Below are 57,671 nucleotides of genomic sequence, written 5' to 3'. Positions count from 1 at the left end.
AGCATTGTGCTGTATATCATCGTCAAGTCCTGAATAACGAGCACTAAGAACCAATCGATCTGCATACTTTTTATCTAAAATTCCTGCATAAACGTTTAAAAGATGGTTAGAATATTTATCATGAAACCGTTTAACTCTAGCAGATTCTGGGTTTCCTTGTTCGTTTGGTATTTCAACATCTACTTTATAGCTATTGTCAGAGTGATTAAAAAATGAATTCACCCCAAACATCCATTGATTGTCTGAACTCATTAATTGCGCATTTACGCTCATTTTATGACTATTAAACGATCCTGCTGAATAGGAAACATCTAAGTAATCTGAATATGATTTTCTAGGAACTATATTAACCGCTCCTCCAAGAGCATCTGCTCCTAAGTCTACAGGTACTACACCCTTATAAACTTCAATTTGTTCTATTAAGTTTGAAGGCAATACGTTTAACCCTAATCCCGCTCCAAAATATGATAAAGGAATTCCATCTAGAAAAAAGGGTACCGATTTTCCAGTCATCCCATTTACATAGATTCTTGCAGCACTACCAAAACCTCCTGTTTGTCGTACATTTACCCCTGAAATTTGTTTTACAATATCACTTGTATTAATGTTCCTCTCTCGAAACTTTTCCATTTGTAAAACTGACACGTTAGCAGTACTCTCTTTTAATCTTTGAGCTGTTGATTTTCCTTCAAGAGTTACCTCATTTAGCTGATTTTGCTCAGGCTTTAATTGAATAGTAAGTTTTATATTCGTTTTTTCACCTGAAACATCTATTGTCTGGTAATTTGTTTTAAAACCTACATAAGATATTTTCAAGCTATATTTTCCTTTCGGAATCTTTTTAAATGTAAATTTCCCGTCCTCATTGGTTACTGCATTTTTATTAAGTTCTTGTATTTGGAGATGAGACTGAAATAAAGGAATCCCTAAATTGTCAGTTACTACTCCTGAAACTTTTACCGTTTGCGAATACAAAAAACTACTTGTTAATAGGCTAAAAAATAGTATGCATATAACTTTTTTACTTCCTAATTTTTCAAGGTATAACATCTCTGATTTAAAATAATTTTTAGTCATTATAACCTTACTTGCTTTATCAGCCCTTCAGCTTCCATTTCTTTAAATATCTCTAATTCTTTTTTTGACAGGCTATTTTTAGTGAGTAATCCATCCGCTTTATCCCATAATTCTTTTGCTTCTGACGTAAGAGAAAAAGCTTCATCTGTATCTTTCTTCATGAGATAATTAAGTTCTGGTGATTTACTAACTAATAGTGTTTCGTGATTCTTTATTAAGTGTATGGGGGTCTCTTCTAATAATGGCACTATTTCTCGTTCTTCATTGTAAAGTAAAAAAGTATTTCCTGTTGAAATTGAAAGTGATTTTGTTTCATTTGGATTCATTTCAAAAGCTTCCATTTCTGTTTTCATACAACCTTCAGAGTTGATAAAGCACCTTACTATTTTTACTGGAGTTTTCTCTTCTGAATGATTGTAAACCATTGCTATTTTTTCTTCTTTTTTTACATTGATTAGCGAAACTTTTTCTACCCAAAAATGATCGTCTAAGTGAGTTTTTGAGTACTTTATATTTCCATCATTATGTACCTCAGATATGAGAGTATATTTTCCTAAAGGAGCATTATCGGGTATGTTATATGTAAAATAATAATGGCGACCCGCTTGTATGTTTGTAAGAATTTCTACAAGTTTTTCACGTTTACAAGCTCCTTCTAAATATGAAGCCAACACTAAAAGCGGAGTGTTTTTGTTTAAATATTTTAATTTTTGTGGTACTACTTCCTTATTTTCATTTTCTTCTGGAAAAGCAACAACATGATTTTCAAAAAGCATTGTTACATTACCTTTAGGATCTTTTACTCCTATTTTTACCAATGGGCATAAGTGTTTATTTTTTAAGTGTGCCGTATTAAAATTCCAATGAATGGTAACAGTGGTACCTTGAATGGTTCTTTTGGGAAAAATGCTCATTCTTATTTTTTCAATTTCTTAATATTTTCTTTGCTGTATTTTTGAGGGTATACTTTAAACCATTTTATCATGGTTTCTTCACCTAAATAATCGTAGGTTATAGACAACAAAAATTCCAATTTCTTGAGGTACTCTTCTTTTGCTTCATCTGGTGCAATCCTCATAGCCTCTATTCTTTCATCTTTTTCTTTTTTAGTTGCAGGAAGATGATGAAAGTAAGGGGTGTTTAAGTATTCTTTACTAAACTTATGGTAAAGTGGTGTAAACAGTATAAGATTATGCCACATTTCATCTATAATTAATAAATCATCTGGAATGAAGACTCCTGGAATTTGACTTATATACAAAAACTTCAACGTTTCCATTAATATATCTTCAGCTTCAGTTTCTGTAACATCATACATATCTAAAAACCTAGATATTACATTTTCATCACTAAAAGTTAGGAGTTTATGTAATTGTTCTTCTGTAACTTTTCCTTCCATTATATTTAACTGTTTTTACTTTTTAAAAAGCGGTAGGAATTTATCCTACCGCTATAAATTTGCAGACTATAAAGTGTTAACACAGTGCCCACAATTACTACAATGTGTAGTTCCAGCTGCTTGCTTAGACTTATCAGCTAAAATTTCTGAAATCATTAATTCTTTGGTTTTCATAATTAAAAATTTTAAAGTTTGGCCTACTCTATTCAATAAGGTTTTCAGCATTCCCTTTGTTGCAACTTCTTTAATATTATGGTACATAAATCCAATAGAATTCCTAGGCTTTTCAAAATGAGACTTAGTCTTTTGAAAAACTGAAAGATTTCTGTAAAGATTCTTTTGAAATTTAAATTTTAGTAATAACCTATGCTCTAGTATATTTAGGTACTTTTCTTACTTCTTATATTATCTAATGTCTATAACTGTTTAAAACCCTTAAAAACACGTAAAGACATCTAAGCTGCTATAATATATTTTAGATAAGATAATCCTGCATCTAAATATACTACGAGCTATTCCTTTAAAACAATAAAGAAAATAGGTTATTAAAATAAAAACAAAGCGGTGGTAAGAGCTTTTAAGCTAGTATTTTCTCTCCTCTTTAAAACTGAGATATCACAACACAACCTATCCCTTATTCATCACAAGCATTATTTAAGCTAATACACTATAACTGCTCAAATACTTGAATAAAAAAACATTAATTAGAAAGATTGAATGTAAAATAAAAACTCTTACACTAAAAAAGGTGGTGGTCTAGAAAAAAGTTGCTCCGCAGTAATAGTACCTGAAATAATAAAATTATAATCTTTAATTACTTCCCTCAAAACAATATATTCATTGCTTTCTATTGAAAAGTCTAAAGTATCAGGAGTAACTAACGGAGTTAAATCACTTGCAACTGCATGATCACATATCGTACAGTGTGATGTATGGTCTTTATCGTCTGTATGGGATAGCACGTGCAACCCGCCTACTTTCATTGATAGAAACAGGACAAGAAATAAATATGCAATGCTATTTTTTAAACGATTACTTTCCATTTGGTTACGAATATAATAAATTAAATTATATAAACACATATTTTTTTACTACTTAAATTTTATTACAAAACTCTCGTAGTTAAACTAACTATATTTATGGAAAACTATGCATAGTGTAAAGCAACATCTTAACAACAATTTTTAATTTACTGAAAACAAACCCACTATCCTCTCTCCTATTTTTTCGTTAATAAAAAGCTAATAAAAACTATTTTTTCACCCGTTGAATATAGTATTTTCGCACCCTTTCTTACAGAAAAAATCACATTTCAAGGGTACGAGAACAACTATGAACGACGAAAAAAACTGGTTACAATATTATAAAAACAGCTTATCTGATAGTGAAAATTTAGCTATCGACATTAGTAAAATAAAAAACCTTTTTCATCAAAAATCATCCGATTTAAGTAACGCACTCATCAACGCTAAACAAGCAGGTCAACTATTAGATGTTGAAGAACGTAGAATTAATCGGTTAAAAGGAATTACTAAAAAAGACAACCCTAAGTGGCATAAGGTAGAAGAAACTAAAATATTAATAGCACCTTTTCATTTAGTATATCAAACCGACAACACTAAATTCAAACAGCGCACCATTCATCCTTTTTGGATTAGTGCTATTGTAAATCGTTCAGGACAATTATCTGCTCCAAAAGATGGCTTTCCTTTAATTGTTCGTAACTATCTAACACCTATGGCAGATGTTAAGAATGATTTTATCTTCTCTTCTATCGACACCGTTTTAGATGCTAAAGACCTAGATGCTCCCGATTTTGAAAACAGCGAAGAGCCTATACCTTGGGATGAATACTGGAACTATATTAACGAAGTATTTTCTGCGATAACTTTTAGCAACCTATACCGTTATCAAGTAGAACGCTATACCACACAATATGAGCTTACTTATTTCGCATTAAGTTCTAAAATTTCTACCGCAAAAAGTATTCTATTTCTGTACGAAAATCTACTTAAAAATACGGATGAGTTACCTGTACTCTCTAAAATCATCAATCCATATACTAGAGAACGACAAGAAGCCATTACCGATAACGGATTTTTAGTGTATAACCATTTGCATTTAGGACAAATGTCGAATAAGTTCCCACTTTCGGTTAGTCAGCGAAAAACATTACTATCGTATTTAGTAGCCGAAGAAAATGCAGTTACCGCTGTAAACGGACCTCCAGGAACTGGAAAAACTACCCTATTACAAAGTTTAGTGGCTACCGAGTTTGTAAAAGCCGCTATTAATGGTGAAGAAGCTCCTATAATTTTAGCCTGCTCAAACAACAACCAAGCAGTAACCAATATTATTGATAGTTTTATCAACTCTGAAAGTACTATGGGAGAATTAGCCAACCGTTGGATTCCTGATTTTAACGGATATGCTACCTACCTCCCATCCAGTTCAAAAAGTGAGAAAAAACTAGCCAATATCAATTACTTAAAAGGAAACTTATTTGGTCATGAAGGAACACTTTGTAATCTGGAAAATGAAAAATATATCTCTGAAGCAGAATATTATTTTTTAACAAACTACTGTCAGTATTTCAATACCCAAACAAATTCACTTGACGATGTATGTAACCATCTACAAGAAGAAATTATAGGTATTCAAAATATTTTAGCTGATGGTGTTGACTTCTCTAGAAACTATATAAATGCTGTAAACTACATCAACAGCATACTTGTACACGAAGAAGATTTTGTTCAAAAAAGTACGTTTAAAATCTCCAAACTACAAGAATGGAGAACTGTTTTAAACGATTTAAAAACAGCTACAAAAGACACTGATTTTATTGATAAAGTAAAACACTATTTTATTGATGAAGCTCAGTTTGAATCAAGAAATGCTGAACACATTTTTAAAGCTAACGCTGAAACATTGTTGAATGCTAAAAAAGCAGCAGCATATATAAAAGAATGTACAAACAATGTAAATCTGCTACTGCAATCACATTTAAGCCTAAAAAATTGGAAGTATGAAAATAACATCAAAGGATTTCCTTTTGTTTCAGAAGAACAAATGTGGGCGTATGAATATGAAAAAATAAACTCTAATGATGCAACACAGCGTTTCTTTTATGATGAATTAGATATTGATTTACGCCATAAAGCATTCTTATTAGCAACCCATTATTGGGAAGCGCGTTGGTTACTAGAAACCAGAGAAATGTTAGAGGAAAACACCGAAAAAGGAACAGGAGAATATGCTATTAAAGCAAAATGGAAACGAAGAGCTATGCTTACCCCTTGTTTTGTAGCTACTTTTTACACAGCTCCAAGTCACTTTTTATACAGTCAATTTCAAGGAGAAAACGAAAACGGAAAACCTATTTTTGAATACTTACCACTATACAACTTTTTGGATTTGTTAATTATTGATGAAGCTGGTCAGGTTACTCCAGAAGTAAGCATCCCTGTATTTTCATTAACTCAAAAAGCCTTTGTAGTAGGTGATTTACAACAAATTGAACCTATTTGGTCTATCCCTAAAAAAATTGACCAAGGAAACTTAACAAGTCTTGATATTATTGAAAATCAAAATGACACACATTTAGATGAGTTAGGTTTTTTAGCGTCTAGCGGAAGTATTATGAAAATGGCTCAAAATGCTTGCGAATTTGAAACACCATTACCCGCTAAAAAAGAACAAGGATTGGTTTTATTGGAACATAGACGATGTAATGATGAAATTATTAGTTTTTGTAACGAATTGGCATACGATGGTATTTTAAAACCTATGAAAGGAAAGGCGAAAGAAAATCAAGCATTTCCATCAATGATGGCATATCATATAGAAGGAGTTAGCGAACGCAAATACAACAGTCGTCAAAACATTAGCGAAGTAAAAGCTATTATTTCTTGGTTACAACAAAACAAAGAAACCATTCAAGAAGCATACGATGTAGACGCTATTGAAAGTGTTTTAGGAATTATTACTCCTTTTGCTAGTCAGAAAGGAGAATTATCAAAAGCCTTAACCGATGCGGGTTATAAAGTAAGCGACATTAAATTAGGTACTGTACACGCATTACAAGGTGCAGAACGAAACATTATCTTGTTCAGCTCCGTATATTCTAATGACGACGAAGGAACCTTGTTTTTTGAAAAAGACAACAAGCCTAACATGCTAAATGTAGCGGTTTCTAGAGCCAAAGAAAGCTTTATTCTTTTTGGAGACACTCGAATTTTTGATGAAACCAAAAACACGCCTTCAGGAATTTTAAAAAGACATTTAAACATTTATGAAATGGCTAACTAATTATGTTTTTGTACACCAAAAAAAATCATAACTAAAAAAGTGTACAACACTTGTACACTAAAAAATTTGATAAAAAAAATAGTGTACAGCACTTGTACACCAAAAAAATTATCAACTTAAAAAGTGTACAGAAAAATACCTAACTTGCTATTAAACATTTTTAATAACATTTAGAAAAATGTTAGTTTTATATTTAAGTAATTAAAAACTAACAAATAACAACAAAAAAAGGAACGATTAAATCGTTCCTTTTTTTAATATACAATACTGTAAGCTTATTTTTTAAACTCAGTAATAGTATTCTTAATAATATTAATACAGTCTCTTAATTGCTCTTCATTCATTACTAATGGTGGTGCGAAACGAATAATGTTTCCATGCGTTGGTTTTGCTAACAATCCGTTATCACGTAACTTCATACAAATATCCCAAGCTGTTGAGCTATCTTCAGTATCATTAATTACAACAGCATTTAATAACCCTTTACCACGTACTAACGTTACTAACTCGTTTTCTTTAGCAAACTCAGCTAACTCCTCTCTAAAGATTTTACCTAAACGCTCAGCATTCTCAGCTAATTTTTCTTCTTTAACTACTTCTAAAGCCGCTATAGCTACTGCTGCTGCAACTGGGTTTCCTCCGAAAGTAGAACCGTGGTTTCCAGGTCTAATAACATTCATAATGCTATCATTTGCTAATACTGCAGATACTGGATATGCTCCTCCACTTAATGCTTTACCTAAAATTAAAATATCTGGCTGTACATTTTCGTGGTTTACTGCTAATAACTGACCTGTACGTGCAATACCTGTTTGTACTTCATCTGCAATAAATAATACATTATGCTTTTCACATAACGCTTTCGCTGCTGCTAAATATCCTTCAGAAGGTACATATACTCCAGCCTCTCCTTGAATAGGTTCGGCCATAAAACCAGCAATGTTATCGTTGTTTTCTAACGCTTCTTCTAAAGCTTGTAAGTTATCGTACTCTATTTTTATAAACCCATTAGTAAATGGCCCAAAATTCTTACGTGCTACTGGATCATTTGAAAAAGAAATAATGGTAGTTGTTCTTCCGTGGAAGTTATTTTTACAAACAATAATTTGCGCTTCGTTTTCATTAATTCCTTTTACTTCATACGCCCATTTTCTACAGATTTTTAAAGCCGTTTCAACAGCTTCTGCACCAGTATTCATTGGTAATAATTTATCAAAACCAAAGTATTCAGTTGCAAACTTTTCGTACTTTCCTAACATATCGTTATAAAAAGCACGAGATGTTAATGTTAATGTTTGCGCTTGGTTTACCATTGCCCCTACAATTTTTGGGTGACAGTGTCCTTGGTTTACTGCGGAATAAGCCGATAAAAAATCATAATATTTTTTTCCTTCAACATCCCATACATATACTCCTTCTCCTTTACTCAATACTACTGGTAATGGATGGTAGTTATGTGCTCCGTATTTGTTTTCTAAGTCAATCGCTTGTTGCGAAGTTAATTGGTCTAAAACAGCCATTTTTCTTAATTTTTTAAAATTTATAAAATAACCATTCCTTATCTACCTTTATCCTTTCGAAAAAGAAGTTTCGAAAATTCAGCGTGGGAAAGAAATCATCCCTAGCTACAAAATTATTAAATTTAAGTGACTTTCTTAGATTTTATAGGGTCTAAAAATATAGACTACTTAACTTTTTATTATTTACAATAAAACAACAGTTAATTAGTTTTTTTATCTTTAAGAGAATTTAACTAAATATCATTTTTATGAAAAAAATCTTTTTTTTACTACTGCTTTCTATAGTTACAATCGGCTGTAAATCTACATCTGTAACTAACACAAAACTTGACAACAAAACTGAACGAATGTTAAAGGGTAACTGGACCATTACTGCTGTAAGTTTTCCGGGTTCAAATTATTTAAAAGTAAACTCATTTAATTTAGAAGATTCTAACTGTTTTATTGGTAGTGATTGGAGTTTTATCTCTAACAATAATAAAGGACAAATGAATTTAAATAATCCAAGTACAAATTGTAAAAACTTTAGTTCTCCAATTACTTGGTATGTTAATAAAGATGGTAATTTTGTTTTAAAAATTATAAATAACCACAAAGCAAAAGAAGTAAACCAAGGATATATATTAAATATAAATAATGTTACTGAAACTAGCTTCGATTTAATAGACAAAGTAAACGTTGCTGGCCAAGTAAAAAACATTACCTATTCATTTCAAAGACAATAATTAATAAAACATTATGAAAAAATCAATAATTTATAGTTTATCAATTTTATTTTTAGCTAGTACAGTTTTTACCTCATGTAAATCTATTCAAAATGCTAACAACACTCAAAAAGGAGCTGCTATTGGTACAGCCGCTGGTGCTGTGATAGGTGCTGTAATAGGTAATAATGTAGGAAGTAAAAACAACTCAGAACTTGGAGCTATTTTAGGTGGCGTTGTAGGTGGTGTTGCCGGTGGTGTAATTGGTAATCAAATGGATAAACAAGCTCGTGAGATTGAAGAAGCTTTACCTGGTGCTGAAGTTGAAAGAGTTGGTGAAGGTATTAAACTTACCTTAGGAGAAAACGCCGTTCGTTTTGCTACTAACAAAGCTACTTTAACAACTACTGCTAAAGCTAACTTAGATAAATTAGTCCCTGTTTTTAAAGATTATGGAGATACTAATATTGTAATTTATGGTTATACAGATAGTACAGGTAGGGTTGAATACAACCAAACGCTTTCAGAAAAAAGAGCTAACTCTGTAAAAAGTTACCTAGCTAGCAAGGGATTAAAAAACAGTCGTTTTGAAACTAAAGGACTTGGTGTTAAAGATCCTATAGCAACAAACGATACTGCTGAAGGAAGAAGTAAAAACAGACGTGTAGAGTTTGCGATTGTTGCAAATGAACAAATGATAAAAGAGGCAAAACAAGAAGCCCGTCAATAAAAAAATAACTTTTACAAACTATACCTAAAAAGACTGCTCTACAATGAGTGGTCTTTTTTTTATCTTCAAACCATATCTTTTCCTAATTTTGCACACCATAAATCATAGTATAGAATGCCAAGAAGAGAACGAAATAAGTTTGTAAAAAGAGGACAAGTCATTGAAATTTTAATTGAAAATTATGCCTTCGGCGGAAAAGGAATTGGAAGAATACGTTCAGAAGAAGGTGTTTTTGTTGTTTTTGTTCCTAACACTTTACCAGGACAGTTAGTAAAAGCACGTGTAGACAAATCAAAGAAAAAGTATGCAGAGTGTAAATTGATTGATGTTTTAAAACATTCTGATGACGAAGTGACTATTCCTTATCAAGATATTCCTGGAGCACCTTACATTCAATTGCCTATAGATTTACAACACAAATACAAGCAAGAAAGTACGTTATCTTTATTTAAGCGTATTGGTAAAGTTGAAAATATTGAAGATTTATTTGATGAATTTATCGCTTCCCCTAATGTATTCCACTATAGAAATAAAATGGAATATGGTTTTTCTGCCATTGGTTACGACCGTGAAAACAAAACCGATGTAGATGAATTTACCTTAGGTTTTAAACGTCGCGGTGTTTGGTGGATGGGTGATAACCTTGAAAAAGATTCTGGTTTATTTGACAAACAAGTAGAAGACAACATCAAAAACATTAGAGAATACTGTAAAAAAACTGGTCTAGCGCCTTGGCACGGACCTAAAAAAGAAGGTTTCTTTAGGTATTTTGTGGTAAGAAAATCATACAAAACCAACGAATTGTTATTCAACTTAGTAACCACTTCTCACGATTTACCTAAATTTGATTTAAAAGAATTTGCTAACTATTTAGTAGAGTTATTTGGCGATAGAGTGGCTGGTTTATTACATACTATTAATGACGAAACTGGCGATAGAACTATTGCTACCTCAGGAAGTATCAAATTGGTGTACGGAAAAGATAAAATTGTTGAAGAGTTATTAGGTTTAAATTTTGAAATTAGCATGAAAAGCTTTTTTCAAACCAACCCTAAATCTGCCGAAAAACTATATACCAAAGTAGTTGATTATGCGTTAGAAAACAAAGATGCAATTGACAATACCGTAGTGATGGATTTATTCTGTGGAACAGGAACTATTGGACAAATTATTGCTTCAAAGTCGAATAACACTAAAATTGTTGGTGTAGATATTGTAGCCTCTGCTATTGAAGACGCTAAGAAAAATGCAGAACGTAACAATATTGAAGGTTTGCAATTTTATGCAGCTGATGTAGGAAAGTTCTTAAACGAACACCCACAATATAAAAATAAGATAAGAACCATTATTTTAGATCCAGCTCGTGCGGGTATTGCACCAAAAACACTTAAGAAAATCATAAACTTAAATGCAGATAGAATGGTTTATGTATCTTGTAACCCAGCAACACAAGCTCGTGATACGGAGGAATTGATGAAAAACGGATATCAATTAAAAAAGATTAGTTTAGTAGATCAATTTCCACATACATCACACATAGAAACGGTAGTTCTATTTGAAAAATAAACATTATATGAAAAAACACATTGCTCTATTCATATTTATAGCAGGTTTAACGGCCTGTGAAAAAGATGATTTCTGTACACAAAACCCAGTAACCCCTAATTTAGTGCTTCGTTTTTACGATATGGATAATACGAATGATTTAAAAAATGTAGAACGTTTATCTGTAATTGCAGAAGGAAAAACTGATAGCCTTTTTACCGATAGAACAGTAGACAGTATTGCTATTCCTTTAAACAGCCTATCTCAAAAAACAGTCTATACACTAAAAATGAATGATGTAGATGGTAATATAGCTAATAACCAAACGGCTACACTTACCATTGAGTACAATCCTAAAGAAGACTTTGTGTCTCGTTCATGTGGTTTCAGAATTATTTATGAAAATGTAACTTTAAATGATACAGGTTGGATAAACAGTTTATCAACTACAGAAATTCCATTAATCGATAATCAAGCTAGCGCCCATGTACAAGTATTTCATTAGTCTATGTTTCGTTTTTGTATTTGTGAACGGATACTCACAAATAAATACATTTAAAGAAGAAACCAAAGAAAAAAAAGATACCGTTACATATAAAACAGGATATGGCTTACGTATTGGATTAGACATTAGTAAACCTGGTCTTGCCATTATTGATAAAAGTTATAGCGGACTTGAATTAGTAGGTGATTATAGAGTATCAAAAAAATGGTACATCGCTACTGAATTAGGTTTTGAAGATGAAACCACCTATGAAGATTTTTCTTCTTCTAGTTCAAAAGGAAGTTATATTAGACTTGGAGCAAATTACAACGCCTACGAGAATTGGTTAGACATGAATAACGAAATTTATGTTGGTATGCGTTATGGTTTTGCCATATTTGATCATACCCTAAATAGCTATCAACCTAATGTTTCTTCAGGTACTGAAAACTTACCTCCTTATTTTCCTTCAAACCCTGTTACAACACCTATGTCTGACGACGGACTTACCGCTCATTGGACTGAATTACAGCTAGGTATAAAAGCAGAAACTTTTAAAAACTTGTTTATAGGTTTTAGCTTTTCATATAAAATTATGTTAAGTGTTGACGATCAAAAAGGCTTTAAAACGCTATATACACCAGGTTTTAATCGTGTTTTTGAAAGCAGTACAGGCTTCGGATTCAACTATACAATATCGTACTTAATTCCTTTTGTTAATAAATAAATTATCAGCATACGCTTGATTTCACTAACTTTACCGCCTGAATAATAAAACTTATTAACAATGAATAAAATTCCAAGCGTAAACTTAGCAGATTTTTTATCGGACGATGCTGAAAGAAAACAAAAATTCATCAATGAAATTGGTGACGCTTACGAGAATATAGGATTTGTAGCATTAAAAGGACACTTTTTAGACGATGAATTAGTAGATAACTTATATGCTGAAATCAAAAAGTTTTTTGATTTACCTACAGATGTAAAAGAAAAATATGAAATTCCAGGTATTGGAGGTCAAAGAGGGTATGTTTCTTTTGGTAAAGAAAGTGCTAAAGGAAAGAAAGAAGGAGATTTAAAAGAGTTTTGGCACTTTGGTCAGTATGTTGATGCAGATTCAAAATACGCAAAAGAATACCCAGAAAATGTTGAAGTTGAAGAATTACCTGAATTTAACAAAGTGGGTAAAGAAGCTTACCAAATGTTAGAAAAAACAGCTAAATACGTTTTACGTTCATTAGCCTTACATTTAGGTTTAGAAGAAACGTATTTTGACAACTACATCAAAAACGGAAATAGTATTTTACGTCCAATACACTACCCTCCTATTACAACAGAACCTAAAGGAGCTGTAAGAGCTGCTGCTCATGGTGACATTAACTTAATCACTTTATTAATGGGAGCTCAAGGAAAAGGATTACAAGTTCAAAACCATAAAGGTGAATGGATTGATGCTATAGCAGAAGATGACGAGTTAATGATTAATGTAGGTGATATGTTATCACGCCATAGTAACAACAAGTTAAAATCAACAATTCACCGTGTAACTAACCCTCCTAAAGAATTATGGGGAACATCACGTTATTCAATTCCATTTTTCATGCATCCTGTTTCTGATATGAAATTAGATGTTTTAGAAAACTGTATTGATGAAAACAATCCAAAGCAGTTTGAAGATATTACTGCTGGTGAGTTTTTAGATGAACGTTTACGCGAATTAGGATTGAAAAAATAAATCTAATGGATTTACAAGATCAATTAAAAAATTTATTCCCAGATCATCAGTTTGAGGAAAAACTTGAAGAAAAAAAACCTGACGTCTGGTTACAAGATGAACCCATTCTTTGTAAGTATGAAAAACGTAAAGGGAAACCTGTTACTATAATAGACGGTTATAATGGGGCTACCCAAGACTTTAAAAAATTAGCAAAAGAAATCAAAACCAAACTAAGTGTTGGTGGTAGTTTTAAAGATGATAAAATCATAATTCAAGGTGATTATAGAGATACTATAATGCAACTTTTAAAAGATAAAGGATTCAACGTAAAACGCGTTGGTGGATAAGTAAAAAATGTCGAAGATTTGATTCTTCGACATTTTTTTTATATTTACAACTTTTGTAAAGTGTTAAATACCAACCAGTAAATAATAACGTATAAAATAAATCGTTTATTTTACATAAATAAAGAAATCAACCAATTCCCTAAAATTATGAAACATTCTTTATTACACATAACCAATGGAGACGTTACAACTCAAAGACTTCAAGAACTAAATATTGAAGGTGATATTATTACGTGGCGTGAAATGTTATGTGAAGGAAAAACATCAGTAGACGTAGGTAGTGAAGACTTCTGGAAAACACGTTTTGACTTTTTAAAAACTACTTATAAAATTACTAAGAAGAAGTTTATAGATTATACCCTTAAAGAATACCGAAACCTATGTAATCAAAAACAACAAGATGAGATTGTTTTATGGTTTGAATACGATTTATTTTGTCAAGTAAATATGTTAGCAGTAATAAGCTGGCTAAAAAGATACCGTAAAAATCACAAAATATCTTTAGTTACAAGTGGTAAAATAGATAACTCTAAAAAGTTATATGGTTTAGGAGAATTATCTGATAATCAATTAAAAGAGCACTTTAAAAATAAAATAGAGCTTTCTCAAGATGATATAGAATATGCTGACTATATATGGCAATTATATTGCTCAGATAGTCCGTTACCTCTTGAAAATGCACATAAATTTAATCCAAAATCACCTTTTGTATATCTAGAAAACGCTATAAAAGCACATTTACTTCGTTTTCCTTCAATTGAAAATGGATTAAATCATATAGAAAATAATATTTTAAAGGTTGCTAACGAGCATACATTTGCAAACCAAGATGAACTTCTTAGAAATCTTTTAACTCATCAAGAAAACTATGGGTTTGGTGATATTCAATACGTTAACAAACTTGAAAGCCTTAAAAAGCTATTTACCTCTTTTGATCCTGTAAAACTTAGTAAAACAGGTAAGAAAGTATTGCAAAACCAAACAAACTATTATGCTAAAATTCGTTCTGATTTTTCGTATCTTGGTGGCGCAAAAAAATACAGCTATCTCTACGTAAACTCTACTGATAAGCTGTTAAAAATAACATCGTAAATGAGTATACAACATTCTGAGCTCATCTTAAATCCAGATGGTAGTATTTACCATTTGAATTTAAGACCTGAACATATTGCTACCGATATCATTTTTGTTGGAGACCAATATCGTGTCGACAAAGTCACCAAACACTTTGATACTATAGAATTTAGCACACAAAAAAGAGAATTTAAAACCACTACTGGTACCTATAAAGGAAAAAGAATTTCTGTAATTTCTACAGGAATAGGCCCTGATAATATTGATATTGTTTTAAACGAGTTAGACGCCTTAGTTAATATCGACTTAAACTCACGTAAACCTAAAGAAAAACATACACAATTAAACATTACAAGAATTGGAACTTCTGGTTCTTTACATGCTGATATTCCTGTAGATAGTTTTTTATTAAGCTCTCATGGATTGGATTTAAACGGAATGTTACAATCGTATCAAGTGGATGAAATCTCACATCCAGATATAGAAGAAGCTTTCATAAAACATACCAATTGGAGTGCAAAAAAATCATATCCGTTAATCATTTCTAATGGAAAACCTTTAGAAGATAAATTAATATCTAACAAAGTATATATAGGAATTACAGCTACTGCTGGTGGTTTTTATGGTCCTCAAGGACGTGTTTTACGCTTACCTTTGCAAGACCCCGATTTAAATAAGAAGATTGATAGTTTTAACTATAATAACAATCGAATTACCAACCTTGAAATGGAAACATCAGCCATTTATGGGTTGGCTAAACTACTAGGTCATAATGCAGCATCAATGAATGCTATTATTGCTAACAGAGCCAACGGAACATTTAGTAAAGATCCGTATAAAGTAGTAAATGATTTGATTGCATATACCCTAGATAAATTAGTTGAATAAATGCTGAAATTAAAAATAGGTGGTGTTCCTGAACATTTTAATTACCCATGGTACATTACATTAAAAAATAAAGAATACACCAAAGAAGGAATCAACTTACGCTGGAAAGATTATCCTGGAGGTACTGGAGCTATGACGAAAGCTTTACGCTCTGGTGAAGTTGACATTGCCCTGGTGCTTACTGAAGGAATTATTAAAGATATTATTAATGGAAATCCTTCAAAAATTACACAAACTTTTGTAAAAAGTCCACTTGTTTGGGGAATTCATGTTGCTGCGAACTCAAAATTCAAAACCATTAATGACTTAGAGAATGCTACAGTAGCTATTAGCCGATTTGGTTCAGGTTCTCAACTTATGGCAATTGTAAATGCCCATAACAATGGTTGGGATGTTAATAAACTACAATTTAAAGTAGTTGGAGACTTACAAGGAGGAATAGACGCTTTAACTAATGGAGAAGCCGATTATTTTATGTGGGAGCACTTTACCACAAAACCATTGGTTGATAACGGTACTTTTAGGCGAGTTGGTAACTGCCCTACCCCATGGCCTTGTTTTGTAATTGCTGTTCGTGATGAAATCTTAGAAAATAATTTTGAAGAAGTAAAAAAAGTACACGATATCATTAACGCTTGTACTAAAGACTTTAAAGACTTCGATAATATTGATAAAGTTCTTTCCAATAGGTATGAACAACAAATAGATGATATTCAGGAATGGTTATCTATTACTGAATGGAATGATGGCGAAGCTATTTCCGAAAATTTAATTACGGACATACAAAATAAAATGGTGGAGTTCAACGTTATTGAAAAGAAGGAAAATTCTGGTGACTTAATCAGAAATATGTATATTTGATTTTTATAAAACGGAATAATGATGAAAAAAGTAGTATTTATTGCAATTTGTACTGTTAGTTTATTAGGTTTTTCTTCTTGCGGAAGTACTAGTCCTTGTGGATTAGCAAAAACTAATCAAAACAAACAAAAACAACATCAACAACAAGAGATAGTAGTTGCAGATGCAACTGAAATAGCAATCGCTGAATAAGTTGATGTTTCTTTATTCAAATTCAATAAATCCGCTTTTTTAGGCGGATTTTTTTATTTTTATTTTTCTCATAACAAAAAATCCTTTTCTATTTTAGAAAAGGATTTGAGCTTATCTTATATGTGTTAGTTTTTTACTTTGCTATAATTTCTCCTAACAGAGCACCCTTTTCAAAGGCAAACACCATTACTAATAACAACATAACTCCTACACATGTAATAACGTAATATTTTGTTTCATTCTCTTTTTTCATAATATAATTTAGTTTTAATGATTAATTTTTCTTTTTTAACATTGGCACAAACCTAAAATCACCTAACTCATGCTTTTCAAATTCTTTTGGTGATTTCCTTATAAAAAGTGTCATTACTTGCTCTTGATCCCCCACAGGAATCAACAACCTACCTCCTACTTTAATTTGCGCCAATAATGCTTTAGGCACATACGGTGCTCCAGCTGTAACAATAATTTTGTCAAAAGGAGCTTCTTCTGGTAATCCTTTGTAACCATCACCAAAAATAAACCTTTTTGGCTTATATCCAAGTCTTGGCAAAAACATTGAAGTTTTTTTAAATAACTCATGTTGCCTTTCTATTGAATACACCACAGCATTCAATTCTAATAATACTGCCGTTTGGTATCCAGATCCAGTTCCTATTTCTAATACTTTTTCTCCTGGCTTTACTTCTAATACTTGTGATTGAAACGCTACTGTATAAGGCTGAGAAATTGTTTGTTCAGCAGCAATAGGAAAAGCTTTGTCTTGATACGCATGCGCTTCAAAACTACTATCCATAAACAAATGTCTTGGAATTTTTCTGATAGCTTTTAATACTCTCTCGTCATTAATTCCTTTTGCTTCTAAAACGTTTGCTAATTGATTTCTAAGTCCTTGGTGTTTGGTTGTATCTCTCACTAATTATAAAATTTCAGGAGGATAAAAGTAGTAATAAATCTGTATAAAAGTGTATCTTTGTTTGCGTTGATTTTTTGTAGAAATCATTTCTTTTTCAACAAACCAATCAAATAACTAATAATCTTTCACTTATGTTAAAAGCTGGAGTTTTAGGCGCAGGTCACTTAGGAAAAATCCATTTGCGTTTGTTACAACAATCAGAAAAATATGAATTAGTAGGGTTTTATGACCCTTTTACAGAAAACGCACAAAAAGTAGCTGATGAGTTTGGCTATAAATTATTCGATTCAGTAGAAGCGTTAATTGATGCTGTTGAAGTAGTCGATATCGTTACTCCAACACTTTCTCACTTTGATTGTGCAAAACAAGCTATTGAGAAAGGAAAACATATTTTTATTGAAAAACCTATTACCAATACTGTATTAGAAGCAGAAGCTATAAGAACTTTAGCTAGTCAATACCATGTACGTGGACAGGTTGGACATGTAGAGCGTTTTAACCCTGCTTTTATGGCTGTAAAAGACTTGATTGACACGCCAATGTTTATTGAAACACATCGTTTGGCTGAATTTAATCCTAGAGGAACAGATGTACCTGTAGTTTTAGATTTAATGATTCATGATATTGATATTATTTTATCGGTTGTAAACTCAAAAGTAAAAAGTGTGCATGCAAGTGGTGTATCAGTAATTTCAGAAACTCCTGATATTGCTAATGCTCGTATTGAATTTGAAAATGGTTGTGTTGCGAACCTAACAGCAAGTAGAATTTCGATGAAAAACATGCGTAAGAGCCGTTTTTTCCAAAGAGACGCATACATTTCAGTAAACTTTTTAGAAAAGCAATCAGAAGTTGTTAGAATGAAAGACGTACCAGAAAAACCTGATGAGTTTGCTATGATTTTGCAGAACGCTGAAGGTGTTAAAAAGCAAATTTATTACGATAATCCTGAAGTAGTAGCTAACAACGCTATTTTAGATGAATTAGAATCGTTTGCAGATGCTATTCACAATAATACTACGCCTATTGTTTCGTTACGTCAAGGTACTGAAGCTTTACGTGTAGCACATCAGATTATAGACTGTTTTTAGAATAAAGTAAATAAGTAACAACCGCGTTAGGGATTGCAGTGAAAATCCTTTTTTGTTATTCTGAGTAAAGCGAAGAATACACCAAAAAAGATTGTAGCGGAAAGCCCGCCCCATAGGGGAACGCCCATATAAATACCAAAACACAACAACATGAAAAATATCGCCGTAATTGGAGCAGGAACAATGGGAAATGGAATTGCGCATACGTTTGCTCAATTTGGATACAATGTTCAACTTATCGACATTTCGCAAGCTGCCTTAGATAGAGGTTTAGCAACCATTACTAAAAACTTAGATAGAATGGTAGCGAAAGAAAAAATTACTGAAGACGATAAAAATAATACCTTAAACAATATTACTACCTACACTTCTATTAAAGAAGGTGTACAGAATACTAGTTTAGTTGTTGAGGCTGCTACTGAAAATATTGACTTAAAACTTAAGATTTTTAAAGATTTAGATGAAGCTTGTGCTGAGGATACTATTTTAGCTACCAACACTTCATCAATCTCAATTACTCAAATTGCAGCAGCTACCAATAGACCTGAAAAAGTAATTGGAATGCACTTTATGAATCCTGTGCCAATTATGAAATTGGTTGAAATTATTAGAGGATACAACACTTCTGATGAAGTAATGGACTTTACAGTTGATTTAACTAAGAAAATAAATAAAGTTCCTGTTGAAGTAAATGATTACCCAGGTTTTGTTGCCAATCGTATTTTAATGCCAATGATTAACGAAAGTATTGAAACGTTATACAACGGTGTTGCTGGTGTTGCTGAAATTGATACCGTAATGAAATTAGGAATGGCACATCCAATGGGACCATTACAATTAGCAGATTTTATTGGGTTAGATGTTTGTTTATCTATCTTAAACGTAATGTATGACGGATTTAAAAACCCTAAATATGCTCCATGTCCGTTATTAGTAAACATGGTTGCAGCAGGTAAATTAGGTGTTAAATCTGGTGAAGGTTTTTACGATTATTCAGAAAGTAGAAAAGCAGAGAAAGTTGCGAAGATGTTTTCTTAAAAAAAAGAAAAATATAAAACAAAAAGAAGCCTTTTGGGCTTCTTTTTGTTTTATAACTGTAATACTTCACCTTCATTAGGGATTACAACTTTATCTTGAATAGATTTTTCTTGCTCTTTTAAAAATAAGCGAAGCTCCTCTTTCGTTAATCCACAATGATTTATTGCGTCCATATGAATTGCTATTAAAATAGCTTTCTTATTCTCAACAGCTATCCTTAGTAATTCTTCTTTAGTTAACGTCATATGTTTACCTGGTTCTAAAACAGGGTTTGGCTTGCTAAAAGTACACTCCCCTGTATTTGCAATAATATGAGTAGGTTTTTCAATTTTCAAAGCATTCTTTAAAAGACTATCTAAAACGGCGTCTCCTGTAATAAATATTGTATCTTCTTTAAATGTTAAAGAAAAAGAAGATGATTCGCCAAAAGGCATTGCTCCTGTTGCTCCTTCATGATGATGTGCTTCGTAGCGTTTTATCGATACTCCAGACCAATTTACAACCTGCTCTATGCTTTGTAAGTTTGTAAATCCTTTTGATTTTAATTTTTCTACATCAAAAGGTTGGCAAAAAATAAGTATGTTTTTAGGAAGTAATTTTTCAGCATCAGCATCAAAATGATCTGGATGGTAATGCGTTATCAAAACAGCATCGGCTTGTTCTATAATTTTATTTTTAGGTATCGGTAAATCATTCATAGGAATCCGTTTATCATTAGAAAAAGGAATTGGATCTTGTGTTCCTTTATCTGACAAAACAGGGTCTATTAATATTTTTTTTGAATTTACTTCTAAAAACACCGTAGCCTGTCGTATATATTCCAGCTTTGTTGTGTTTTCTCTTCTTGTTTTATTAGTTGTTTTACACGCACTAATCATGGTTAAAATTACGAGTAGCAATTGATAACGTTTCTTCATTTTTATATGTTTTTTTTCTTATATAGTCACGAAACTAAAGCACTTTTAAACAAGAAACAATACGTTACATTTTTGTACCTTACGCACCTTTTGGTTAGTTTTTTTAGTACCAAAAAGATAGAATTTAAAAAAAAATGAAAAAATTTTCACCTGATTATTGCCCTTTAACTTATGCGACAAAAGTTGTAAGTTGAAAATGGAAGTTATTTATCATTTCTAGGCTTGTTGAAAAACCACTTAGGTATGGACAAATCAAGACTGCATGTGAAACAATTTCTGAAAAGATGTTAACTAGCCAATTAAAAGAGTTAGAAGCTGATGGGATTATTAGCAGAAAAATATATGCTGAAGTACCTCCAAGAGTTGAGTATTCTCTCACTCTGTTTGGCAATGATTTAGTCAATGCTTTAGCTCCATTACATGCTTGGGGAATTGATTACATGGAGCATAAGAAAATTCCTTTTCCTAAATATAACTGAAAAGATGATTACCCCCATCATAGTAAACTAAAGACTAGTTTCCTAAATTATAAGTTTATCTAATAGCTTTTTACGATTATTCTGAAAATAGAAAAGCTGAGAAAGTAGTGAAAATACTTTCAGAAGCTTTTTTAGGGCTAATACTTTACCTTTGTTTTATTAAACTACCGATTCCTTTTTCAATTCCTCTATAGTAGTTTTCGTTTTTAAACTCAGGAACAATTACACTATCTATTACCTTTTTGCAAATTTCATCGGTAAGCGTTTCTTCTGTTCCTAACCCAGTAGATATTCGTATTTCTCTTTTTAATTTATTGATAACAATTGTTAAGCCATTATTCTTGTCTTTTCTCCCTACTCCCCAATCATTAGCCAACGCTAAAGAATAATCTTCAATATTATCATACGGTTGATAACTACTTACAGTAACAACTGCTATAACATTTGTTGATTCTTTTTCATAATCATCAATTAGTTTTTCCAATTTTTGCTCTTCATCATTTGTGAACATATCTTCATAATCATTCACATAACCTATCGGAAAAGGAAACTTACTCTCTACAACTTCTTTTGACTTATTAAAAAAGACTACTTCCTTTTCATTTTCTGTACTTTTACATGAGAATACTGCAATTATTAGAAGTAGTATTACTATAACTTTTTCCTTTTTCATCTCTCTTTATTTAACACGAAGTATCCGCTATGATTTTCCACTCATCTTGTATCTTCTTAAAAATAATCATAAAAACGCCATTAGCGTCTCCTACTGTTCTTTTTAAATGATATTCCCCCATAACTGAATAAGCTCCTTCAGTAATTTTAGAAATGTCATTAATCTTAAAAGTTAATGTTCCTGAGTGTTCTTTTGTTGGATACCCTTTTTTATAATTATCTAAGGTTTTTTGCCATCCAAAAGTAACTCCATTTCGTCCGTAAAACTTTAATGAATCACTCTTCCAATACCCTTGCATAAAACCTTCTAAATCGTGATTTGACCAAGCTTCTTCTTGTGCCTTCATCACCGATAAAATCTCTTGTTTTTCTGTTTCTTCTGAAACGGTTTTGGCTGCTTCTTGCTTACATGAAGCAAATAATATCACTAAAAAAACAATACTTAAAAACTTTTTCATTTTAAAATAGAGAGTTTATAATATATTTTATAGTCACTCCTTCTGCCTCTGCTTTATAATTCTTCACAATTCTATGTGATAAGATAGGAATTGCTACCGCTTGAACATCTTCAATGTCTGGAGAATATTTTCCATGTACCGCTGCGTGTGCTTTGGCTGCCAAAATTAAGTTTTGTGAAGCTCTTGGTCCTGCTCCCCAATCAATGTACTTTTTAATTAATTCAGTAGCTTTATCTGAATTAGGACGTGTTTTACCCACCAAACCAACAGCATACTCAACTACATTATCTGCTACAGGAATTTTACGTATTAACTTTTGGACTTCAATAATTTCTTCTGAAGAAAAAATAGCGTTGACTGTTTGTTCAGCTATTGATGTCGTATTTTTTACCACTTGTACCTCTTCTTCAAAGCTTGGGTACTCTAAGTTAATTGAAAACATAAAACGGTCTAACTGAGCTTCAGGTAACGGATACGTTCCTTCTTGCTCAATAGGGTTTTGTGTAGCTAATACAAAAAATGGTAGCTCTAACTTATAATGATGTCCTGCTACAGTTACTGACTTTTCTTGCATAGCCTCTAGTAAAGCTGCTTGTGTTTTAGGTGGTGTACGGTTTATTTCATCTGCTAAAATAATGTTTGAGAAAATTGGTCCTTTTATAAATTTAAAATGACGCGTTTCATCTAATATTTCACTTCCTAAAATATCAGAAGGCATTAAATCTGGAGTAAACTGAATTCTATTAAAATTCAACCCTAATGCGCTAGAAATTGTATTTACTAATAAGGTTTTTGCCAATCCTGGTACTCCAATTAACAACGAATGTCCTCCACAAAAAATTGAAAGTAATGTATAGTTTACAGCTTCTTGCTGACCTATTATAACCTTACCTATTTCTTGTTGTAGTTGACTATATTTTTCTACAAGTGTGTTTACTGCTGTTACGTCAGACATAAATCAAAATTTTTCTTTGTTCAATAAATTTAATTACAAACTTTTATAAAATGAAATTCCCGCTCTCGCGGGAATGACAATATACTAAATTTATTATTTCTTATTTGTTTTCTTTCTTCCAATCTTTCTTGAAAGTACACTTCTTATAATCGTTACTTAATTTTAGGTAAGTTTCTTGGATTTTATCCTTGGTCCATTTTGTAATTTCTTCTTCTTTTTTCTTAGCAAGAGCAAATTCTTGCATTCTTACATAGTCATCTACTAAATCAGCTTTATGTGTATCTGTTTTATCTTTTAATAAGATTACTTTATACATTTTTTCTCCTTCTCGTGTTTCATCATAAAAAATATCAGACAAATCACCTTTTTTCAACTCACTAATTCTTGCGAATAGCTCAGGCGGCATTCTCGTTAACTCAAAAGTTGGTTCTTGAGTATAAGGATTCATTATAATACCTGCACTATTTTTTGTTTCTTCATCCTCAGAATATTTCTTTACAGCTTCTTCAAAAGTTATTTTCTCTTCTTTTATATCAGCTACTATCTTTTCTATTTGTTCTTTAGTTTCATTTAATTTTTCATCAGAAACTTCAGGTTGCATTAAAATATGAGATACTTCTCGTTGATTACCTTTAATTTTATGCAGTTGAAGTATATGGTATCCGAAGGCTGATTTAATAGGCTCTGAGATTTGATTTACATCCAATGAAAATGCTGTTTCTTTAAACTCTTTAATAAATGGACTATCTTTTGTAATTACATATTTCCCACCATTTTGAGCTACTCCTGGATCTTCTGAGTTAATAATTGCCTTCAACTTAAAACTTGCACCGTTTTCTATTTCTTTTTTTATTTCTTTTAATTTGTTTATTACTCGCTCTTTCTCTTCTTCTGTTGGTTCTGCTTTTACTACTAATTGTTGCAATTGAACTTCAGCTGGTATTTCAGGAAGCTCTCCCTTATCTTGTAATCCTTTAAAATAGATGCGAATTTCTTCTGGAGTTACGTCAATATTTTCAGTGATCTTTTGCTGTTCTTTTTCTATTAGTAAATTCTCTCTTTGAACTCTACCTAGTTCTTTCTTTAAATCTTCAACATCATTAAAACCATAAGCTTCAACCACTTTTTCTTCACTTCCATATTCTTGTGTAAAAAAAGCAATACTTCTATCTACTCTACTATCAATTTCAGATTGAGATACTGTTACACTATCAATAATTGCATGATGAGCTAATAGTTTTTGTTGCATTAATTCTTCTAACATTTCACAGTCAGATATCTTTACTTTTCCTTCACTTCTTAACTCTACTTCTTGCTTAAACTTATCTATATCAGAATCTAAAACAATGTTTTTACCTACCACCACAGCAACACCATCTACTTTTGTTCCTTGTGCATTAACTGTTGTTAAGCCTGCTAAAAACAACGTAAATACTATACTAATATTCTTTAAAGTTCTTGTTTTCAATTGCATCATTTATCAGCGTTTTTTCAATATCTCGTATTAATTCTAATTTTCTTTTATGTAAAATAATCTGTTTTATTCTAGCGCTTACATAGCTCAGTGGAGCCGTAGCGTTTTGTGGTAACATATTTTTTACAGCGACCAAATATACTCCTAAACTATCTTCTTTTTGTATGAATTTTGATATTTTTAACAAGTTTTCTTTCGTTTCGTTACGAAAAGGTGGAATTTTTTTCTTTAAATATTCAAAAGTTACCCAAGTTGAATCTTGTAATCGATATGATTTAAAATTTAATAAATGTCTTTCTAAATCTTCTTTATCCTCTTCTTTTTCTGACTTAAACTGCTTTATTGTTTCTTTTTTATCCAGGTAATCTTTACCAAAATGTACATATTCAAATTGTACAAGTTCTTCACTTACTTTAAAATTCTCTTTATTTTCCTCATAATACAACTCTATTTCTTCCTCAGTAACAACCGTATCTAATTGTTGTTTTATCAAACGTTCTTTATAGCCGTTAATGTATAAACTCTTTTTATAATCGTTAACTAAGTTTTGTATTTCTTCACTGTTTACTTCTGAGATATTCTCTTCTGCTTTAATGTACAATAATTCTTGTTTAGCCCAAGAATTAATCAAACCTTTTACTATAACTAAACTATCTTTGGGTGAAAGATTTTTTGGCAATAAACCAGCAATATCTTTTTTGTATAGATGTTTATTATAAACAGTAGCAATTGGTCTTTCACTCGTAACTCTTTTAGTTTTTAAACTAACAAGATCACATGAAACGATTATAAATAATGTTGTTAAAAAAATATATTTTCTCACTTTGTATTATTGGTTAAACGTATTCTTAAATTTTATTAATCCCCTTTTCTTACTCTAACCATATAGTTGTTTCATAGCTTTTTTATCATTCTTTTCCTTACTAGAAATAATTACTTATCTTTTTTATTGCATCAAGTTCTTTGCCATACTTTTAGCTTAGTAAAAGATTTTTAGCCATAATTTTTCTTTTTTTAAAAGAAAAACTACATCCAAAAATGAAAGTGTAAAACTTTTTTTGTTATAAATTTACAAAGAAATAATACCTTTTATTGCCTCTGCTTTTTTATAATACGAAATAACTTCGTTTGAACTCTTTACTGTAATATGTATTGATACACTTACGTATTTTCCTGTTTTAGATTTTTTTGTATTGATAACTGCTCCAGCATTATTAAATAAGTCTTGTACTTCTTTCTCCTGACTACCGTCAGTAGGAACAATAAATTTATATAAATACTTAGCTGGAAACGTTGTGGTATCTTCTAATTGTGATTTTAATTTTGCGTAAAAAGCTTCTCTATCTTGCATAACTCAGAAATTACTATTTTATAAAAACTCATCAAAAATTTAAAGCATGTAGTGATGATGCACAAAATTACACTATTTATTATATTTATAACTTGAAACTTTTATTTTTGCCCCATGCAACAAAAAATAGTTTTAATAGGTGGTCCTGGCACAGGTAAATCCTCTATTTTAAGAGAATTTATTAGACGTGGGTATGAATGTATGCCAGAGATTTCAAGAGAGGTTACACTTAAAGCTCAAAAAGATGGTATTGATCAACTTTTTTTAGAGCAACCTTTATTATTTAGCCAACTATTATTAGAAGGAAGAGAGCAACAGTACTTAGAAGCTCACCAAAGTGATGCCGAGATTATCTTTTTTGATAGAGGGATTCCTGATGTACACGCTTATATGAATTATTTAGGTTCTGACTACCCAGATGTTTTTATTAAAAAAAGCAATAAATATTTATACAATAAAGTATTTATGTGCGCTCCTTGGGAGGCTATTTATAAATCTGACAACGAACGTTATGAAACCTTCGAGCAATCAGTGAAAATAGATACCTTTTTAAAAGAAGCTTACGAGGAAGTAGGCTATAATATTATTGATGTTCCTTTTGGTTCGGTACAAGAGCGCTGTGATTTTATTTTACATTCGTTAAAACACGATGTATGATAAATCGCTACAAATATTAAAACATTATTGGGGCTATACTTCTTTTAGAAAACCTCAACAAGAAATAATTACTGAAGTTTTAACAGGAAACAATGTTGTTGCTTTACTTCCTACAGGAGGTGGAAAGTCTATTTGTTTTCAAGTACCCGCATTGGTTAAGGAAGGAGTTTGTATAGTAGTTTCTCCCTTAGTTGCTTTGATGCAAGATCAAGTTACAAACCTTACTGATAAAGGTATAAAAGCAACTTTAATCCCTTCTGGAAGCACACAAGATGATATTATTACGCTTTTTGACAATATTCGGTTTGGAAATACCAAATTTGTATACATTTCTCCTGAACGGTTGCAATCTCGTTTTATTCAAGAAAAAATAAAGCAACTAAATGTAAACTTAATAGCTATTGATGAAGCACATTGTATATCTGAATGGGGACACGATTTCCGTCCTTCTTATCAAGAGATTACTGTTTTAAAAGAGTTACTACCAACAATCCCTATAATTGCTTTAACAGCTACGGCAACTCAAAAAGTAATTTCAGATATTGTTTCTTCTCTTGAATTAGAAAAACCTACCGTTTTCAAAAAATCTTTTTTTAGAGAGAATTTAGCCTATCAAATTTTTAAAACTGAAGACAAGCTTGGTAAGCTCAATCAGATTTTTACTAAAACAAAAGCTCCTTCAATTATATATGTAAATACTCGTAGTAAAACGAAAGAAATTAGCAGTTACTTAAATGCTAATGGATTTAAAAGTTCTTTTTACCATGGAGGTCTTTCTCCTGTAGAAAAAAAGTTAGCTTTTGATAATTGGATGACAGAGAAAACTCCAATTATAGTTGCTACCAATGCTTTTGGTATGGGAATAGACAAACCCAACGTTCGAGTTGTTATTCATCTTAACCTACCTTTTTCTATTGAAAACTACATTCAAGAAGCGGGTCGTGGTGGACGTGATGGAGTAAAGTCTTTCTCTGTAGTATTAACTAACGATAGTGATATTTCTTTAAGTAGTGAATTACTTGAAAAATCATTACCAACCATTGATGAAATAAAAACTATTCACCAAAAACTATATCAACATTTTCAAATTGCAAAAGGTGAATTAATCGAAACTGCTTTCGATTTTAATTTTTTAGCTTTTTGTAACAAGTATAATTTCATCCCCAATAAAACATTCAATGCTCTTCAAATACTCAATAATAATGGCATTATTGAATTAAATCATAGCTTCCAACAAAAATCTACAGTTCAGTTTTTAGCCTCAAGTAAACAAGTTATATCACATACAAATCAAAACTCCCAAATTAAAAATTTTGTCCAACAAATTTTACGTATGTATGGTGGCATTTTTGAAAACCCTGTAAAAATTGATGAATTTTACATTGCTAAAAAGCTAGGTACTACCTCTTGGTTCGTAATCAATACTTTAGAAAAGTTAGCTCAAAAAGAATTAATAGCTTATACAAAAGCTACTAACAATTCGGAACTTTTCTTTTTACACCCTAGAGAAGATGATAAAACCATCAACCGAATTTCTCTAAACATTAAACAATACATTAAACAGAAAAAACAAAAAAATAGAGACTTACTTCAGTTTGTAGAAAACAATTCGGTTTGTAGAAGCATACAACTTCTTTCCTATTTTCGTGAACACAGCTCTCAAAGTTGTGGAATCTGTGATGTTTGTTTGCAAAGAAAAAACAAAACTAGTGTAAGCCAAAAAGATATTCTTTCTAACTTACAAAAAGAAAAAACCTATACAGTTACTGAAATCTGCTCGCTATTAAATGAAAAAGAAACGAACATTTTAATACTTTTGCGAGAGCTTCTTTCCGAAGAAAAAATACACACAAAAAACAATAAATACTTTTTAAAATAAATGAGAGATTTACGCATCGTTTTTATGGGAACTCCTGATTTTGCTGCTACTATTTTACAGCATTTAGTGGAGAATGATTATAATGTAGTAGGAGTTATTACTACTCCAGATAAACCTGCTGGTAGAGGTCGTAAGCTTAATCAATCTGCTGTAAAAAAATATGCACTTTCTCAAAACCTGCCTATTCTTCAACCCAAAAACTTAAAGAACAAAGAATTCCAAGAAGATTTAAAAAAGTGGGATGCTAACTTACAAGTAGTTGTTGCTTTTAGAATGTTACCTAAATCCGTTTGGGCACTACCAGAATATGGTACTTTTAATTTACATGCTTCATTATTACCAGAATATCGTGGTGCTGCACCTATTAATTGGGCAATTATAAATGGCGAAACGAAAACAGGTGTTACTACTTTCTTTATTGATGATAAAATTGATACAGGAGAAATCATATTACAAAGTGAGGTAACTATTAAAGAAAATGAAATTGTTGGTGAGTTACACGACAGATTAATGCACTTAGGAGCTAAACTCGTTGCTGAAACTTTAGACTTAATTGCTAAAGGAGATGTTACAACTACTAAACAACCTGAATTAGAAGAGAAATCTGCTCCAAAATTATATCCTCATAACTGTAAGATAGATTGGTCTAAATCTTTAAATGATATTTATAATCATATTCGCGGATTAAATCCATATCCTGCTGCTTGGACTACCATTGTAAATGGAGATGATGAACTTTCTGCTAAAATATACGGAGTTAGTAAAGACCCTACTTCTCATAATCTTGAGGTTGGTGCTATCGTTACCACTAAAAAGGAGTTAAAAATTGCTGTTACAGATGGTTACTTAAATATTCATCAAATTAAAATTTCTGGTAAAAAGTTAATGGATGTTCAGAGTTTATTAAACGGTTTTCAATTCGAAAAAGATGCAAAAGTTCTCTAGCCCTTTATCCATGGGGTTTTAGCGTTTTTAACAAAAAAAGATGAGTGGTTATTAACAATTTAAGGTAACTTATTAACAAAAGAGTATTTTTTTCAAGTCAAATCTTGCACAATCTCGCGTTCCGTCTATATTTGTTGAGCTATTGAAGCAAAAAAATATTAATTAATTTTAAAATCTATTTAAATTATGAACAAATCAGATTTAATCGATGCGATGGCTGCTGATGCAGGAATTTCTAAAGCTGCCGCTAAAGCTGCATTAGATTCTTTAACTACTAACGTAACTAATACTTTAAAGAAAGGTGATAAAGTTGCTTTAGTTGGATGGGGAACTTGGTCTGTTTCTAAGAGAGCTGCTAGAACTGGTAGAAACCCTCAAACAGGAAAAGAAATAAAAATTGCTGCTAAAAACGTAGTTAAATTTAAAGCTGGTGCTGGTTTAAGTGACTCAGTAAACTAATATCCTCTTTTAAGAAAATATACTAACAGTATTTAGGCAACTAAATACTGTTTTTTTTTAAGTGTCACAAAAACCAAAAGTTAGTTGTCTTTTATATAGAACTTAAAAAACCATTAAAAATGAAAATTATAGTTACTATTACAGGACTTTTACTTTGCTTTTCAACTGCTTTTGCTCAAAAAGTTATAAATGCATCTGACATTATGAGAGATGTTAAAAACGGAAAAGCAATAGAAATTTCTAACACTACTATTAAAGGTACATTAGACTTTACTTTTATGAATGAAGCGTTACCTAAATTACCTAAAAGAAAAAGTTGGTGGAATAATGGAGGATCTAACACCGTTGAAAAACAAATTACAAATAAAGTTTCTTTTGTAAATTGTGTTTTTGATGATGATGTTTTAGCCTACATTCCTCATGAGAAAAGTGGATATACTTTTGTTGCTAATTTTGAAGATATTGTTGTATTTAAAGATTGTACTTTTGAACAAAAAGCGATGTTTAAATATTCAGATTTTGAGAGAAACACAAACTTTTCTAACACTAAATTTAAAGGTGACTCAACATTTAAGTACGCAAAATTTGATAGAGATATTACTTTCGAAAACACCTCTTTTGAGGAACCAGCTACATTTAAGTATGCAGATTTTAACCGTTTTGTAAGCTTTAAAAACTCTGTTTTCAATGAAAGTGCTATTTTTAAATATACCGAATTTAAAGATGGTGTATCATTTAGAAATGTAAAGTTTGAAGAAGACTTAAATATTAAATACACAAAAGTATCAGGAGAGTTTGATATTACTGGAATGGAAGTAGCTTTTGATATAGACTCTAAATACACTAAAATAAACGGAAAAAGTTTTAATAAGTACTTAATGAAAAGATAAGGTTTATACTCTCCTCTCATAATAAAAGGAGTTAAAATATACTTACGCTAAAAACAAAAACTCCGCCTTTCAGCGGAGTTTTTATTTTTATTCTTCTTCATCGTTAAATGAAGAATTCTTCTTTGCTTTTTTACTACCTTCATACAGTTCATACTTTACAAAACGGCAATCTAAATCTGCATTTTTAAGCGGTATTCTTTTCGACGTTCGTAACCCTACAAACTTTAGCGCTTGAATATCCGACGTAATTAACCACGCAGTTGAATTTGGATAGTTATTCTTTAAGGTGTCTCCTATTTTTCTGTAAAATTCTTCTACATCAATATTTAAACGCTCTCCATAAGGCGGATTGAACAAAATTGTAGTTTTACCAAATACTTCTTTCTTAGAATTGAAAAAGTTTACGTGATGTACTCCTATAAACTCATCCAAATTAGCATTGATAATATTTTGCTGCGCTTTTCTAACTGCCGATGGAGCCTTATCAAACCCCATAATTTTGAAATGAGAACTTCGTATTTTCTTTAATAACGAATCTTGAATAACAAAGTATAAATCTTCATCATAATCCTTCCAGTTTTCAAAAGCAAAGTGCTTACGGTTGATATTTGCAGGAATTTGATTCGCAATCATTGCAGCTTCAATCAAAATAGTTCCTGAACCACACATCGGGTCAATAAAATTTTCTTCCCCTTTATATCCTGAAAGTAAAATTAATCCTGCTGCCAATACCTCATTAATCGGAGCAATATTCGTAGCACTTCGGTATCCACGTTTGTGTAACGATTCACCTGATGAGTCTAACGAAATAGTTAGCCATTCTTTGTGAATATGTACATGAACTTTTACATCTGGATATTTTAAATCTACATTCGGACGCTTTTTATACTTATGCATAAAATAATCAGCAATGGCATCCTTTGATTTTAAGCTAATATAATGTGAATTTGAAGTAAAGTTTTTTGAATTTACTACCGAACCTATCGCAAACGTTCCATCAACATCCAAAAAACGTTCCCATTTTACACGTTGAATTGCTTCGTATAAATCTTCTTCATCAAAAATTTTACTGCGTTTAATTGGTTTTAAAATACGAATAGCAGTACGTAAAGCTATATTTGCTTTGTACATAAAACCTTTATCACCTCTAAAAGTAACACTCCTTACTCCTTCTTTCACTTCCATTGCTCCTAGTTGACGTAACTCGTCTGCCAAAACACCTTCTAAACCTGCCATGGTTATGGCGGTCATTTTAAAATCTTTTTCCATGTAACTGTAAAATTTCATTGCAAAAGTACAGCTAATTTTGGGTTGTTATGAATCTTTTCCACTTTGAATGTAAAAAACGTAAGTTTTGCGTATTTTTGCAGACCTTTATAATTATGAATACAACAGATTGGTTTACTTCGTGGTTTAACACACCATACTATCATATTTTATACAAGCATAGAAACGATGCCGATGCACAGTTTTTTATGCGTAATATCACTTCTTTCTTACAACTGCCTAAGTTAAGTCGTATTGCTGATTTACCCTGTGGAAAAGGACGTCATGCAGTATACTTAAACTCGTTAGGATATGACGTTGTGGGTGGTGATTTAAGTAAAAATAGTATTAAACATGCCAAACAGTTTGAGAATGACACGCTTCATTTTGAAGTTTGGGATATGCGAGAGCCTATTGAAAGTAAATATGATGCTATATTTAATCTCTTTACTAGTTTTGGTTATTTTGAAGATGATAACGAAGACATTGCTGTTTTAAAAAGTATTAAAAACGGATTAAAAGAAAACGGTGTATTTGTCTTGGACTTCTTAAATGTTGAAAAAGTAAAAAATACACTTATAAAAGAAGAAATAAAAACTATTGATGGTATTGAGTTTAATATTAAAAAAGAAATTAAAGACGGATTTATATTAAAACATATTTCTTTTACAGCTGAAGGAAAATCACACTCGTATACAGAGCGTGTAAAATTTTTAACTTTAGAAAAACTACAATCATATTTTAATAGTGTCAATTTACAAATAACACATGTTTTTGGCGATTACAGTCTCAATGAGTTTAATTCACAATCTTCTGATCGCTTAATTATTGTTGCTAAATGAGTTACTTTTTACTAATTGTTTCTGTTTTAGTAGGTGTTTTATTCGTTTTTACACTAAAACCTAGTAATACCTTCGTTCGCTTATTATTAGCATTTAGTGGCGCTTATTTACTTTCAGTAACTATCTTACATTTATTGCCAGAAGTATATCTCTACACTAATAACACAAGATTAGTTGGTATTTTAATTTTAGTGGGAATCATCATTCAATCGGTATTAGAGTCTTTTTCTAAAGGTGCTGAACACGGACATATACATTTACATTCTGACTCGTCTAAGTTTCCTTGGTTATTATTTATTAGTTTGTGTGTACACGCTTTTTCAGAAGGATTACCTATTCATCATGCAGATGACAACTTATTATGGGCTATTGTTGTACACAAAATTCCTATTGCAATAGTTTTAACTACCTTCTTATTACATGCTAAGTATTCTAAAAAAACAGTCTTTTTATTTTTAACCTTATTTGCATTAATGAGTCCCTTAGGTATTTTAGTATCTAACAACGTTCTTTTAGTAAAACAATACCATACAGAAATTACAGCTTTAATAGTTGGAGTGTTTTTACATATTTCAACCATCATTCTTTTTGAAAGCACGGAAAACCATAAATTCAACTACCAAAAGTTTGCTGCTATTATTTTAGGAATATTGTTAACTATCTTCTCTATGCACCAACCCCATTGAGAAAGCAGGTAAACAAACTGCTAAATACTCACAGGGTTCTGTAAATGGATTAGAATATTGAACACGTGTCTTTTTTTCAATTTTAATCGATTGTCCTGCTTCTAACACCACAATTTCACCATCAATATTGAATTGCTTTTTTCCTTTGATTATATAAGTGTATTCTTCAAATTCTGGTGCTTGAAAAGGCTCACTCCAGCCTGGAGGTGCTATCATGTGTGCTATACTTACTTTTGAATTTCCATCAGTAGCATTTCCAAAATGCTCTTCAATTAATTTTCCATCAGTCGTTGGTACTACAAACGGGCTTTTTTGAATCTTATATTTTTTACTCATAATATATTTTTTACCTATTCTTTTCAGCTTCCCAAACTGGAGCAAGGTTTCTTTTAGCGTCTTTAAACTTATCAGGCATGTTTTTAAAAGGAGTAACAACAAAAGTAAAGCTGTCGTCTGCACTAAATCGCCAATAATTTCCTTTTAATGCTCCATCTTCTGTTTCAACATTCCAATCAGGGATATTAATTAAAGAGAATTCTTTAGCTTCTTTATTAAAATCTAAAGCAAAATCTCTTAATACATTTTCAGAAGGATACTTCAGTATAATTTTTGCGTTTAAATCCCCTTTATCAGTAACATAAAAAGTACATGATTTTGATGGATAGGTTTCTATTTCTTTTCTCCAATTTCTTGCTATCACCTTTTCTAGCTCTGTACTAACTTGCATACTATCTGCTTCATTCGCTATAAGTGCAAATATGTTTTCTTGAACTATGGTTATTGTTTGCTTATTTGGGTTTATGGTAACGGTTGTTTTCTCCGCTCCTATCCTACTGTTTTCTCCAAAGAAAACTCCCAATACAAAAAATGCTATTTTTATTACTTCCATCTTTTAAAAATTACATAGCTGTTATTAATTAAAAAGCCGAAACATATGTTTCGGCTTCAAATATTTTAGTTAAACCAAATAGTAAATGATTTAATTTTGGCTAAATCTGGAATTTGTTCTTTGGTTACTTTTTGAGTACTAAATTCTTTTAAGCCTAAATCTTCATTATCAATCGTTATTGTTGCGTTTAAATCATCAATAAATAAGGTTGCTGATGAAAATGATGACTCTACTTTACTTACCTTAGTATTTGCATTAATTTCTTGAAAAGTAGATTTTATATTTACTCCTGATTTTGTTTTAAAACGATCATCAAAAATCTCAATACTCTTAATTGTTGACGTAGAGTCTAATTGTTCTTTTGGAGTAATTGTTAGTAAATGCTTTCCTCCTTTTTCATATACTAAATACTTATCATCTTCTTGAAAAAGATTATTTCCTTTAGCCCCTTCACTTAATACTTTAACTACTGAGTCTTGCTTAAATACGTTTTCTATTTCGTTAACAGTTGTTTTCGTTGTTAACTTTCCTACTTTTCCTTTAGCAATATCAAATTTGCTATTACCACACTGGATAAATAGTACTGATATTACTGCGATAACTAAAGGTTTCATAAATGTTCTCATTTGTCTTCTTTTATATTTAAAACGTCTATTTCTTGTATTTCTTATTTTATTACTTTTTTCAAAATTCCAAAGGCTGCTCTTATAAAGGTAGCACTGGTTAATACCTTTACTATTGGGTTCATACGTGTGCTTCTACTACGTGTTGAAGATTTTCTTCTTGTTTTTTCTTCCTCCTCTTTGCGTGCTTCTTCAGTTTTTTCTTTGTTGACTTTTTCTATCTTCTCGTTTAGCATTTCGTAAGCACTTTCCCTATCAATAGTATCGTTGTATTTCGGGATTAATCTTGAATTATCTAAAACTTGTTTAATTTCCTTATCTGTTAATACATCCATTCTACTCATAGGTGCACGTAACATGGTTCGTGCCAATGGTGTTGGAATTCCTTTTTCATTTAATACAGAAATCAACGCCTCTCCTATTCCCAACTGTGTTAATACTTCTTTAGTATCGTAATATTCAGAATCTGGATAGTTTTCTGCGGCTAATTTAATTGCTTTTCTATCTTTTGCTGTAAAGGCACGTAAGGCATGTTGAATCTTCATTCCTAACTGTGCTAATACGTCTTCCGGAACATCTTTTGGATTTTGTGTTACAAAGTATAATCCTATTCCTTTAGATCGAATTAATTTTACGATGCTTTCTATTTGACTTAACAACGCTTTTGAAGCTTCATCAAATACTAAATGGGCTTCATCTATAAAAATCACCAATTCTGGTCGACCACTATCTCCTTGTTCTGGAAAAGTTTCATATACCTCAGCTAGTAACTGTAGCATAAAGGTTGAAAACAGTTTTGGTCTATCTTGAATATCTGTTAAACGTAGTACAGAAATAACACCACGTCCGTTTTCATCAATACGAGTTAAATCGTCAACATCAAATGATTTTTCTCCGAAGAATAAATCACCTCCTTGTTGCTCAATTTCAACAATTTTTCTAAGAATAGCCCCAGTACTTGCGGTAGAAATTCGTCCGTATTCTTTTTTAATCTCTTCTTTTCCTTCATTGGTTATGTATTGAAGGATTTTCTTGAAGTCTTTTAAGTCTAATAACGGTAATTGGTTATCATCACAATATTTAAAAATAATCGCTACAATTCCAGATTGTGTTTCAGTCAAATCTAAAATACGTGATAATAAAACAGGTCCAAATTCAGAAACTGTAGCACGTAAACGGACTCCGTTTTGTTCTGAAATAGATAAAATTTCTATTGGAAATTTTGTTGGAGTAAATGGTATTCCGATTTTTTCGTGGCGTTCATCAATCTTAGCATGCCCAGGACTTGGTTGTGCTAATCCACTTAAGTCTCCTTTTACATCCATTAACAATACAGGTATTCCTTTTTCTGACATGTTTTCTGCCAGCACTTGTAAGGTTTTTGTTTTTCCTGTTCCTGTTGCTCCAGCTATTAATCCGTGACGGTTTAATGTTTTTAAAGAAATATTTACATGAGCGTTTGTTACAGTTTCTTCTCCTAACATTCCTGCTCCTAGCGTAATAAACTCTCCTTTTGTTGTATAGCCCTCTTTGATGTAATTGAAAAACTCTTCGGTTTTACTCATTATTTATGACCTTTTTTGTGATAAAAACACGTAAAAGTAACAAAAATCATTCATTAATTTTTAATGTTGCCTATCTTTGCACTCTTATGTTGAAAAAAGAAGTACAAGAGTTAATTAATACAGGAGAAATGCTTCCGTTAATGGAAGAATTTTACACGATTCAGGGAGAAGGGGCACACACTGGTACTGCTGCTTATTTTATTCGTATTGGTGGTTGCGATGTAGGTTGCCATTGGTGTGATGTAAAAGAAAGCTGGGATGCTAATTTACATCCGCCTACAAAAACGGATATTATTGTTGAAAATGCAAAGAAATATGCCGAAACTGTGGTAATTACAGGTGGAGAGCCTTTAATGTGGAGTTTAGACTATATTACAGGGCAACTTCAAGAAAAAGGTATTAAAACACATATTGAAACTTCTGGAGCGTATGACTTTTCTGGGGTTTGGGATTGGTTTTGTTTATCGCCTAAAAAAACAAAATTACCTTTAGAACGTGCTTATCAAGAAGCAGATGAGTTGAAAATGATTATTCATAATAAAAATGATTTTCAGTTTGCTGAGGAACAGGCCGCTAAAGTTGGTAAAAAATGTAAGTTGTTTTTACAACCTGAATGGAGTAAAAAGGAAAAAATGACTCCACAAATTATTGATTATGTGATGGAGCATCCACAATGGAAAATTTCCTTACAAACCCATAAGTATTTAAATATACCATAAACAAAAAGCAACCTAGTTAGGTTGCTTTTTTAATATTCATTAGGCTCTATATGAATTAAAACATGCCCCAAGTCTGGGAGTTTTTCTCTTAAATAGTCTTTTAATTTATGAGCAATATCGTGTCCTTCTTTTACTGTAATAGTACTATCTACAATGGCATGTAAATCTACATGATATTTCATTCCTGCTTTACGAACAAAGCATTTTTCTGTTCCTAAAACACCTGCTACTTCCATAGATTTTTCTCTTATTTCTTCTATTAAATCGTCATATACATGTTCATCCATTATTTCACCCAAAGCTGGTCTAAAAATTAGATAACTATTGTATAAAATAAAGAACGAAGCCAATAAAGCTGCCCAATCATCAGCAGTTTCATAACCTTCTTTAAAAATAAGTGCTATTGAAATCCCTATAAATGCCATTAAAGAAGTAATTGCATCACTTCTATGATGCCACGCATCTGCTTTTAAGGAAGAACTATTGGTTTCTTTACTCTTTCTGATAACCACTTGAAAAGATATTTCTTTCCAAATAATAATTGCTCCTAAAACAAGTAACGTCCACGGTTTAGGAGTTTTGTGTGGAGTTTGGATATTCTGTATACTTTCATAGGCAATAATTGTAGCCGAAGTTACCAAAAAAGCTACTACTACAAAGGTGATTAAAGGTTCTATTTTTCCGTGTCCGTATGGGTGATTTTTATCTGCAGGTCTTTTCGCATATTTCAACCCTAACAACACTAAAAGAGAAGAAAAAATATCGGTAGTAGATTCAATTGCATCTGCTATTAATGCGTATGAGTTTCCGAAAATACCTGCTAATCCTTTAATAATTGCTAAACTAGTATTGCTTAAAATACTAAAATAGGTGGTTTTTATAGTTAATTCTTCTTTACTCATGAAGTTATAATATTACAATCTCTTTTTATGAGGTAGTACGAAGGTAATTGAAATGTATTGAAAAAAAAAGACTCGCCAGTTGGCGAGTCCTTTGGATAGTTTATAAAACTACCACTTTAACAACAATTAATAGTTAATAACGAATGAAAAATTAGTTCCAGCCTCCTCCTAAGGCTTTATATACTTTTACATTTGCTAATAATTGATCTCTTTTCGTCTCTATGATTTCAATTTTAGACTCTAATGCTTCTCTTTGTGTTAGCAACACTTCTGTATATTCTGCTCTTGCTGATTTAAACAAACGAATTGAAAGATCTATAGATTCATTTAACGCTTCTACTTGTTGCTTTTTTAAATCGTAACTATTTTTCAAGTTGTCAATTTTTGAAAGCTCATTGGCTACTTCTAAATACGCATTTAAAATAGCTCTTTCGTATTCATAAACAGCTTGTAATTGTTTATTATTAGCAGTTTTATAAGCTGCTTTTATTGCATTTCTATTGATTAAAGGCCCTACAATATCTCCTGCTAAAGAATAGACTAACGATTCTGGTGTTGATGTTAAAAACTTAGGTTTAAATGCTTGTAACCCCACTCCTGCTTTAATTCCTATTGATGGATAAAAATTAGCTCGTGCTATTTTGGTATTCAATTTAGCTGCTGCTAACTCGTATTCAGCTCTCCTTAAATCGGGTCTGTTTTGTAACAGTTGTGATGGAATTCCTGCTTTTACTCCTTCAATAGGTTTGTCTATAAAATTATCTGAGTTTCTTTCTATAGGTTGTGGGTACCTTCCTACTAAAAAGTTAATTTTATTTTCGGTTTCTACAATCTCTTGTTGAAGTTCGTATAGGTGACTTTGGTTTTTAAGTACACTCGCTTCAAACCTACGTACTGCTAATTCTGTTGTTCTTGCGGCTTGCTTTTGAAGCTTTACCATTTGCAATGCATTTTTTTGAATCTCTAAGTTTTGTGAAACCATAGATAATTCATTATCTAATGCTACTAATTCGTAATATGAATTTGCAATTTCTGAAACCAAATTAGTTACCATAAAGTTTTTTCCTTCAACACTAGCTAAGTATTCTAATACTGCTGCTTTCTTCTCATTTCGTAACTTCTTCCATACATCTAGCTCCCAAGAAGCTGAAAGTCCTATTGAAAAATCAGTTAATGGTTCAGGAAATTTTTCACCTTCGCGGATATCTAAATTTTCTTCTACAGCACCATTTCTAGTATACTTCCCAACCTTTTCTAATTCAGCTCCTGCATACATATTTACAAACGGTAAATACTCACCTTTTTTTGCTTTGATGTTATTTTTTGAAATAGCTACTTGTTGTAACATTATGTTCAACTCTTGGTTCTTTGATAAAGCTGTATCTATCAGAGAAATTAAATGTGAATCTGAAAAAAAGTCACGCCATTGAATAGTAGCTGTACTTAATGAGTCTGCTGGTTGATTCTTAAAATTCTCTGGTACTGCTTTGTTCTCCTCTCTTAATACTTGATTTGGCACGCAAGAGCACAAAATTAAGAGGACAAGCACACTTAAAAAGTGTGCTTTTTTTATTACAAATGAACTTCTTCGTTTAGTTTTCATTGTTTTCTCTTTTAATTATTTTCTTTAGAAGTTTTTTAAGCTCTGTTATTTTAACTTTTGTTTTACTTCCTTCAACTTCATTTATTCTTATAAATTCTTCAGAAACTGGTTCATTAGCTTCGTCTTTAATTAAGCTTCTTCCATCACTCATTTTAGCAAATATGTAATAGAGACCTGGTATAATTAAAACTCCGAAAATGGTTCCTATTAACATTCCTCCTAAAGCTGACCCACCAATAGTTCTGTTTCCAATAGCTCCTGCTCCGTGAGCTATAACTAACGGTATTAATCCTGCTATAAATGCAAATGAAGTCATTAAAATTGGCCTGAATCGTTCTTTAGCTCCTTCAATAGCTGCTTCAAAAATTGTAGCTCCCTGGCTTCGTTTTAGTACTGCAAATTCTACAATTAACACTGCATTTTTACCTAATAAACCAACCAGCATTATTATTCCGATTTGTGCATATACATCATTCGCTAGGCCCATTAGTTTTAAGAGTGTGAATGACCCGTACACTCCTACTGGAAGTGAGAAAATCACTGCTAATGGCAGTATAAAACTTTCGTATTGTGCTGCTAACACAAAGTATACAAAAGCTAATACAATGATGAAAATATACACTGATTCATTACCTCTTTGTGCTTCATCATAGGTAAGTCCTTCCCAGGCAACATCATACCCTCTTGGTAATTCTTTTGCTGCTACTTCTTTAATTGCGTTAATAGCATCTCCACTTGTGTATCCTGATGCTGGTAACCCTCTAATAGCTGCTGAATTATATAAATTGTATCGTGTTATCTCATTAGGTCCTAGTTTTTTTTCTAAACTCATGAACGCTGAATAGGGCACCATTTTTCCTTCCTCATTTTTAACATATAGCTTTTCTAAATCTGAAGGGATTCTCCTGTATTCTGGCGCTGCTTGTGTATACACTTTAAAAAATCTACCAAAACGAATAAAACCTTGTTCATAGGTACTACCTATTAAAATGTTTAGGTTTTCCATGGCTTTACCAATGGTTACTCCTTTTTGCATCGCTTTTTTATTGTCGATTTTTAATTCGTACTGCGGATAGTTTGCAGAATAAAAAGTAAATAAACCTGTAAGCTCTTTTCGTTTTGATAACGATTCCATGAATTTGTTATTGATACGTTCAAACTCGTGGTAGTCTGTTGAGTTTGTTTTATCTAATAAACGCATTGAGAATCCTCCTGAAGATCCAAAACCTGGTACTGCTGGTGGTTCAAAATATTCTATAACCGCCCCTAAGTCTTTGGTTTCTTCTTCTAATTCTTCTATGATTTCGTGAACTGAATGATGACGTTCTGACCATGGTTTTAAGTTAATTAAACAGGTACCTGCATTGGATCCTCTACCTTCGGTCATAATTTCATATCCTGCTAAAGATGAAACGGATTCTACTCCTTCGGTTTCTTCACAAATCTGTTGTAGTTTTCTTGCTACTTCATTTGTACGTTCTAAGGTAGCACCTGGTGGTGTTTGAATAATAGCATAGATCATTCCTTGATCTTCACTAGGGATAAAACCTGCTGGTAATGTTTTATTGGTAATAAATATTCCTGCACAGAAAGCTAGTAATACTCCAAAGGTTAACATTCTTCGTGCTACGATTCTGTTTAACACTTTTACATATTTTCCTGTAAGCTTTTCAAATCCTTTGTTAAACCAATCAATAAATTTATCTATTATTGATTTTTTTCTTTCTTTTCCGTGGTTATTCTTCAACATCATTGCACACAATACTGGTGTTAATGTTAATGCTACCACTGCTGAAATAATGATGGAACCCGCCATTGTTATAGAGAACTGTCTGTAAAAAACTCCTACGGGTCCTGTCATAAATGAAATTGGTACAAATACAGAAACCATAACCAATGTAATTGCTAAAATAGCTCCTCCTATTTCTCCTAATGCTGCTTTGGATGCTTGATAAGGTGTTAGATGTTCTTTCTCCATTTTTAAATGGACTGCTTCTACAACTACAATAGCATCATCTACCACAATACCAATGGCTAATACTAATGCAAACAAGGTAATTAAGTTTATTGAAAGCCCAAAAAGTTGCATTACAAAGAACGCTCCAATCAAAGATACTGGTACTGCTATAATTGGAATTAAGGTTGATCGTAAATCTCCTAAAAAGAGAAACACCACAATTGCCACTAAAATAAAGGCATCTCTAAGTGTATGTATTACTTGTTCTATTGAGGCATCTAAAAAGTTAGAAACGTCATAACTAATTTTAAAATCAATCCCTGGTGGTAGATCTTCTTTTAATTCTTTTAGTTTTTCTTTTACCGATGCTATTACATCACTACCATTACTTCCAAAAGTTTGTTTTAAAACAATAGATGCTGATGGATGCCCATCTAAGTTTGAGTAAATATCGAAGAATTCACTCCCTAATTTTACTTCGGCAACATCTTTTAACTTTAAAATTTCTCCTTCTTCATTTGCTCGAATAATAATGTCTTTGTACTGATCTGGTTCGTTATACCTATTTTGATAGGTAAGTACGTATTCTAGTGATTGTGATTTGATTCCTGAACTTCTTCCTAATCTTCCGGGTCTTGCCAAAATACTTTGGTCTTCCATCGCTTCTAAAATTTCTTCTGCAGAAATATTATAGGCTCTCATTCGGTCGGGTTTTAACCAAACTCTCATCGCATATTTTCTACTTCCTAAAATTTTAGCACTAGCGATACCGTTGATTCGTTGAATTTCTGGTATCATTTTGGTATATGCATAGTTGTATAGGAACTTTTCATCGTTATTTTTTTCTTTACTAAAAAGGTTCACATACATTAACATACTTGGTTGTACTGGAGTAATAATTACTCCTTCTCGCTGTACTAATTCAGGTAATAAAGGCATTACTTGATCTACCCTTGTTTTTACCCTTACTACTGCTTGGTTGGGATCTGTACCGGGTTCAAAAATTACACGTAAGGTTCCTTCTCCTGCACTTGTAGCATCAGAAGCGATATAACGCATTCCTTGTACTCCATTGATTGCTGTTTCTAGAGGAATTAGTGTTGAGTTTACCAATACATCTGCACTTGAACCTGGGTATGCTATAAATATGTTTACCGTTGTTGGTGCAATTTGTGGAAACTGTGATATTGGGAGTTGTTTTATTGATAACAACCCCGTAAAAACAACTATTATCGAAATAACAATTGCTAGTACTGGTCTTTTTATAAATTGACTAAACATGTTTTGTTGAATTTTAGTTTTTGATTACTCTGCATATAAGTCTAAACTAGACATTACAGCATTTGGCTCTTTAAACTCAACATGTATCTTTTGTTGATCTTTTACCATACGGATTCCTTCTAACAATATTTTATCGTTTTCTGTAAGTCCTTTTTCTACTATAAATAAGTGTGGTAATTCTGCTTCTACAGTAATTTCTCGTTGTTTTACTGTATTGTTTTTATCTACTACAAAAACATATTTTTTATCTAATACTTCAAAAGTGGCTTTTTGTGGAATTATTAAGGCTCCTTCGTATGGAACTTCCATTAAAATACTTCCTGTTTCTCCGTGTCTTAAAATTCCATCTGGATTTGGGAAAGTTGCTCTAAAGGCAATGTTTCCTGTTTCATTGTTAAACTCTCCTTCAATCGTTTCTACTATTCCTTTTTGATTGAATGGTTTGTTATTTGCCATTAAAAGTGTTACTTCTTTTTTCTTGTCTTTATCTTGACTCATTATATAGTCTAGATATTCTGTTTCTGGCACATTAAAATATACCCACATTTTACTGTTGTCTGATAGTGTTGTTAGGAGTTCTCCTTCATCTAACAAACTTCCTTTTCTAACGTGTAGGTGATCCATTATACCATTAAACGGAGCCTTAATACTTGTAAAACCCAAGTGTGTTTGGGCTAGCATTACTTCAGCTTTTGCTTTTTCGTAATTTGCTTTTGCTAAGGCTAATTCGTTTTTAGAAACTACGTTTCCTTCTGCTAATAATTCCGTGTTTTTATATTCAATTTCAGCAGCTTTTGCTTCTGCTTTTGCTTTTTGTAAATCTGCCTTATAAACATTTGCTGATATTTGAAACATGTTTTGTCCTTTTTTTACATGCTGTCCTTCATCAACAAATACTTTCTTTAAATATCCTTTTTCAAGCGCCCTCAATTCTATGTGCTGAATGGCATGTATTTGACTTACATAATCTTTGGTTATTGATGTATCTTTTTTAATGGGATTGGTTACAAGGAACTTTGTTTCTGGGTGTTTAGATTCCTTTTTTGATTCGCAGCTAATGTTAATTAATAGCGCAAATAGACTCATGAAAATGAAGTTTTTTTTCATTTTTTGTATGTATTTGTAAAGTTAGAGTGAGTGTGTAACCATTGAATACCAATGGTTATTCTAAAAATTTAATTAAATTTTTATGTGGGGTATATAAAGTAAGCTAAATAAAAGCTTTAGGTTTACTTTACCGAAGAGGGTATCAAATTATAAAAACTTGAAATTTAATATGCAATTTTAAAATAGCACTATAAGTGTACTCTTTAAAGCGTTGTGCTTTTTCTTTTACTACACAAAACTGGCACTCAAAAAACTGCGCATGTAAAATGGCTGATAAGTAACTTCCGAATTTTGACAAACTTTCATCTACTTCATTTTCGTCTTGGGTTTTGTCTTCAATTTCACTGATTTCGAAATAACTCTCCCTTTCAGAATCTTGATATTTTTCGCTAAAAACGTAATTACTGATGTGTTGAGTAATAAATTGTGGCTCTTCTTTTACGTTTACAGATTTAAAAGTAGCCACTGAGGTAGTTGTATCAAAAGTCTTTTGGTCTGCATATGATGTAGACCATCCTTTTAATAAAAGTATTAATAAAAATAGATATTTATTAAATGTATTACTCATTTCAATCGGCAAAATTATAGATATATATTCATTTAACAAATAATTCGTATTGTAAAATATTTATAAAACAAAAAAACTCGCCGATTGGCGAGTTTTAATAGTATGTTTTTTAGGATATAAAGCTATTCTTTATAAACTCCCATATTTTCGTATTTCTCCATACGCTGAGCTATCAACTCTTTATCTTTAAGCTTATTAAGTTCTTCGTACGCTTTTATAATTTGCTCTTTAACAGCTTTAAAAGTTCCTTCACGGTCAGAGTGTGCACCTCCTAAAGGTTCTTTTATGATATCATCAACTATTTTTAGTTTCATACCATCTTCTGCCGTTAATTTTAATGCTTCTGCTGCTTTTTCTTTTTCTGACCAACTACGCCATAAAATAGAAGAACAGTTTTCAGGTGAGATAACTGAATACCAAGAGTTTTCTAACATATACACTCTATCTCCTACTCCTATTCCTAAAGCTCCCCCTGAAGCTCCTTCTCCAATAATTATGGTAATAATTGGAGTTTTTAAGCGAGTCATTTCAAAGATATTACGAGCAATTGCTTCTCCTTGTCCACGTTCTTCAGCTTCTAATCCTGGGTAAGCACCTGGAGTATCTACTAAAGTTACTACTGGTATTCCAAATTTTTCAGCCATGCGCATTAAACGTAATGCTTTACGGTATCCTTCTGGGTTTGCCATACCAAAGTTACGATATTGACGTGTTTTGGTATTGTATCCCTTTTGCTGACCTATGAACATAAAAGATTGGTCTCCAATCTTACCTAGTCCACCAATCATAGCTTTATCATCTTTTACACTACGGTCACCGTGTAATTCCATAAATGTATCTCCACAAAGTGCTTTGATATAGTCTAAGGTATAAGGGCGATTTGGATGACGAGATAACTGTACGCGTTGCCATGCCGTTAAATTCTTATATATATCTTTCTTAGCTTTTTCTAATTTTTTTTCAATCTTCTGACATGTAGCTGTAACGTCTACATCACTTTCTTTTCCTATATCAAAACATTTTGCCAACTGATCTTCTAGCTCTTTTATTGGCATTTCAAAATCTAAATATTCCATTGTATTCTTGTATATAGTTTGATTTTCTAATTTACTAGTTAGTTGTTTGTAAAGGCAAACATACTAAAAAATTGTACAGTTTACCTTCATCACTTTTCTTAAAATATTATTTTTTTATAATTTTCTTTTTTATGGAAGAAACATTTTTGAGTACTCCATTTAATAATACTACTATTAAAACAATACAAGCCCCGTAATAAAACTCTGGATTCATTTGTTCTTTTTCTCCAAATATTAATAATGCTAAAATAATAGCGTATATAGGTTCTAAATTAATCGTGAGCATTACTGTATAAGGTGTTAAATACCTCATTACTTGCACTGAAGCTATAAAAGCATAGGCTGTACAAATACTACTTAAAATGAATAAATATATCCAGTCACTTGTTTGTAATTGAAAAAACTCTATTGAAAATTTTTGTGTAAATAATAAATATATAGTTACTCCTAAAACTCCAAATAATAACTGATAAAATGAAATAGTATTTGCTTCGTGTTTTTTTATAAACAAACCGTTTAGTACTGAAAATAATGCGGAAAGAAATGCTGAAATTAATGCATAAATAATACCTAGTGTATACTGACTTTCAAAATTAAAAATAATGTACAATCCCATTATTACTAACAAGCCTAATACTATTTCTATTGTTTTTATTCTTCTTTTAAAAAAGAAAGGTTCTATAAATGAGGCAAAAAAAGCTCCAGTACTCATCATTACTAAAGCTACAGATACATTTGATACTTTTATTGCTTTGAAAAATGTTATCCAGTGTACTGCTATAATTACTCCTGAAATGGCAAACTTAATTAATGCTTTTTTTTCTACTTTAAATGACTTCTTCCTTATTAAAAAATATAAAGCAATAAAACCTACTGCTAACAACATTCTAAACCAAACTAAAGGTACTGCATCAATTGATATTAATGCGCCTAAAATAGCTGTAAACCCCCAAATAAATACGATTAAATGTAAGAGTAAGTAATTCTTTAATTTATCTCCTTGCATTGAAATATAAATAAACAGCGTATAAACCAAATACCACATTAGGTCCCCAAACATTTAACAATGCATTTGCTCCTGCTACAGCTCCTAATACTTCTGCTACTTTTAAAAAGAATACATAAATAAACATAACGCTTATACCTATTGCCAAATTAACTCCTATGCCTCCTCTAGTTTTCCTATGTGCTAGTCCTACCGCAATTAACGTTAATATGTAGCTCGCAATTGGTAAACTTGTTCTCTTATATAATTCTACTAAATAAGCATTTAAGTTTTTTATTCCTCTTTTTCTAGACACTTCAATAAACTTAATCAACTCTGGTGAGTTCATTTCTTGTGCCATTATATTTTTATAATTAAAATCTTCTGGTGTAAATGTAAATGTAGTATCTAAACTTTTCCCCGAAAAGATACTATCTCTTTCTTTAAAAATTTTTCGTTCTTTCCAGTTATATAATTTAAACGTACTATCTTTTTCCTTCCAATTAATATTATCAGCTATAAGTTTCTTTTTTAATTTAATACCGTCATATAAATCTATTGAAAAATTATAGCCTGAATTTCTTTTTAAATCAAAACTTTGAATGTATACATAAGTACTATCATTCAATTGTAAGCTAAACTCTCGGATGGAATTATCTGCATACTTTTTTTTCTTTAAATACTTCTTTTCAAAAGCTTTTCGTGTTTTACTACTTGAGGGTACAAAAAAATGGTTCATTGAGAGTGCTATTGCACAAACTATAGTTGCTCCTATAAAATATGGAAATAAAAAACGTGTGAATGATACTTGTGAGCTATTGATTGCTACAATTTCTGTGTTACTTGCCAGCTTAGAAGTAAATAGTATAACTGCTATAAACAATGCTAATGGCATAAATGTATTAGCATAGTAAATAATAAAGTTTTTATAGTAATCGTTAACTATTTCAAACAATGTTAAATTTTCTTCTCGTAAAAACTTATCAACTTTTTCTGCAATATCAATAGCTACCGCAATAGGTATTAAAATAAGTAATGTAAACAGAAAAGTTACTAAGTAACGTTTTAATATGTACCAATCTAGTATTTTCAAATTACAAACGTTTATCCATTTGTTTTACCATTTTGTCTTTCCATTCAGTAAAATCTCCTGCTATTATGTGTTTACGTGCTTCACGAACTAACCATAAATAAAACCCTAGGTTATGAATAGAAGCTATCTGCTTTCCTAACATTTCTCTTGCAGCAAATAAGTGACGTAAATAGGCTTTAGAATACATGGTATCTACCCAAGTAATGCCCATTTCATCAATTGGAGAAAAATCGTTTTCCCACTTTTTATTTTTAATATTTATGCTACCGTGTGCTGTAAATAACATTCCGTTACGTGCATTACGAGTTGGCATTACGCAATCGAACATATCAACTCCTAACGCTATGTTTTCTAAAATATTAATTGGTGTACCAACTCCCATTAAATAACGTGGTTTGTCTTCTGGTAAAATTTCAGTAACCACTTCTGTCATTGCATACATTTCTTCAGCAGGTTCTCCTACTGATAATCCTCCTATCGCATTTCCTTCTGCTCCTGAGTTTGCTATATACTCTGCTGATTGCTTACGTAAATCTTTGTATGTACTTCCTTGTACAATTGGAAATAAAGACTGACTATATCCATATTTTGGAGGCGTGTTATCAAAGTGTTTTATACAACGATCTAACCAACGGTGAGTCATGTGCATAGATCGTTTTGCATAGTTATAATCACAAGGGTATGGCGTACACTCATCAAAAGCCATAATTATATCTGCTCCAATGGTACGCTGTGTTTCCATTACATTTTCTGGTGTAAAAAAATGTGTAGAGCCGTCAATATGACTTTTAAACTTTACTCCTTCTTCATTTATCTTCCTTCTTCCTGACAAAGAGTATACTTGATATCCTCCACTATCAGTTAAAATATTACGATCCCAATTCATGAACTTATGTAAGCCTCCTGCAGCTTCTAAAGTTTCTAATTTTGGACGTAAGTATAAATGATATGTATTTCCTAAAATAATATCAGGATTGATTTCGTCTTTTAATTCTGATTGATGTACTCCTTTAACCGTAGCTACTGTACCTACAGGCATGAATATTGGAGTTTCTATAGTTCCATGATCAGTAGTAATAACGCCTGCGCGTGCTTTACTTTTTGGATCGGTTATTTTTAAGTCAAATTGCATAAGTGGCAAAGATACACATGTAAGTTGAATGTTTAAAAGTAGATAGTTAAAAGTTTCTTATTACTAATTTTTAACTTTTTCTTCTTCTTCCAAACTTGGATTTAAAACTTGCTTCCTTCTTTGGTTGTTTGTTATTTTGAGGAGAGGCTTTTTGATTCTTTTTTTCTGCTTCTTCGTATGTTTTTGACGAACCTGCTACGAGTTTATTAATTTCATCCATTTCTTTAGATGATAATTCACGCCACTCTCCTACTTTTAAACTTCCTAAAGTTACGTTCATAATACGTGTGCGTTTTAATTTCTTTACATCATATCCTAAGTATTCACACATACGTCTTATTTGACGATTTAAGCCTTGTATTAAAATTATTTTAAATGTGGTATCATTTATACGTTCTACCTTGCATTTCTTTGTTACAGTTCCTAAAATAGGAATTCCATTACTCATTCTTTTTATAAAGCGCTCATCAAAAGGTTTATTAACCGTAACAATGTATTCTTTTTCGTGGTTATTCCCTGCTCGTAATATTTTGTTTACAATATCTCCATCATTGGTTAAAAAAATTAATCCTTCTGAAGGTTTATCTAAGCGACCAATAGGAAATAGTCGTTGTGGATGCCCCACAAATTTCACGATATTTTTACGTTCTTTACTATCAGTAGTACAAACAATGCCTTTAGGTTTGTTTAATGCTATATGTATCGTTTTGGGTTTTGCTTTTAATGGTTTTCCATCAATTTTTACCACATCTCCTTCATGAACTCTGTTTCCTAACTGGGTAGGGTTTCCATTTATGGTAACTCTTCCTTCCGTAATAAAGCGTTCTGCTTCACGACGTGAACAAATACCTGTACTACTAATGTACTTGTTAAGATTTATTGATGTATCGTTATTATTGTTTTCCATGTAATCAAAAAAAAGACAGTCTCAAAAGTACTAAATATTGTCATTTCACGAATTAAGAGAATCAGATTTCTCGACTTCGCTCGAAATGACATACTTTCGAGACTGTCTTGTATGTTTTAGATTTTATCTTTTAAAACATGATCATTTTTTGTGTACAACGTGCTAAACTTGGCCTTCTTTCATAATCAAACCCAAGTGTAATCATGTGTGTTCCGTAATTATAATCTTGTGTTTTATTCATATTGATACTAAAACCATACGACATGTAAAGATTATTTTTCTTTAAACCAAGTAATGGTGCAATAGCATTTGGTTGAAAAAACTGGTCATTTAAGAACGTATAACTTAAACCAGCCCAAACATATCCATCTCTAATTCCTCTTCTTGCTTTAATATTCATATCTGTTCTAGAGCGTTTATCGGCTTCTCTATACTCTACTAGCATTGATGGCTCTAACTCAAAGTTTCTGCTTAATTTCGTAAAGGTGTAAGATGTAAAAAGCACATACTTTCTTAGTACTTCTGGTTCACCGGTTTGAAAATCCTCTATCTCTTTATTTAAGATGTTCATAATGTTTGCACTAATACTAAATCGTTCGTAACGATATAACAAACCTACATCAAAGTTTGAATTGTTTAAAGTTCTGTTTGATACTGTTTGTCCTGAGTTATTTTCTGATGTATCAATACCAAATTGCGTAAAGCTATAACTTAAAGCAAACGATAGAAAACTATCATGAAAGTCACTTAATGTTAAGTGACTTGCAAATGACAATTTTGCTCCTTTTTGAGTGGTATACCCGTTTTTATCATTAAATAACGTGATTCCTCCTCCAAAAGTATCTGCGATACGTGCTTCAACTGTTAATGATTGTGTATCGGGTGCGTCTTTAACTCCAATCCACTGGCTTACTCCATTTAATCTAACCTGTAAACCTGTTCCTATACCTGCATAGGTTGGGGAAATTAAAAATGGATTGTCTGCCAAATGACTTACATATTGGGGTAATTCTACTTCTTGTGCAGCAAGTTTTACACTACTAAATACTACACTTAAAATTATTACTATTTTTCTCATTTCTTTTTATCTATATAGTGTAAAGTGTCCCATTATTTTCTTCTCTTGACCTGATAACTCTTTAAAGTAAATAGTATACCAATAATCTCCTGATGGTAATGGTGTACCTTCATAAGTACCATCCCATCCTTCTACAGAACCTTTAAACTCGGCAATGTTACGTGCATATCTGTCGTAAATAAACACTTGAATATCATGATATTCTTCTACTTCACGAGGGTACCAATAATCATTTGTTCCATCTCCGTCTGGAGTAAATAAGTTTGGAACGAAAATAGTAATATACTCTCCTCTTATAGTTACTGTTTCCTCACAGCCTCTAGCATCTCTTACCGTAATAGTGTAATCTTTTGTTTGTAAGATTAAGAACTCATTATCTGATCCAAAATCACCTCCATCTACACTATACTCATAAGGTGGTAATCCAAAATCTGCATTGGCTATTAAAGTATTCTTAACCGAATCATCAATATCTAAGGTTAATGCTTGAATATCTTCAATACTAATTGGACTACTAGTAGAACTTTCAGAACATGAAGTTATTGTATGTGTTGCTGTAACATAGTATCCTGTTCCTGCTGGTACATCAATAAATTCTCCTGTATTATTTGTTACTACAGGGTTTCCTATTCCGTCATATAATGTGTAAGACATATTAGCTCTATATGCTTCATCAACTATTGCTTTAATAATATTTCCTACCTCACAGGTATATGCAAAATCAACTGTTAATTGTAAATCTACTGGTTCAGCCGTAGTTACTCTAATTGGGTCTGCAACATTACAACCTGCTTCATCTCTTACTGTAATGTAGTAAGACGTACCTGCTTGGATGTTTTCTGCTGCTCCTAACACAATTGTATTCGTTGTATATGGTGTAGGTTGTTCTATATTATTAATACTTACGTAGTAAGGTTGTGTTCCTCCTTGTACATCTAACTCTATTGTTGGAGTTGCATTATTAATACAAGTTTGTTCTGTAACTCCTACCAATGTTGCTGTAAATTGTTGTGGTTGATCAATAACTACATCAATAGTATCAATACATCCAACCTTATCTTTAACAGTAATGGTATACGTACCTGCTGTTAAATTTCTGAACACATTATCGGTAACAAATTTATTTGTTGGGTCTGTACTAATATTGTATTCATATCCTGTTAAGTTTCCTCCTGAGGCTAATACTGTAATAGTACCATCATTTCCTCCAAAACAACTTACATCTGTATGGTTTTCAGCAACTACTAAAGGTTCTGGTTCTACAATAGGATGTGGTGCAGTATCTTCTGTACATACTTCTCCAAATCTATTAGTACTTCTTACTCTAATTTTATATGTACCAACATCTAAACCTCCAAAAGTATTTGATGTTGTCCATGTTCCATCAATCGGATTATTACTACCATCTAACAGTTGGTATTCGTAATTACCGAAACCGCCTGCTACAGTTGCTGATAACACTCCATTAGCATCTCCATTACAGGTAACAAATCCTGAATCAACTACTAAAGTTGGTACTAAAGGTTCGTATGCATTGACTGTTACTACAACTGTATCTTCACAATTATTATCATCACGTACATAGAATGTTTGAGAACCTGAACTTACGCTTATAAACGTATTGTTAGGAACAAAATTCACTCCATCGTTACTATATTCATAATTGCCTGTGCCTCCTATTGCACTCACTACTACGGTTGCATAACGGTTATTACAAGTTATATCTGCAGTGATATTTGCCGAAGCTTCTACTTCTGAAGGATCAATTATATCCACCTGCTCTGTATACGTACAGCTATATTTATTATCTCTAACAGTTACTGTGTAATTAGTACCCGCTGGTAAATTGCTAAATGTATTTGATAACTGTTCTACTTGCGTTACTCCGTCAGGATAGGTTAAAATATAACTATAACTTACAGTTGCATCTTGTGTTTGACCTCCTGTTACATTAGTTACTTGAATGGTTGCCGTTCTTTCTCCTTCACATAAGTTTGGAGTAACGGTTACATCTGCTGCCATAGGTGTAGTTGGCTGTAATGTAAATGTAAATGTTTCTTCACAACCTGTAACATCTCTAACTGTTGCTGTATAATTACCTGCTATTAACCCAGTAATTCTTCTATTACTATCAAAATTTTGAATTGGTGTAGCTGGTGTTAAATCATTTACTAATTGATACTCATACGGTGCCCAACCTCCTTGAGCTTCTAACAAGATTTCTCCAGAACCAGGAAAACCACATTTAATATACGTAGGTGTACCAGTTAATGCCAAGGCAGTTGCTGGTTCTTCAATTATAAAGTTTTCACTTTGTGCTTCACAGAATGGTGTATTCGTCATACTTACAACCACATAATATTCACCTGCTACTAAATTAGTAGTAATTGTTTCTGGAGTACCTCCTGTACCATTTCCTAATGTAATAGCAGTTGGGTTACCTACTTCAAATACTTCGTAAGTATAAACATCTGTATATGGTGTAGCTGCACTAAAATCTATTGTTGCACTTCCTGTACCACCAAAACAAGCTCTTTGAACATTACTTACTAATATATCAAAGGTAGGTTCTGGTTCTACCGTGTGATATACTTCTAAAGTACATCCTGTTGCTGCATTGTATATCTCAATTGTGTAATCATCAACCGGTACGTTATTAAATACTGCTGCATCTGCATCTGATACCACATTTAATGTTCGTGTATAAGGAGTAGCTCCTGTTCCTGTTATTGTATACTGAATATTTGGTAATGCTGGCACTACTTTTACAGTGATATTCTCTCCTGTATTACAGTCTGTATTTTTTTCTACTTTGATATCTGCTCCTGTCATTGGAGTAAATGGAGCTATCCTTACTACTCTAGATACAAAACAATCTGTATTTTCATCATATACTTTTACTGTATAATCTCCTCCAGCTAAATTAGTTGATATATATGTAAAGTTACTATCGTCTTGTAATACATCACCTGTTGCATTATCTTCAAACACAACTCGAACATAGTTTCCTGTTCCTCCTATAATCGCTGCCTTATCAACTGTAATTATAGCATTGTTTGTTGTATTAGTTCCTGCCGTACAAGCAAACTGTGTTACAGTAATGGCGTTTGAAATATCAATAATATCATTTTGATTAATACTTACAGTTACATCTGTTGTACATCCATTTACTCCGGTAGCTGTAACTATATAGTCATCTTCTGGTAAGTTCGCAAATACCGTATCACTTCCTGTTAAAACAGCATTATATGTTCCTGATACATTATTAATCTCATAACTTAATGGTAAAATACCATTATCTACTGGTGAAACTGTAACTTCTCCTGTTGATGTTCCGAAACAAATATCTGTTACTGTAGCTACTGCCGTGAAATTAGGAGTTTCAGCATCTTGAATTTCAATAGTTTTAGCTACTGAACATTCTGGTGTTGCTCCTGTATCATAAACTGTTACGGTATATACTCCTGCTACCGTAGGATTCAGCGTTAATGTTGTACCTGCTAAATTCGTTCTTCCTACTGCTATACTTGGTCCTGCAACTTCATAAGCATAACTACTAGATCCTGAAGTTACTTCTAATGCTACAGTTGCTGCCATTGGTGCATTACATGTTAACTTCTTAGTCTCTGTTAATGTAAATACTAAATCTGGTGTTATTGTAACATCCGTTGGGGTACCTTCTGTACATCCATTTGAATCTACAACATTTACTGTATAAGCATCTGCTGCTAAATTGGTAAATGTATAATTTGCAGCATTCAGTATTTGCGTTTCTACTACTCCACTTCCGTTAGATAATGTATAAGTATATGTACCTGTACCTCCTGTTGCTGTTACTGATATACTTCCTCCTATTGAAGAATCGCATGAATTGTCATTCTCAGTTACTGTAAATGTTACCGCTGCTGGATTTGCTATGACTACTTGATCAGTTGACTCACAATATAATCCGACAGCACCATTTTTATCTCGTACTACTACTCTATAATCTCCTGCTGGTAAGTTCGTAAAGATATTGTTTGAACTAAACGTGTTACCTGCATAAGCAACTCCTGGGGTAGCTGTTTCTTCTAATTGGTACACATAATCTCCCCAACCTCCTGATCCAGTGGCTGTAATAGTAGCATCTGAACCATTGTAACAGCTTACTACTGGATTGGTAACTCCTGTTACTGATAACGAATCTGCTGGCTCTGCAATGGTAAAGTTTGCACTTTGTGCTTCACAGAATGGACTGTTAGTTCCCATATCTATTCGTACATAGTACTCTCCTGCTACCAATCCTGTGATTGTTTCTGGTGTACCTGCTGTTCCTGTTCCTGTTACTGCCGTTGCTGTACCTGTAGTAGCATCGTAAACAATATAACTATAACCACTTGTGTATGGTGGTGTACTTGGTACAAAACTTAAGACAGCACTTCCATTATTATCTCCTTTACAATCTACATCATCTACATTGGTAATTAAAATATCAAAGGTAGGTTCTGCTTCTACTGTGTGATACTCTGTATATATACAATTGGTATCTCTATTTTCTAACTCTACTCTATAAGTTCCTGTTGCTAATAATGTTGTAAAATCTCCATCTGTATTAGTTCTAGTTTCTAATAGAGCATTCGTATCATCATACAATCTAAATTCAAAATTTGCTAATGCTCCTCCTGTATTTATAGTATAGGTAGCCTCTATATCTTCTCCCTCATTACAATCAATAGTTCTTTGTGGACTAATTGTTACACCTGTAATTGCTACATAAGCATCAATAGTAGTGTTTTCTACTCCTGAACATCCTTTATCGTCATAAACAGTGATTGATACTGGTCCTCCTGAGGTATTCGTTGTACTAAAACTTGTACTCGAACCGTCTTGGGTTATTGGTCCGCTTCCGTCTACTGGGGTATAAACAAATACATAACGTGTATAATTTGTTGAACCTCCTACTGTTCCTGCTGGAATAGTTACCGTAGCAACATCTACAGTATTACCTGCGCTACATCCAAATTGATCTACAACTGGTGTACTCGGTACTATTGGAGCGTATTCATCTATTACAATATCTGTAACGGTGAAAGTACATCCATTCGTTCCTTCTCCTGTAACGGAGTATGTTCCTGGTGGTAAATCTGTTATTACATTTCCTGTAATCGTTCCTGCTGCAGGAATTATACTATAATTTAATGGTAAAATTCCATTGTCTACTGCCGTTAAAGTAATTCTACCCGAATTATCTCCTGAACATAAACTAGCCTCGGCTAATGCTGTGAAACTAGGAATTTCAGCATCTTGAATTTCAATAGTTTTAACTACTGAACATTCTGGTGTTGCTCCTGTATCGTAAACTGTTACGGTATATACTCCTGCTACCGTAGGATTTAGCGTTAATGTTGTACCTGCTAAATTCGTTCTTCCTACTGCTATACTTGGTCCTGCAACTTCATAAGCATAACTACTAGATCCTGAAGTTACTTCTAATGCTACAGTTGCTGCCATTGGTGCATTACATGTTAACTTCTTAGTCTCTGTTAATGTAAATACTAAATCTGGTGTTATTGTAACATTCGTTGGGGTACCTTCTGTACATCCATTAGAATCTACTACATTTACTGTATAAGCATCTGCTGCTAAATTGGTAAATGTATAGTTTGCAGCATTCAGTATTTGCGTTTCTACTACTCCACTTCCGTTAGATAATGTATAAGTATATGTACCTGTACCTCCTGTTGCTGTTACTGATATACTTCCTCCTACTGTGGTATCACATGAATTGTCATTCTCAGTTACTGTAAATGTTACCGCTGCTGGATTTGCTATGACTACTTGATCAGTTGACTCACAATATAATCCGACAGCACCATTTTTATCTCGTACTACTACTCTATAATCTCCTGCTGGTAAGTTCGTAAAGATATTGTTTGAACTAAACGTGTTACCTGCATAAGCAACTCCTGGGGTAGCTGTTTCTTCTAATTGGTACACATAATCTCCCCAACCTCCTGATCCGGTGGCTGTAATAGTAGCATCTGAACCATTGTAACAGCTTACTACTGGATTGGTAACTCCTGTTACTGATAACGAATCTGCTGGCTCTGCAATGGTAAAGTTTGCACTTTGTGCTTCACAGAATGGACTGTTAGTTCCCATATCTATTCGTACATAGTACTCTCCTGCTACCAATCCTGTGATTGTTTCTGGTGTACCTGCTGTTCCTGTTCCTGTTACTGCCGTTGCTGTACCTGTGGTAGCATCGTAAACAATATAACTATAACCACTTGTGTATGGTGGTGTACTTGGTACAAAACTTAAGACAGCACTTCCATTATTATCTCCTTTACAATCTACATCATCTACATTGGTAATTAAAATAT

The 57,671-nt window shown here is 32.0% G+C and carries 52 protein-coding genes and 1 pseudogene (1 of these 53 running past the window's edge); 23 read left to right on the top strand and 30 right to left on the bottom strand.

Annotated features, from left to right (window positions below; genetic code table 11):
• The 4 genes from ABMY20_RS10315 to ABMY20_RS10300 form a co-directional block, all read right to left on the bottom strand.
• Positions 1-1,077, bottom strand: the 5' portion of a protein-coding gene (locus ABMY20_RS10315; protein WP_349265226.1) for a TonB-dependent receptor. Its footprint begins 1,314 nt before the window's first position; the window shows 1,077 of its 2,391 coding nt (coding positions 1-1,077); its start codon is at positions 1,075-1,077; the stop codon falls past the left edge of the window.
• Positions 1,077-1,991 carry a hypothetical protein gene (locus tag ABMY20_RS10310; protein WP_349265225.1) on the bottom strand — a complete coding sequence of 305 codons (915 nt, stop codon included), beginning with the start codon at positions 1,989-1,991 and terminating at the stop codon, positions 1,077-1,079. Before ABMY20_RS10310 ends, ABMY20_RS10315 begins: the two co-directional genes overlap by 1 nt.
• Before the next feature lie 2 nt (positions 1,992-1,993).
• Positions 1,994-2,476 carry a hypothetical protein gene (locus ABMY20_RS10305; protein ID WP_173359700.1) on the bottom strand — a complete coding sequence of 161 codons (483 nt, stop codon included), beginning with the start codon at positions 2,474-2,476 and terminating at the stop codon, positions 1,994-1,996.
• Between the two features lie 734 nt (positions 2,477-3,210).
• Positions 3,211-3,558 carry a hypothetical protein gene (locus tag ABMY20_RS10300; RefSeq protein ID WP_156167047.1) on the bottom strand — a complete coding sequence of 116 codons (348 nt, stop codon included), beginning with the start codon at positions 3,556-3,558 and terminating at the stop codon, positions 3,211-3,213.
• A 250-nt stretch (positions 3,559-3,808) separates the two neighbouring features.
• Between ABMY20_RS10300 and ABMY20_RS10295 the strand changes: the two genes are divergently transcribed.
• Positions 3,809-6,784: a DEAD/DEAH box helicase gene (locus tag ABMY20_RS10295; protein ID WP_349265224.1), complete on the top strand. Its 2,976-nt coding sequence runs from the start codon at positions 3,809-3,811 to the stop codon at positions 6,782-6,784.
• Between the two features lie 275 nt (positions 6,785-7,059).
• Here ABMY20_RS10295 and rocD read toward each other — a convergent pair whose 3' ends face one another.
• On the bottom strand, positions 7,060-8,304 hold the full coding sequence (gene rocD, locus ABMY20_RS10290; protein WP_159611654.1) for an ornithine--oxo-acid transaminase: 1,245 nt from the start codon (positions 8,302-8,304) through the stop codon (positions 7,060-7,062).
• A gap of 248 nt (positions 8,305-8,552) precedes the next feature.
• On the opposite strand from rocD, the gene ABMY20_RS10285 reads away from it, so the two are divergent.
• The 11 genes from ABMY20_RS10285 to ABMY20_RS10235 all read left to right on the top strand — a co-directional run bounded on the left by ABMY20_RS10285 (position 8,553) and on the right by ABMY20_RS10235 (position 16,846).
• Positions 8,553-9,029, top strand: a complete 477-nt coding sequence (locus ABMY20_RS10285) for a lipocalin family protein (RefSeq protein WP_047789007.1) — start codon at positions 8,553-8,555, stop codon at positions 9,027-9,029.
• A 13-nt stretch (positions 9,030-9,042) separates the two neighbouring features.
• On the top strand, positions 9,043-9,738 hold the full coding sequence (locus ABMY20_RS10280; RefSeq protein WP_047789008.1) for an OmpA family protein: 696 nt from the start codon (positions 9,043-9,045) through the stop codon (positions 9,736-9,738).
• A 114-nt stretch (positions 9,739-9,852) separates the two neighbouring features.
• Positions 9,853-11,304, top strand: a complete 1,452-nt coding sequence (gene rlmD, locus ABMY20_RS10275) for a 23S rRNA (uracil(1939)-C(5))-methyltransferase RlmD (RefSeq protein WP_349265223.1) — start codon at positions 9,853-9,855, stop codon at positions 11,302-11,304.
• A 7-nt stretch (positions 11,305-11,311) separates the two neighbouring features.
• On the top strand, positions 11,312-11,788 hold the full coding sequence (locus tag ABMY20_RS10270) for a DUF6452 family protein (RefSeq protein WP_349265222.1): 477 nt from the start codon (positions 11,312-11,314) through the stop codon (positions 11,786-11,788).
• Positions 11,769-12,494, top strand: coding sequence for a DUF6048 family protein (locus ABMY20_RS10265; RefSeq protein WP_349265221.1), 726 nt, complete (start codon positions 11,769-11,771; stop codon positions 12,492-12,494). The genes ABMY20_RS10270 and ABMY20_RS10265 overlap by 20 nt, the downstream gene beginning before the upstream one ends.
• Before the next feature lie 60 nt (positions 12,495-12,554).
• Positions 12,555-13,502 carry a 2-oxoglutarate and iron-dependent oxygenase domain-containing protein gene (locus tag ABMY20_RS10260; protein WP_073183641.1) on the top strand — a complete coding sequence of 316 codons (948 nt, stop codon included), beginning with the start codon at positions 12,555-12,557 and terminating at the stop codon, positions 13,500-13,502.
• 5 nt (positions 13,503-13,507) lie between these two features.
• On the top strand, positions 13,508-13,831 hold the full coding sequence (locus ABMY20_RS10255; RefSeq protein WP_349265220.1) for a translation initiation factor: 324 nt from the start codon (positions 13,508-13,510) through the stop codon (positions 13,829-13,831).
• A 147-nt stretch (positions 13,832-13,978) separates the two neighbouring features.
• Positions 13,979-14,923, top strand: coding sequence for a DUF1835 domain-containing protein (locus ABMY20_RS10250; RefSeq protein ID WP_281979877.1), 945 nt, complete (start codon positions 13,979-13,981; stop codon positions 14,921-14,923).
• The gene (locus ABMY20_RS10245; RefSeq protein ID WP_159611662.1) at positions 14,924-15,793 is read left to right on the top strand and encodes a nucleoside phosphorylase; all 870 of its coding nucleotides are present in this window, start codon (positions 14,924-14,926) and stop codon (positions 15,791-15,793) included.
• Complete coding sequence (locus ABMY20_RS10240; RefSeq protein ID WP_047789016.1) at positions 15,794-16,654, top strand: substrate-binding domain-containing protein; 861 nt, start codon at positions 15,794-15,796, stop codon at positions 16,652-16,654.
• 18 nt (positions 16,655-16,672) lie between these two features.
• On the top strand, positions 16,673-16,846 hold the full coding sequence (locus tag ABMY20_RS10235; protein WP_156167015.1) for a hypothetical protein: 174 nt from the start codon (positions 16,673-16,675) through the stop codon (positions 16,844-16,846).
• Between the two features lie 274 nt (positions 16,847-17,120).
• Here the strand turns inward: ABMY20_RS10235 and ABMY20_RS10230 are convergent, their stop codons facing one another.
• On the bottom strand, positions 17,121-17,762 hold the full coding sequence (locus tag ABMY20_RS10230; RefSeq protein ID WP_047789017.1) for a protein-L-isoaspartate(D-aspartate) O-methyltransferase: 642 nt from the start codon (positions 17,760-17,762) through the stop codon (positions 17,121-17,123).
• Positions 17,763-17,893: 131 nt separating this feature from the next.
• Between ABMY20_RS10230 and ABMY20_RS10225 the strand changes: the two genes are divergently transcribed.
• Both ABMY20_RS10225 and ABMY20_RS10220 read left to right on the top strand, forming a co-directional pair.
• A complete protein-coding gene (locus tag ABMY20_RS10225) occupies positions 17,894-18,853 on the top strand; it encodes a Gfo/Idh/MocA family oxidoreductase (RefSeq protein ID WP_073183648.1) in 960 nt (319 codons plus the stop codon).
• A 150-nt stretch (positions 18,854-19,003) separates the two neighbouring features.
• Positions 19,004-19,891, top strand: a complete 888-nt coding sequence (locus tag ABMY20_RS10220) for a 3-hydroxybutyryl-CoA dehydrogenase (protein ID WP_047789019.1) — start codon at positions 19,004-19,006, stop codon at positions 19,889-19,891.
• Between the two features lie 50 nt (positions 19,892-19,941).
• On the opposite strand, the gene ABMY20_RS10215 is transcribed toward ABMY20_RS10220, so the two are convergent.
• Positions 19,942-20,808: an MBL fold metallo-hydrolase gene (locus ABMY20_RS10215; RefSeq protein ID WP_349265219.1), complete on the bottom strand. Its 867-nt coding sequence runs from the start codon at positions 20,806-20,808 to the stop codon at positions 19,942-19,944.
• 206 nt (positions 20,809-21,014) lie between these two features.
• Here ABMY20_RS10215 and ABMY20_RS10210 point away from each other — a divergent pair.
• A pseudogene (locus ABMY20_RS10210) lies at positions 21,015-21,287 on the top strand (winged helix-turn-helix transcriptional regulator); the annotation flags it as partial.
• Positions 21,288-21,432: 145 nt separating this feature from the next.
• Here ABMY20_RS10210 and ABMY20_RS10205 read toward each other — a convergent pair.
• The 6 genes from ABMY20_RS10205 to ABMY20_RS10180 form a co-directional block, all read right to left on the bottom strand.
• Positions 21,433-21,960 (bottom strand): TPM domain-containing protein, encoded by a 528-nt coding sequence (locus ABMY20_RS10205; RefSeq protein ID WP_349265218.1) that lies wholly within the window; start codon positions 21,958-21,960, stop codon positions 21,433-21,435.
• Positions 21,961-21,970: 10 nt separating this feature from the next.
• A complete protein-coding gene (locus tag ABMY20_RS10200) occupies positions 21,971-22,417 on the bottom strand; it encodes a nuclear transport factor 2 family protein (protein ID WP_173360047.1) in 447 nt (148 codons plus the stop codon).
• Between the two features lies 1 nt (position 22,418).
• The gene (locus ABMY20_RS10195; protein WP_073183653.1) at positions 22,419-23,372 is read right to left on the bottom strand and encodes a MoxR family ATPase; all 954 of its coding nucleotides are present in this window, start codon (positions 23,370-23,372) and stop codon (positions 22,419-22,421) included.
• A gap of 100 nt (positions 23,373-23,472) precedes the next feature.
• Complete coding sequence (locus tag ABMY20_RS10190; RefSeq protein WP_239180557.1) at positions 23,473-24,849, bottom strand: peptidylprolyl isomerase; 1,377 nt, start codon at positions 24,847-24,849, stop codon at positions 23,473-23,475.
• Complete coding sequence (locus ABMY20_RS10185; protein ID WP_047789025.1) at positions 24,812-25,669, bottom strand: hypothetical protein; 858 nt, start codon at positions 25,667-25,669, stop codon at positions 24,812-24,814. Before ABMY20_RS10185 ends, ABMY20_RS10190 begins: the two co-directional genes overlap by 38 nt.
• A 246-nt stretch (positions 25,670-25,915) precedes the next feature.
• Positions 25,916-26,197 carry a DUF493 family protein gene (locus ABMY20_RS10180; RefSeq protein ID WP_047789026.1) on the bottom strand — a complete coding sequence of 94 codons (282 nt, stop codon included), beginning with the start codon at positions 26,195-26,197 and terminating at the stop codon, positions 25,916-25,918.
• Between the two features lie 114 nt (positions 26,198-26,311).
• Between ABMY20_RS10180 and ABMY20_RS10175 the strand changes: the two genes are divergently transcribed.
• From ABMY20_RS10175 to ABMY20_RS10155, 5 genes are all read left to right on the top strand, one after another.
• Positions 26,312-26,854 carry an ATP-binding protein gene (locus ABMY20_RS10175; protein WP_047789027.1) on the top strand — a complete coding sequence of 181 codons (543 nt, stop codon included), beginning with the start codon at positions 26,312-26,314 and terminating at the stop codon, positions 26,852-26,854.
• Complete coding sequence (locus ABMY20_RS10170) at positions 26,847-28,733, top strand: ATP-dependent DNA helicase RecQ (RefSeq protein ID WP_349265217.1); 1,887 nt, start codon at positions 26,847-26,849, stop codon at positions 28,731-28,733. The genes ABMY20_RS10175 and ABMY20_RS10170 overlap by 8 nt, the downstream gene beginning before the upstream one ends.
• Positions 28,734-29,678: a methionyl-tRNA formyltransferase gene (fmt, locus tag ABMY20_RS10165; RefSeq protein ID WP_349265216.1), complete on the top strand. Its 945-nt coding sequence runs from the start codon at positions 28,734-28,736 to the stop codon at positions 29,676-29,678.
• A 186-nt stretch (positions 29,679-29,864) separates the two neighbouring features.
• Positions 29,865-30,137, top strand: a complete 273-nt coding sequence (locus ABMY20_RS10160) for an HU family DNA-binding protein (protein WP_047789030.1) — start codon at positions 29,865-29,867, stop codon at positions 30,135-30,137.
• Between the two features lie 119 nt (positions 30,138-30,256).
• Positions 30,257-31,027, top strand: a complete 771-nt coding sequence (locus ABMY20_RS10155; protein WP_047789031.1) for a pentapeptide repeat-containing protein — start codon at positions 30,257-30,259, stop codon at positions 31,025-31,027.
• A gap of 87 nt (positions 31,028-31,114) precedes the next feature.
• Here ABMY20_RS10155 and ABMY20_RS10150 read toward each other — a convergent pair whose 3' ends face one another.
• Entirely contained in the window at positions 31,115-32,296 is a 1,182-nt protein-coding gene (locus ABMY20_RS10150) for a class I SAM-dependent RNA methyltransferase (protein ID WP_047790156.1), read from the bottom strand.
• Between the two features lie 113 nt (positions 32,297-32,409).
• Between ABMY20_RS10150 and ABMY20_RS10145 the strand changes: the two genes are divergently transcribed.
• The gene (locus ABMY20_RS10145; protein WP_047790155.1) at positions 32,410-33,135 is read left to right on the top strand and encodes a class I SAM-dependent methyltransferase; all 726 of its coding nucleotides are present in this window, start codon (positions 32,410-32,412) and stop codon (positions 33,133-33,135) included.
• Positions 33,132-33,821: a ZIP family metal transporter gene (locus ABMY20_RS10140; RefSeq protein ID WP_173360054.1), complete on the top strand. Its 690-nt coding sequence runs from the start codon at positions 33,132-33,134 to the stop codon at positions 33,819-33,821. Before ABMY20_RS10145 ends, ABMY20_RS10140 begins: the two co-directional genes overlap by 4 nt.
• Here ABMY20_RS10140 and ABMY20_RS10135 read toward each other — a convergent pair.
• The 4 genes from ABMY20_RS10135 to ABMY20_RS10120 all read right to left on the bottom strand — a co-directional run bounded on the left by ABMY20_RS10135 (position 33,789) and on the right by ABMY20_RS10120 (position 36,898).
• Entirely contained in the window at positions 33,789-34,157 is a 369-nt protein-coding gene (locus tag ABMY20_RS10135; protein WP_159611680.1) for a cupin domain-containing protein, read from the bottom strand. The two genes, ABMY20_RS10140 and ABMY20_RS10135, sit on opposite strands and share 33 nt — an antisense overlap.
• Before the next feature lie 10 nt (positions 34,158-34,167).
• The gene (locus tag ABMY20_RS10130; protein WP_349265215.1) at positions 34,168-34,710 is read right to left on the bottom strand and encodes a hypothetical protein; all 543 of its coding nucleotides are present in this window, start codon (positions 34,708-34,710) and stop codon (positions 34,168-34,170) included.
• 65 nt (positions 34,711-34,775) lie between these two features.
• Positions 34,776-35,336, bottom strand: coding sequence for a hypothetical protein (locus tag ABMY20_RS10125; protein ID WP_047789409.1), 561 nt, complete (start codon positions 35,334-35,336; stop codon positions 34,776-34,778).
• 41 nt (positions 35,337-35,377) lie between these two features.
• Positions 35,378-36,898, bottom strand: coding sequence for a helicase HerA-like domain-containing protein (locus tag ABMY20_RS10120; RefSeq protein ID WP_349265214.1), 1,521 nt, complete (start codon positions 36,896-36,898; stop codon positions 35,378-35,380).
• 86 nt (positions 36,899-36,984) lie between these two features.
• Here ABMY20_RS10120 and ABMY20_RS10115 point away from each other — a divergent pair, with 86 nt between their 5' ends.
• Complete coding sequence (locus ABMY20_RS10115; protein ID WP_047789407.1) at positions 36,985-37,617, top strand: 7-carboxy-7-deazaguanine synthase QueE; 633 nt, start codon at positions 36,985-36,987, stop codon at positions 37,615-37,617.
• A gap of 29 nt (positions 37,618-37,646) precedes the next feature.
• On the opposite strand, the gene ABMY20_RS10110 is transcribed toward ABMY20_RS10115, so the two are convergent.
• The 12 genes from ABMY20_RS10110 to ABMY20_RS10055 form a co-directional block, all read right to left on the bottom strand.
• Positions 37,647-38,519, bottom strand: coding sequence for a cation diffusion facilitator family transporter (locus ABMY20_RS10110; protein ID WP_349265213.1), 873 nt, complete (start codon positions 38,517-38,519; stop codon positions 37,647-37,649).
• A 151-nt stretch (positions 38,520-38,670) separates the two neighbouring features.
• Positions 38,671-40,122, bottom strand: coding sequence for an efflux transporter outer membrane subunit (locus tag ABMY20_RS10105; protein WP_349265212.1), 1,452 nt, complete (start codon positions 40,120-40,122; stop codon positions 38,671-38,673).
• On the bottom strand, positions 40,112-43,360 hold the full coding sequence (locus ABMY20_RS10100; RefSeq protein WP_349265211.1) for an efflux RND transporter permease subunit: 3,249 nt from the start codon (positions 43,358-43,360) through the stop codon (positions 40,112-40,114). Before ABMY20_RS10100 ends, ABMY20_RS10105 begins: the two co-directional genes overlap by 11 nt.
• A 24-nt stretch (positions 43,361-43,384) precedes the next feature.
• Complete coding sequence (locus ABMY20_RS10095) at positions 43,385-44,467, bottom strand: efflux RND transporter periplasmic adaptor subunit (protein ID WP_173360059.1); 1,083 nt, start codon at positions 44,465-44,467, stop codon at positions 43,385-43,387.
• A gap of 142 nt (positions 44,468-44,609) precedes the next feature.
• Positions 44,610-45,035, bottom strand: coding sequence for a hypothetical protein (locus tag ABMY20_RS10090; RefSeq protein WP_073183066.1), 426 nt, complete (start codon positions 45,033-45,035; stop codon positions 44,610-44,612).
• 122 nt (positions 45,036-45,157) lie between these two features.
• Positions 45,158-46,111, bottom strand: coding sequence for an acetyl-CoA carboxylase carboxyltransferase subunit alpha (locus ABMY20_RS10085; protein WP_047789401.1), 954 nt, complete (start codon positions 46,109-46,111; stop codon positions 45,158-45,160).
• 106 nt (positions 46,112-46,217) lie between these two features.
• Complete coding sequence (locus tag ABMY20_RS10080; protein WP_047789400.1) at positions 46,218-47,117, bottom strand: EamA family transporter; 900 nt, start codon at positions 47,115-47,117, stop codon at positions 46,218-46,220.
• A complete protein-coding gene (locus ABMY20_RS10075) occupies positions 47,104-48,189 on the bottom strand; it encodes an LptF/LptG family permease (protein WP_047789399.1) in 1,086 nt (361 codons plus the stop codon). The genes ABMY20_RS10080 and ABMY20_RS10075 overlap by 14 nt, the downstream gene beginning before the upstream one ends.
• Position 48,190: 1 nt before the next feature.
• Positions 48,191-49,321 (bottom strand): tRNA guanosine(34) transglycosylase Tgt, encoded by a 1,131-nt coding sequence (gene tgt / locus ABMY20_RS10070; protein WP_349265210.1) that lies wholly within the window; start codon positions 49,319-49,321, stop codon positions 48,191-48,193.
• Between the two features lie 70 nt (positions 49,322-49,391).
• On the bottom strand, positions 49,392-50,228 hold the full coding sequence (gene rluF, locus ABMY20_RS10065) for a 23S rRNA pseudouridine(2604) synthase RluF (protein ID WP_167713986.1): 837 nt from the start codon (positions 50,226-50,228) through the stop codon (positions 49,392-49,394).
• A 130-nt stretch (positions 50,229-50,358) separates the two neighbouring features.
• Positions 50,359-51,306 (bottom strand): type IX secretion system membrane protein PorP/SprF, encoded by a 948-nt coding sequence (locus ABMY20_RS10060; protein WP_073183073.1) that lies wholly within the window; start codon positions 51,304-51,306, stop codon positions 50,359-50,361.
• Between the two features lie 6 nt (positions 51,307-51,312).
• Positions 51,313-57,671, bottom strand: a 6,359-nt coding sequence (locus ABMY20_RS10055; protein ID WP_349265209.1) for a T9SS type B sorting domain-containing protein, incomplete at its 5' end; no start/stop codon positions are given.

It is taken from the genome of Tenacibaculum sp. SSH1-16, assembly GCF_040104435.1.
Lineage (GTDB): Bacteria > Bacteroidota > Bacteroidia > Flavobacteriales > Flavobacteriaceae > Polaribacter > Polaribacter mesophilus.
Note: the sequence above shows the minus strand (reverse complement) of the source record. Positions and strands in the feature narration are given on the sequence as shown.

Excerpts from the sequence above, each read along its gene's own strand:
- ABMY20_RS10310 (WP_349265225.1), bottom strand. The coding sequence starts at position 1,991 with ATGAGCATTTTTCCCAAAAGAACCATTCAAGGTACCACTGTTACCATT.
- ABMY20_RS10305 (WP_173359700.1), bottom strand. The coding sequence starts at position 2,476 with ATGGAAGGAAAAGTTACAGAAGAACAATTACATAAACTCCTAACTTTT.
- ABMY20_RS10300 (WP_156167047.1), bottom strand. The coding sequence starts at position 3,558 with ATGTGTTTATATAATTTAATTTATTATATTCGTAACCAAATGGAAAGT.
- ABMY20_RS10295 (WP_349265224.1), top strand. The coding sequence starts at position 3,809 with ATGAACGACGAAAAAAACTGGTTACAATATTATAAAAACAGCTTATCT.
- rocD (WP_159611654.1), bottom strand. The coding sequence starts at position 8,304 with ATGGCTGTTTTAGACCAATTAACTTCGCAACAAGCGATTGACTTAGAA.
- ABMY20_RS10285 (WP_047789007.1), top strand. The coding sequence starts at position 8,553 with ATGAAAAAAATCTTTTTTTTACTACTGCTTTCTATAGTTACAATCGGC.
- ABMY20_RS10280 (WP_047789008.1), top strand. The coding sequence starts at position 9,043 with ATGAAAAAATCAATAATTTATAGTTTATCAATTTTATTTTTAGCTAGT.
- rlmD (WP_349265223.1), top strand. The coding sequence starts at position 9,853 with ATGCCAAGAAGAGAACGAAATAAGTTTGTAAAAAGAGGACAAGTCATT.
- ABMY20_RS10270 (WP_349265222.1), top strand. The coding sequence starts at position 11,312 with ATGAAAAAACACATTGCTCTATTCATATTTATAGCAGGTTTAACGGCC.
- ABMY20_RS10265 (WP_349265221.1), top strand. The coding sequence starts at position 11,769 with ATGTACAAGTATTTCATTAGTCTATGTTTCGTTTTTGTATTTGTGAAC.
- ABMY20_RS10260 (WP_073183641.1), top strand. The coding sequence starts at position 12,555 with ATGAATAAAATTCCAAGCGTAAACTTAGCAGATTTTTTATCGGACGAT.
- ABMY20_RS10255 (WP_349265220.1), top strand. The coding sequence starts at position 13,508 with ATGGATTTACAAGATCAATTAAAAAATTTATTCCCAGATCATCAGTTT.
- ABMY20_RS10250 (WP_281979877.1), top strand. The coding sequence starts at position 13,979 with ATGAAACATTCTTTATTACACATAACCAATGGAGACGTTACAACTCAA.
- ABMY20_RS10245 (WP_159611662.1), top strand. The coding sequence starts at position 14,924 with ATGAGTATACAACATTCTGAGCTCATCTTAAATCCAGATGGTAGTATT.
- ABMY20_RS10240 (WP_047789016.1), top strand. The coding sequence starts at position 15,794 with ATGCTGAAATTAAAAATAGGTGGTGTTCCTGAACATTTTAATTACCCA.
- ABMY20_RS10235 (WP_156167015.1), top strand. The coding sequence starts at position 16,673 with ATGATGAAAAAAGTAGTATTTATTGCAATTTGTACTGTTAGTTTATTA.
- ABMY20_RS10225 (WP_073183648.1), top strand. The coding sequence starts at position 17,894 with ATGTTAAAAGCTGGAGTTTTAGGCGCAGGTCACTTAGGAAAAATCCAT.
- ABMY20_RS10220 (WP_047789019.1), top strand. The coding sequence starts at position 19,004 with ATGAAAAATATCGCCGTAATTGGAGCAGGAACAATGGGAAATGGAATT.
- ABMY20_RS10215 (WP_349265219.1), bottom strand. The coding sequence starts at position 20,808 with ATGAAGAAACGTTATCAATTGCTACTCGTAATTTTAACCATGATTAGT.
- ABMY20_RS10205 (WP_349265218.1), bottom strand. The coding sequence starts at position 21,960 with ATGAAAAAGGAAAAAGTTATAGTAATACTACTTCTAATAATTGCAGTA.
- ABMY20_RS10200 (WP_173360047.1), bottom strand. The coding sequence starts at position 22,417 with ATGAAAAAGTTTTTAAGTATTGTTTTTTTAGTGATATTATTTGCTTCA.
- ABMY20_RS10195 (WP_073183653.1), bottom strand. The coding sequence starts at position 23,372 with ATGTCTGACGTAACAGCAGTAAACACACTTGTAGAAAAATATAGTCAA.
- ABMY20_RS10190 (WP_239180557.1), bottom strand. The coding sequence starts at position 24,849 with ATGATGCAATTGAAAACAAGAACTTTAAAGAATATTAGTATAGTATTT.
- ABMY20_RS10180 (WP_047789026.1), bottom strand. The coding sequence starts at position 26,197 with ATGCAAGATAGAGAAGCTTTTTACGCAAAATTAAAATCACAATTAGAA.
- ABMY20_RS10175 (WP_047789027.1), top strand. The coding sequence starts at position 26,312 with ATGCAACAAAAAATAGTTTTAATAGGTGGTCCTGGCACAGGTAAATCC.
- ABMY20_RS10170 (WP_349265217.1), top strand. The coding sequence starts at position 26,847 with ATGTATGATAAATCGCTACAAATATTAAAACATTATTGGGGCTATACT.
- fmt (WP_349265216.1), top strand. The coding sequence starts at position 28,734 with ATGAGAGATTTACGCATCGTTTTTATGGGAACTCCTGATTTTGCTGCT.
- ABMY20_RS10160 (WP_047789030.1), top strand. The coding sequence starts at position 29,865 with ATGAACAAATCAGATTTAATCGATGCGATGGCTGCTGATGCAGGAATT.
- ABMY20_RS10155 (WP_047789031.1), top strand. The coding sequence starts at position 30,257 with ATGAAAATTATAGTTACTATTACAGGACTTTTACTTTGCTTTTCAACT.
- ABMY20_RS10150 (WP_047790156.1), bottom strand. The coding sequence starts at position 32,296 with ATGGAAAAAGATTTTAAAATGACCGCCATAACCATGGCAGGTTTAGAA.
- ABMY20_RS10145 (WP_047790155.1), top strand. The coding sequence starts at position 32,410 with ATGAATACAACAGATTGGTTTACTTCGTGGTTTAACACACCATACTAT.
- ABMY20_RS10140 (WP_173360054.1), top strand. The coding sequence starts at position 33,132 with ATGAGTTACTTTTTACTAATTGTTTCTGTTTTAGTAGGTGTTTTATTC.
- ABMY20_RS10135 (WP_159611680.1), bottom strand. The coding sequence starts at position 34,157 with ATGAGTAAAAAATATAAGATTCAAAAAAGCCCGTTTGTAGTACCAACG.
- ABMY20_RS10130 (WP_349265215.1), bottom strand. The coding sequence starts at position 34,710 with ATGGAAGTAATAAAAATAGCATTTTTTGTATTGGGAGTTTTCTTTGGA.
- ABMY20_RS10125 (WP_047789409.1), bottom strand. The coding sequence starts at position 35,336 with ATGAGAACATTTATGAAACCTTTAGTTATCGCAGTAATATCAGTACTA.
- ABMY20_RS10120 (WP_349265214.1), bottom strand. The coding sequence starts at position 36,898 with ATGAGTAAAACCGAAGAGTTTTTCAATTACATCAAAGAGGGCTATACA.
- ABMY20_RS10115 (WP_047789407.1), top strand. The coding sequence starts at position 36,985 with ATGTTGAAAAAAGAAGTACAAGAGTTAATTAATACAGGAGAAATGCTT.
- ABMY20_RS10110 (WP_349265213.1), bottom strand. The coding sequence starts at position 38,519 with ATGAGTAAAGAAGAATTAACTATAAAAACCACCTATTTTAGTATTTTA.
- ABMY20_RS10105 (WP_349265212.1), bottom strand. The coding sequence starts at position 40,122 with ATGAAAACTAAACGAAGAAGTTCATTTGTAATAAAAAAAGCACACTTT.
- ABMY20_RS10100 (WP_349265211.1), bottom strand. The coding sequence starts at position 43,360 with ATGTTTAGTCAATTTATAAAAAGACCAGTACTAGCAATTGTTATTTCG.
- ABMY20_RS10095 (WP_173360059.1), bottom strand. The coding sequence starts at position 44,467 with ATGAAAAAAAACTTCATTTTCATGAGTCTATTTGCGCTATTAATTAAC.
- ABMY20_RS10090 (WP_073183066.1), bottom strand. The coding sequence starts at position 45,035 with ATGAGTAATACATTTAATAAATATCTATTTTTATTAATACTTTTATTA.
- ABMY20_RS10085 (WP_047789401.1), bottom strand. The coding sequence starts at position 46,111 with ATGGAATATTTAGATTTTGAAATGCCAATAAAAGAGCTAGAAGATCAG.
- ABMY20_RS10080 (WP_047789400.1), bottom strand. The coding sequence starts at position 47,117 with ATGCAAGGAGATAAATTAAAGAATTACTTACTCTTACATTTAATCGTA.
- tgt (WP_349265210.1), bottom strand. The coding sequence starts at position 49,321 with ATGCAATTTGACTTAAAAATAACCGATCCAAAAAGTAAAGCACGCGCA.
- rluF (WP_167713986.1), bottom strand. The coding sequence starts at position 50,228 with ATGGAAAACAATAATAACGATACATCAATAAATCTTAACAAGTACATT.
- ABMY20_RS10060 (WP_073183073.1), bottom strand. The coding sequence starts at position 51,306 with ATGAGAAAAATAGTAATAATTTTAAGTGTAGTATTTAGTAGTGTAAAA.